48 protein-coding genes (1 of these 48 running past the window's edge) are annotated in these 48,719 nt (G+C 73.0%); 19 read left to right on the top strand and 29 right to left on the bottom strand.

Going from position 1 to position 48,719, the window contains the following annotated elements:
- Window positions 1-113 precede the first annotated feature (113 nt).
- Both ACYVKZ_RS07170 and ACYVKZ_RS07165 read right to left on the bottom strand, forming a co-directional pair.
- Window positions 114-920, bottom strand: coding sequence for a hypothetical protein (locus ACYVKZ_RS07170; RefSeq protein ID WP_460991394.1), 807 nt, complete (start codon window positions 918-920; stop codon window positions 114-116).
- Window positions 917-1,981, bottom strand: coding sequence for a Gfo/Idh/MocA family protein (locus ACYVKZ_RS07165; protein WP_460991392.1), 1,065 nt, complete (start codon window positions 1,979-1,981; stop codon window positions 917-919). The genes ACYVKZ_RS07170 and ACYVKZ_RS07165 overlap by 4 nt, the downstream gene beginning before the upstream one ends.
- A gap of 152 nt (window positions 1,982-2,133) precedes the next feature.
- Between ACYVKZ_RS07165 and ACYVKZ_RS07160 the strand changes: the two genes are divergently transcribed.
- Both ACYVKZ_RS07160 and ACYVKZ_RS07155 read left to right on the top strand, forming a co-directional pair.
- Window positions 2,134-3,351 (top strand): ROK family transcriptional regulator, encoded by a 1,218-nt coding sequence (locus tag ACYVKZ_RS07160; protein ID WP_460991390.1) that lies wholly within the window; start codon window positions 2,134-2,136, stop codon window positions 3,349-3,351.
- Between the two features lie 79 nt (window positions 3,352-3,430).
- Window positions 3,431-4,567 (top strand): acyl-CoA dehydrogenase family protein, encoded by a 1,137-nt coding sequence (locus tag ACYVKZ_RS07155; RefSeq protein ID WP_460991388.1) that lies wholly within the window; start codon window positions 3,431-3,433, stop codon window positions 4,565-4,567.
- Between the two features lie 800 nt (window positions 4,568-5,367).
- Here the strand turns inward: ACYVKZ_RS07155 and ACYVKZ_RS07150 are convergent.
- From ACYVKZ_RS07150 to ACYVKZ_RS07135, 4 genes are all read right to left on the bottom strand, one after another.
- Window positions 5,368-5,919, bottom strand: a complete 552-nt coding sequence (locus tag ACYVKZ_RS07150) for an RNA polymerase sigma factor (protein WP_460991387.1) — start codon at window positions 5,917-5,919, stop codon at window positions 5,368-5,370.
- A 169-nt stretch (window positions 5,920-6,088) separates the two neighbouring features.
- Complete coding sequence (locus ACYVKZ_RS07145) at window positions 6,089-6,787, bottom strand: protein tyrosine phosphatase (protein WP_460991386.1); 699 nt, start codon at window positions 6,785-6,787, stop codon at window positions 6,089-6,091.
- A 160-nt stretch (window positions 6,788-6,947) separates the two neighbouring features.
- Window positions 6,948-7,394 (bottom strand): hypothetical protein, encoded by a 447-nt coding sequence (locus ACYVKZ_RS07140; RefSeq protein WP_460991384.1) that lies wholly within the window; start codon window positions 7,392-7,394, stop codon window positions 6,948-6,950.
- Between the two features lie 68 nt (window positions 7,395-7,462).
- The gene (locus ACYVKZ_RS07135; protein ID WP_460991383.1) at window positions 7,463-8,101 is read right to left on the bottom strand and encodes a class I SAM-dependent methyltransferase; all 639 of its coding nucleotides are present in this window, start codon (window positions 8,099-8,101) and stop codon (window positions 7,463-7,465) included.
- A 120-nt stretch (window positions 8,102-8,221) separates the two neighbouring features.
- Here ACYVKZ_RS07135 and ACYVKZ_RS07130 point away from each other — a divergent pair, with 120 nt between their 5' ends.
- Window positions 8,222-8,410 carry a DUF1918 domain-containing protein gene (locus ACYVKZ_RS07130; RefSeq protein ID WP_447420950.1) on the top strand — a complete coding sequence of 63 codons (189 nt, stop codon included), beginning with the start codon at window positions 8,222-8,224 and terminating at the stop codon, window positions 8,408-8,410.
- Between the two features lie 2 nt (window positions 8,411-8,412).
- Window positions 8,413-9,507, top strand: coding sequence for a baeRF2 domain-containing protein (locus ACYVKZ_RS07125; protein WP_460991382.1), 1,095 nt, complete (start codon window positions 8,413-8,415; stop codon window positions 9,505-9,507).
- A 4-nt stretch (window positions 9,508-9,511) separates the two neighbouring features.
- Here ACYVKZ_RS07125 and ACYVKZ_RS07120 read toward each other — a convergent pair whose 3' ends face one another.
- Entirely contained in the window at window positions 9,512-10,252 is a 741-nt protein-coding gene (locus tag ACYVKZ_RS07120) for a DsbA family oxidoreductase (protein ID WP_460991381.1), read from the bottom strand.
- 143 nt (window positions 10,253-10,395) lie between these two features.
- On the opposite strand from ACYVKZ_RS07120, the gene ACYVKZ_RS07115 reads away from it, so the two are divergent.
- On the top strand, window positions 10,396-10,890 hold the full coding sequence (locus ACYVKZ_RS07115; RefSeq protein WP_460991379.1) for a hypothetical protein: 495 nt from the start codon (window positions 10,396-10,398) through the stop codon (window positions 10,888-10,890).
- Between the two features lie 162 nt (window positions 10,891-11,052).
- On the opposite strand, the gene aceB is transcribed toward ACYVKZ_RS07115, so the two are convergent.
- Window positions 11,053-12,735 carry a malate synthase A gene (gene aceB, locus ACYVKZ_RS07110; RefSeq protein ID WP_460991377.1) on the bottom strand — a complete coding sequence of 561 codons (1,683 nt, stop codon included), beginning with the start codon at window positions 12,733-12,735 and terminating at the stop codon, window positions 11,053-11,055.
- Between the two features lie 74 nt (window positions 12,736-12,809).
- Window positions 12,810-14,144 (bottom strand): isocitrate lyase, encoded by a 1,335-nt coding sequence (gene aceA, locus ACYVKZ_RS07105; RefSeq protein ID WP_460991376.1) that lies wholly within the window; start codon window positions 14,142-14,144, stop codon window positions 12,810-12,812.
- Between the two features lie 123 nt (window positions 14,145-14,267).
- On the opposite strand from aceA, the gene ACYVKZ_RS07100 reads away from it, so the two are divergent.
- Window positions 14,268-15,776, top strand: coding sequence for a helix-turn-helix domain-containing protein (locus ACYVKZ_RS07100; protein ID WP_460991374.1), 1,509 nt, complete (start codon window positions 14,268-14,270; stop codon window positions 15,774-15,776).
- On the opposite strand, the gene ACYVKZ_RS07095 is transcribed toward ACYVKZ_RS07100, so the two are convergent.
- From ACYVKZ_RS07095 to ACYVKZ_RS07075, 5 genes are all read right to left on the bottom strand, one after another.
- Window positions 15,773-15,970, bottom strand: coding sequence for a hypothetical protein (locus ACYVKZ_RS07095; protein WP_460991373.1), 198 nt, complete (start codon window positions 15,968-15,970; stop codon window positions 15,773-15,775). The two genes, ACYVKZ_RS07100 and ACYVKZ_RS07095, sit on opposite strands and share 4 nt — an antisense overlap.
- A gap of 192 nt (window positions 15,971-16,162) precedes the next feature.
- Entirely contained in the window at window positions 16,163-17,143 is a 981-nt protein-coding gene (locus tag ACYVKZ_RS07090; protein WP_460991372.1) for a S53 family peptidase, read from the bottom strand.
- Window positions 17,144-17,451: 308 nt separating this feature from the next.
- Entirely contained in the window at window positions 17,452-18,468 is a 1,017-nt protein-coding gene (locus tag ACYVKZ_RS07085; protein WP_460991370.1) for a TAXI family TRAP transporter solute-binding subunit, read from the bottom strand.
- On the bottom strand, window positions 18,461-19,978 hold the full coding sequence (locus ACYVKZ_RS07080) for a sensor histidine kinase (RefSeq protein WP_460991368.1): 1,518 nt from the start codon (window positions 19,976-19,978) through the stop codon (window positions 18,461-18,463). The genes ACYVKZ_RS07085 and ACYVKZ_RS07080 overlap by 8 nt, the downstream gene beginning before the upstream one ends.
- On the bottom strand, window positions 19,975-20,667 hold the full coding sequence (locus ACYVKZ_RS07075) for a response regulator transcription factor (protein ID WP_460991367.1): 693 nt from the start codon (window positions 20,665-20,667) through the stop codon (window positions 19,975-19,977). The genes ACYVKZ_RS07080 and ACYVKZ_RS07075 overlap by 4 nt, the downstream gene beginning before the upstream one ends.
- Window positions 20,668-20,784: 117 nt before the next feature.
- Between ACYVKZ_RS07075 and ACYVKZ_RS07070 the strand changes: the two genes are divergently transcribed.
- Window positions 20,785-22,236, top strand: coding sequence for an MFS transporter (locus tag ACYVKZ_RS07070; RefSeq protein WP_460991366.1), 1,452 nt, complete (start codon window positions 20,785-20,787; stop codon window positions 22,234-22,236).
- A 160-nt stretch (window positions 22,237-22,396) separates the two neighbouring features.
- On the top strand, window positions 22,397-23,632 hold the full coding sequence (locus ACYVKZ_RS07065) for an MFS transporter (RefSeq protein WP_460991364.1): 1,236 nt from the start codon (window positions 22,397-22,399) through the stop codon (window positions 23,630-23,632).
- 138 nt (window positions 23,633-23,770) lie between these two features.
- Here the strand turns inward: ACYVKZ_RS07065 and tgt are convergent, their stop codons facing one another.
- Window positions 23,771-25,090, bottom strand: a complete 1,320-nt coding sequence (gene tgt / locus ACYVKZ_RS07060) for a tRNA guanosine(34) transglycosylase Tgt (RefSeq protein WP_460991362.1) — start codon at window positions 25,088-25,090, stop codon at window positions 23,771-23,773.
- Window positions 25,091-25,223: 133 nt separating this feature from the next.
- Between tgt and ACYVKZ_RS07055 the strand changes: the two genes are divergently transcribed.
- The 3 genes from ACYVKZ_RS07055 to mctP all read left to right on the top strand — a co-directional run bounded on the left by ACYVKZ_RS07055 (window position 25,224) and on the right by mctP (window position 28,846).
- Window positions 25,224-26,600, top strand: a complete 1,377-nt coding sequence (locus ACYVKZ_RS07055; RefSeq protein ID WP_460991360.1) for a serine hydrolase domain-containing protein — start codon at window positions 25,224-25,226, stop codon at window positions 26,598-26,600.
- 147 nt (window positions 26,601-26,747) lie between these two features.
- A complete protein-coding gene (locus tag ACYVKZ_RS07050; RefSeq protein WP_460991358.1) occupies window positions 26,748-27,188 on the top strand; it encodes a DUF3311 domain-containing protein in 441 nt (146 codons plus the stop codon).
- Entirely contained in the window at window positions 27,185-28,846 is a 1,662-nt protein-coding gene (gene mctP / locus ACYVKZ_RS07045; RefSeq protein ID WP_460991357.1) for a monocarboxylate uptake permease MctP, read from the top strand. Before ACYVKZ_RS07050 ends, mctP begins: the two co-directional genes overlap by 4 nt.
- 35 nt (window positions 28,847-28,881) lie before the next feature.
- Here mctP and ACYVKZ_RS07040 read toward each other — a convergent pair whose 3' ends face one another.
- The 3 genes from ACYVKZ_RS07040 to ACYVKZ_RS07030 all read right to left on the bottom strand — a co-directional run bounded on the left by ACYVKZ_RS07040 (window position 28,882) and on the right by ACYVKZ_RS07030 (window position 31,519).
- The gene (locus ACYVKZ_RS07040) at window positions 28,882-30,129 is read right to left on the bottom strand and encodes a DUF6707 family protein (RefSeq protein ID WP_460991355.1); all 1,248 of its coding nucleotides are present in this window, start codon (window positions 30,127-30,129) and stop codon (window positions 28,882-28,884) included.
- Between the two features lie 96 nt (window positions 30,130-30,225).
- Window positions 30,226-30,765: an NUDIX hydrolase family protein gene (locus ACYVKZ_RS07035; protein WP_307112694.1), complete on the bottom strand. Its 540-nt coding sequence runs from the start codon at window positions 30,763-30,765 to the stop codon at window positions 30,226-30,228.
- Window positions 30,766-30,775: 10 nt separating this feature from the next.
- Window positions 30,776-31,519, bottom strand: a complete 744-nt coding sequence (locus ACYVKZ_RS07030) for a VOC family protein (protein ID WP_460991354.1) — start codon at window positions 31,517-31,519, stop codon at window positions 30,776-30,778.
- Between the two features lie 180 nt (window positions 31,520-31,699).
- Here ACYVKZ_RS07030 and ACYVKZ_RS07025 point away from each other — a divergent pair, with 180 nt between their 5' ends.
- Complete coding sequence (locus ACYVKZ_RS07025) at window positions 31,700-32,290, top strand: YdeI/OmpD-associated family protein (RefSeq protein WP_460991353.1); 591 nt, start codon at window positions 31,700-31,702, stop codon at window positions 32,288-32,290.
- 31 nt (window positions 32,291-32,321) lie between these two features.
- Here ACYVKZ_RS07025 and ACYVKZ_RS07020 read toward each other — a convergent pair whose 3' ends face one another.
- Window positions 32,322-34,268 carry a glycogen debranching N-terminal domain-containing protein gene (locus ACYVKZ_RS07020; RefSeq protein ID WP_460991352.1) on the bottom strand — a complete coding sequence of 649 codons (1,947 nt, stop codon included), beginning with the start codon at window positions 34,266-34,268 and terminating at the stop codon, window positions 32,322-32,324.
- 160 nt (window positions 34,269-34,428) lie between these two features.
- Here ACYVKZ_RS07020 and ACYVKZ_RS07015 point away from each other — a divergent pair, with 160 nt between their 5' ends.
- Together ACYVKZ_RS07015 and ACYVKZ_RS07010 are read left to right on the top strand one after the other, a co-directional pair.
- Window positions 34,429-35,130, top strand: a complete 702-nt coding sequence (locus tag ACYVKZ_RS07015; protein ID WP_460991351.1) for a phosphatase PAP2 family protein — start codon at window positions 34,429-34,431, stop codon at window positions 35,128-35,130.
- 3 nt (window positions 35,131-35,133) lie between these two features.
- On the top strand, window positions 35,134-35,469 hold the full coding sequence (locus ACYVKZ_RS07010; protein WP_307007270.1) for an acylphosphatase: 336 nt from the start codon (window positions 35,134-35,136) through the stop codon (window positions 35,467-35,469).
- Between the two features lie 18 nt (window positions 35,470-35,487).
- Here the strand turns inward: ACYVKZ_RS07010 and ACYVKZ_RS07005 are convergent, their stop codons facing one another.
- From ACYVKZ_RS07005 to ACYVKZ_RS06985, 5 genes are all read right to left on the bottom strand, one after another.
- Entirely contained in the window at window positions 35,488-36,279 is a 792-nt protein-coding gene (locus tag ACYVKZ_RS07005; protein WP_460991350.1) for an MBL fold metallo-hydrolase, read from the bottom strand.
- 189 nt (window positions 36,280-36,468) lie between these two features.
- On the bottom strand, window positions 36,469-37,617 hold the full coding sequence (locus tag ACYVKZ_RS07000) for an ABC transporter ATP-binding protein (RefSeq protein WP_460991349.1): 1,149 nt from the start codon (window positions 37,615-37,617) through the stop codon (window positions 36,469-36,471).
- Window positions 37,614-39,218 (bottom strand): ABC transporter permease, encoded by a 1,605-nt coding sequence (locus tag ACYVKZ_RS06995; protein ID WP_460991348.1) that lies wholly within the window; start codon window positions 39,216-39,218, stop codon window positions 37,614-37,616. Before ACYVKZ_RS06995 ends, ACYVKZ_RS07000 begins: the two co-directional genes overlap by 4 nt.
- A 3-nt stretch (window positions 39,219-39,221) precedes the next feature.
- Window positions 39,222-40,256, bottom strand: coding sequence for an iron ABC transporter substrate-binding protein (locus ACYVKZ_RS06990; RefSeq protein ID WP_460991347.1), 1,035 nt, complete (start codon window positions 40,254-40,256; stop codon window positions 39,222-39,224).
- Between the two features lie 99 nt (window positions 40,257-40,355).
- Window positions 40,356-41,579 (bottom strand): glycoside hydrolase family 76 protein, encoded by a 1,224-nt coding sequence (locus tag ACYVKZ_RS06985; RefSeq protein ID WP_460991346.1) that lies wholly within the window; start codon window positions 41,577-41,579, stop codon window positions 40,356-40,358.
- A 92-nt stretch (window positions 41,580-41,671) separates the two neighbouring features.
- On the opposite strand from ACYVKZ_RS06985, the gene ACYVKZ_RS06980 reads away from it, so the two are divergent.
- Together ACYVKZ_RS06980 and ACYVKZ_RS06975 are read left to right on the top strand one after the other, a co-directional pair.
- Window positions 41,672-42,448 (top strand): SDR family NAD(P)-dependent oxidoreductase, encoded by a 777-nt coding sequence (locus ACYVKZ_RS06980; RefSeq protein ID WP_460991345.1) that lies wholly within the window; start codon window positions 41,672-41,674, stop codon window positions 42,446-42,448.
- Window positions 42,445-43,644, top strand: coding sequence for an acyl-CoA dehydrogenase family protein (locus ACYVKZ_RS06975; RefSeq protein ID WP_460991344.1), 1,200 nt, complete (start codon window positions 42,445-42,447; stop codon window positions 43,642-43,644). The genes ACYVKZ_RS06980 and ACYVKZ_RS06975 overlap by 4 nt, the downstream gene beginning before the upstream one ends.
- Window positions 43,645-43,661: 17 nt before the next feature.
- Here ACYVKZ_RS06975 and ACYVKZ_RS06970 read toward each other — a convergent pair whose 3' ends face one another.
- Both ACYVKZ_RS06970 and ACYVKZ_RS06965 read right to left on the bottom strand, forming a co-directional pair.
- Window positions 43,662-44,477, bottom strand: coding sequence for a DUF1684 domain-containing protein (locus ACYVKZ_RS06970; protein WP_460991343.1), 816 nt, complete (start codon window positions 44,475-44,477; stop codon window positions 43,662-43,664).
- A gap of 38 nt (window positions 44,478-44,515) precedes the next feature.
- Window positions 44,516-45,163, bottom strand: coding sequence for a LysE family translocator (locus tag ACYVKZ_RS06965; protein WP_460991342.1), 648 nt, complete (start codon window positions 45,161-45,163; stop codon window positions 44,516-44,518).
- Between the two features lie 155 nt (window positions 45,164-45,318).
- Between ACYVKZ_RS06965 and ACYVKZ_RS06960 the strand changes: the two genes are divergently transcribed.
- Window positions 45,319-46,704 carry an OFA family MFS transporter gene (locus ACYVKZ_RS06960; protein WP_460991341.1) on the top strand — a complete coding sequence of 462 codons (1,386 nt, stop codon included), beginning with the start codon at window positions 45,319-45,321 and terminating at the stop codon, window positions 46,702-46,704.
- Between the two features lies 1 nt (window position 46,705).
- Entirely contained in the window at window positions 46,706-46,807 is a 102-nt protein-coding gene (locus ACYVKZ_RS06955) for an MFS transporter small subunit (protein WP_442758771.1), read from the top strand.
- On the opposite strand, the gene ACYVKZ_RS06950 is transcribed toward ACYVKZ_RS06955, so the two are convergent.
- A complete protein-coding gene (locus ACYVKZ_RS06950) occupies window positions 46,779-47,393 on the bottom strand; it encodes a DedA family protein (RefSeq protein WP_460991340.1) in 615 nt (204 codons plus the stop codon). The genes ACYVKZ_RS06955 and ACYVKZ_RS06950 overlap by 29 nt on opposite strands.
- A 128-nt stretch (window positions 47,394-47,521) precedes the next feature.
- Here ACYVKZ_RS06950 and ACYVKZ_RS06945 point away from each other — a divergent pair, with 128 nt between their 5' ends.
- Window positions 47,522-47,827 carry a hypothetical protein gene (locus tag ACYVKZ_RS06945; protein WP_307007280.1) on the top strand — a complete coding sequence of 102 codons (306 nt, stop codon included), beginning with the start codon at window positions 47,522-47,524 and terminating at the stop codon, window positions 47,825-47,827.
- 102 nt (window positions 47,828-47,929) lie between these two features.
- On the opposite strand, the gene ACYVKZ_RS06940 is transcribed toward ACYVKZ_RS06945, so the two are convergent.
- Window positions 47,930-48,448: an O-acetyl-ADP-ribose deacetylase gene (locus ACYVKZ_RS06940; protein ID WP_460991338.1), complete on the bottom strand. Its 519-nt coding sequence runs from the start codon at window positions 48,446-48,448 to the stop codon at window positions 47,930-47,932.
- A 49-nt stretch (window positions 48,449-48,497) separates the two neighbouring features.
- Window positions 48,498-48,719 carry the end of a pseudouridine synthase gene (locus ACYVKZ_RS06935; RefSeq protein WP_460991336.1) on the bottom strand. The gene runs 732 nt beyond the window's last position, so the window shows 222 of its 954 coding nt (coding positions 733-954); the start codon falls outside the window, past its right edge; the stop codon is at window positions 48,498-48,500.

Here is a 48,719-nt window from a genome sequence, read left to right as displayed (position 1 = left end):
CTGCCGCGGCGGCGAGGCCGAGGAAGCCCCTGCGGGAGAACGTGGTGCGGGAAGCGGTCATGGCGTGTGTCCTTCGTCGTTGAGGTGCTCGGATGTGGTGGTCGAAACGGGAATCAGGGGTGGGCCGCGCCACCCGCTGGATGCGGCACGAGCGCGGCCGTGCGGTGGAACTCTGCGACGTCCCCGGAGGCTGGGCCTCCGGCGGCGAGGGCAATGGCCCGCCGCCAGCTGGCGCGGCGGGACGTCTCCCAGAGGGTCGGCAGCAGCCGCTCGCCGTCCGGGCCGACGATCCTGGTCTCGGAGGGCGCGGCCGTGGCGGGGGACGGCACGTGGGCGGTGAGGCCGCCGTCCTCGGTCAGGAGGCGCAGGGACAGGGCCGCGGCCGCGGCGGCGCTGACGACGAGGGCGAGCGAGAGCGGGGCCCCGCCGTCAAGCCGGCCGGCGTAGTTCCGGCCGCCGGGGCCGGCGTGCAGCGCCCCGAGGGGGCCGAACGCGCCGAAGACCCGCCCGCAGGCCGTGAGCGCATCGAGGAGCGCCCCGTCGAGGAGGGCGGCGCCGGGCACAGTCACCCGGCACTCGGCCAGCACCGCGCGCCCGCGCAGCGGCCCCGCCGCCTCGGCTGCGGCGGCCACCCCGGGATTGGAGGCGAACTCCCAGGCGATCACCGCCCGTCCGGCGCCGTCGTCCGGGAGCTGCGTGCCGTCGTCGTGCGCCGTGGGCGGGCCGACGACGACGGCGAGGGCGCCGGCGGCGAGCAGCTCGCCGGCGCGCCGGGCCCATCCGGGCGACCCGGCGACGGCCGCGAGCTGCGGCGCCGCGTCCGAGTCGGCGGGGGCGAGCGAGAGCGGGAGCGAGGCGGCGATCTCGGCGAGACCGGGGGCAGAGGCCTCGCTGACCGTGAACGTGGGGTGCGGGCTCATGCTGCGGCCTCCGTGACGTGGGAGCGGGTGCCGTCGACGATCGCGAGGGCGAAGCGGAGGTCGTCGATGAGGCCAGAGGCCTCCGGGGCGCGCTCCGCGCCCGCCACGATGCCGGCGATCCGCCGCCACTCGCCCTCGTAGCCGTTGTGCCCGAACGGCCCGGCGGTCTTGGTGCGGCCCCCGGCGGTGAGCTCGGCGACCGCGGAGCCGGCCTGGACGTACGAGGGCGTGAACGTGACCGTGAGCGCCGAGTCGGGCCCCACGGCCTCGAAGGTCCAGTCCGGCTTCCAGATGGACGTCATCGCGGCGGTGAGCTCGATGGTCCGGCCCCCGGCGCGCACGAGGATGACGTAGCCGAACGGCCGCACGATCTCGGCGCGCAGGACCTCGAGGTCCGTGAAGTCCGGCACGAAGCGGCGCACGAGGGGTAGGTCGTGGATTGCGAGGCCCAGGACGCCGCCCTCGAGCATCGCGGCGACGACGGCGGGGTCGCCCAGGTCCCGGTCGGGGGCGGCGGGGCGGGCGATCACCTCGGTCGCGAAGTCCTCGAAACGGGCGTTCGGGGGCAGCACGATCGAGGACCGCAGCGTGTGCGCGGTCCTGGGCAGATCGCCCATGAGCTCCTCGGCGGCGAGCCAGCCGGGGTCGAAGGTGTGCATCGCGCCGACGAGGATCGGCACGCCGGTCTCGGCGGAGACGGCGGCGATCTCGGCCGCCTCCTCGGCGGAGACGGCGAACGGCTTCTCGCACAGTACGGCCTTCTTGCCCGCGCGGCACGCGGCGATGACCTGGGCGGCGTGGAACTGGTGCGGGCTGCAGATCGCGACCACGTCGACGGCGGGATCGCCGAGCAGTGCGTCCATGGAGGCCGACGGCGCCGCGCCGGCCCTGGCCGCGACGGCCGACGCCACCGCGGCGTCCACGTCCATGACGTGGGCAACATGGAAGGCCTCGCCCAGCCGGGCAAGGCTCGGGAGGTGGATGGCCTGGGTGACGGGGCCCGCGCCGAGGAAGCCGACGCCGATCGAGGGGGATCCGGCGGCCTCTGCGGGCTGTTGCATCTGGAGCTCCTCGACGCTGGGCTGGCAGTCACTGTGAGCTGCCTCACTCGGAGCCTAGGAGCGCTTATGCCGAGCGTCAAGCAAAAGTCGCGACATCATCGACGCACTTTGGTGCAAGTGACATCCAGAAGGGGGCGTGCTATCACTGAGGCATGACGTCGCCACCCAGCGCCCAGCCCGCGGCCCCCGAGGCCGGCGGCAGCCTCGGCCGCGCCGGCGACCTCTTCCAGCTGCTGCGCGACGGCAGGCCGTGGACGCGGGCCGAGCTCGCCATGACCACGGGCCTCGCCCGCTCCACCGTGGCAGGCAAGGTGGACCTCCTCCTGGGCTCCGGCCTCGTGGTGTCCGTCGGCGAGGCCCTCTCGAGCGGCGGCCGGCCGCCGTCGCGCTTCGCGTTCCACCCGCAGGCGCGCACCGTCCTCGCGGTCGACGTCGGAGCGAGCCACGTGCGCGTGGCCCTCACCGACCTCAACGGCGGGGTGCTGGCCGAGCGGCGGGCCCAGATGCCGGTCGCCCAGGGGCCCGAGGCGGTGCTCGGCTACGTGGTCGACTCCGCGCGCAGGCTCCTCGCCGACAGCAAGCGCCCGCAGTCGCAGCTCGCCGGCGTGGGCATCGGGCTGCCGGGGCCCGTGGAGCACGCGACCGGGCGGCCGGTGAAGCCGCCGATCATGCCCGGCTGGGACGGGTTCGACGTGGTCGGGTTCGTCCAGCGCTCGCTGCCCGTGCCGGTCCTGGTCGACAACGACGTGAACATCATGGCCCTCGGCGAGCGGGCCGCGTTCTGGCCCGGGGTGGACGACCTGCTCTTCATCAAGGTGGCCACCGGCATCGGGTCCGGGATCATCTCGAGCGGCCAGCTCCAGCGCGGCGCCGACGGTACCGCGGGCGACCTCGGCCACGTCCGCGTGGCGCGCGGCGCCGACGTCGTCTGCCGCTGCGGCAACGTCGGGTGCCTCGAGGCGCTCGCGTCCGGAGCCGCCGTCGCCCGTTCCCTCGCCGCCCAGGGCGTCGAGGCGGCCACGGGGGCCGACGTCGTGGAGCTCGCCTCGCACGGCAGCATCGCCGCGGTCCAGGCGCTGCGGCAGGCCGGGCGGGACATCGGCGAGGTGCTCGCCACGTGCGTGAACCTGCTCAACCCGAGCGTGATCGTGATCGGAGGCTCGGTGGCCGCCGCGGGGGAACACGTCATGGCCGGCGTGCGCGAGGTGGTCTACCACCGCTCGCCGCCGCTCGCGACCACGAACCTGCGGATCGTCCTCTCCCGCGCGGGCGAGCGGGCCGCCGTCATGGGCGCGAGCCAGCTCGTATCCCAGCACGTCCTCTCCCCGGCCGGGGTCGAGGCCACGCTCGCCGCCGCGAGCGCCGGGTAGCGCCGCCTCGCCCGCCGCCGCAGGCGCGGCCGCGTGGCGAACCCGTGCTTTCCCCGCCCCGCGCGGCCATGATGGGCACATGTTCGAACTCACGGAGGACCAGCGGGCCCTCGTCGACACGGTCCGGGACTTCGCGGCGGACCGGCTCGCGCCGCATGCCCTCGCGTGGGACGCGGAGAAGCACTTCCCGGTCGACGTGCTGCGCGAGGCCGGCGAGCTGGGCCTGGGCGGGATCTACACCGGCGAGGAGCATGGCGGCTCGGCGCTGACCCGCTCGGATGCCGTGCTGATCTTCGAGGAGCTCGCCAAGGCCGATCCCACGATTGCCGCCTACATCTCGATCCACAACATGGTGGTCTGGATGGTCGACACCTTCGGCTCCCCGGAGCAGAAGGAGCAGTGGCTCCCGCGGCTGGTCACGATGGAGGCCCTCAGCAGCTACTGCCTCACCGAGCCCGGCGCCGGCTCGGACGCGGGCGCCCTCACCACGAAGGCCGTGCGCGAGGGCGGGGACTACGTGCTCAACGGCGTCAAGCAGTTCATCTCAGGTGCCGGCCACTCGGAGCTCTACCTCGTCATGGCCCGCACCGCGGACACCGGGCACGCCGGCATCACGGCGTTCCTCGTCCCCGCCGGCGCCCCGGGCCTGTCCTTCGGCGCGAATGAGAAGAAGATGGGCTGGAATGCCCAGCCCACCGCCCAGGTGGTCCTCCGGAACGTCCGCGTGCCCGAGTCCGCGCGGCTCGGCACCGAGGGCCAGGGCTTCGGCATCGCGATGAAGGGCCTCAACGGGGGGCGCCTCAACATTGCGGCCTGCTCGCTCGGCGGCGGCCAGGCGGCACTCGAGAAGACCATCGCGTACTTGAAGGAGCGCACGGCGTTCGGCGAGCGGCTGGCGGACCTGGAGGTCCTCCGGTTCGCCGTCGCGGACATGGCGATGGAGCTCGACGCCGGCCGCGCCCTGCTGCGGGTCGCCGCCGACGCGCTGGACCGCGGCGCCCCGGACGCCCTGCGCCTGTGCGCGACCGCCAAGCGGGTGTGCACCGACGCCGGGTACCGGGTGGCAGACCAGGCCATCCAGCTCCACGGCGGCTACGGGTACCTCCACGAGTACGGCATCGAGAAGATCGCCCGGGACCTGCGCGTGCACCAGATCCTCGAGGGATCGAACGAGATCATGCGCCTGATCGTCGGCCGGCAGCTGCTCGAGGGCTGAGCCGAGCGTCCCTCGAAGGGGCGCGGGCGGGAGGCTCGTCTGCGTGGCCTCGTGGAGACATCAGGGCCGTTGCCGGGAAGGCACGCTCGCCTCCCCTCCCAGTCCCGGGGGCGCGCTCACGCGCTCGGTCGGCCTGGGCGCGGCCGTCGGCGCGGGGTGCCGGGCGGGCGGTGCGGAGGGCTGCTCGGGGGGCGCTGTGACGGGCCGAGGCGGGAGCGTGTACTGCGCGCCGGGGATCCTTCCGTGGGCAGGGACGGCGGGCGGCGCGGGCGTCCCGTCCGTGGGCTGGGCGGCGGGCGGGCTGGCGGTGGGGGAGCCGGCCGTCGCGGGAGCCGGAGACGGCGGCACGTCAGACGGCGACGGAAGCGAGGCGTCCTGGGAGGGGGCGTGGCCTGGGCCAGGCGTGCCGGGGGCCTCGGGCCCCGTTCCGGTGAGAGTTCCGATGATCGCGGACATCGCTTTGCCGGCAGCCTGGCGGAACCCTTCATCGGCCGCCGCCGCGGCTGCTCCGGCCCCGCCGATGCAGACGGCGGTCAGAGCCGCGACTGCGGCTCTGCGGCGCCGGGACGCGGGGCGCCGGCGGGCCCGGCGCCGATGGTCCCGATCGGCTCCGCGGAGGAGCGCAGCGAGCTCGGGCGAGGGGGCAAAGGGCTCGCCGCCCCCGACGGCTGCCAACTCGGCCAGGGCAGGGACCAGAGGGTCTCCGGGGCGCGCCTCGATGCCGGATTCGGCAAGCAGGGCGTCGAACCGGTTCGGCCGTCCGGACATGCTCGGTTCCTGGTGATGGTGGTCCTCGGCGCTCATGGCGTGGCCTCCTCTTCGCTGTCGAGGCGATTGCGCAGTGCCAGCAGGGCACGGCGCTGGAGCTGTTTGACGGCCCCGGTACTGCGCTGGGTGATGGCGGCCGTCTGCTCCAGGGACAGGTCGGCAATGACCCGCAGGGCAATGACCTCGCGCTGGTCCGGGCTGAGCTCCTCGATCAGGCCGAGGATTCCCGTTCCTCGGCCCAGGACCACATCCTCGGCCGAGGGAGCCGACCGCGGCTCGCTGTCGGGGTGGTAGGCAGCCATAGCCGGCGTGCGGGCCCGCTCACGGTAGTGGTCCACCGTCCTGGCGTGGGCGATCGTGAACACCAGCGTCTTCAGCCCGGCGCGCCCACCCCTGACGGTGCCGATCCGGGGGTACAGGGCCATGAACACGTCATGGGCGACGGCTTCTGGATCGGGCACCCCGCGCGAACGCAGGTACCCCCGCACCGCAGGGGCGAGCTCGCGGTACGCCTCCGAGAACAGCGATTCCCCGTCCTGAGCGTCCCGGTCCTCGGGGGCGTCTCTGACCCTGACTGAGCGCACCAACCACCCCTGTCTTCACTGCGCGTGCCCGGTCGGGATACCGGCCGTGGCCCGGTTCCGGCGCCCGGCCGGGACCACCGTATCGAGGGCGCCGGCGGATCGCCGGCCGCCCCGCCGATCCGCCGCACCCCGGCGCGTCGGACCAGCCGGGCATCGACAGTCGACGTGCCTACGGGCGGCCGCCGGTGGACGGCTTGTGCGCGGTGCCCGCGCTCGCCTGGGACGGCAGTGCCGGAGCCGGTGCAACGGCCTGCCCTGCGGTGGTACCGCCCGAGAGGGCGGGCGCGTGTGCCTGGCCGGCGGCGGCCTGGGCCGGAGCGACGGGCACGGAGGCCGGAACGTGTGCAGCGGCCTGGCCCGGCAGCGACGTCGGAACGTGGACCGATGCCTGGCCCGGGGCGGCTACCGCTGCGCAGTAGTCCACGATGCCCGAGGCCCCGCCGGCGGCGGCGGCCAAGGAGGCGTAGGCCTGGGAGGAGGAGTCCAGTCCTCCATGGGCGTAGGCGGTGCACAGCCCGAACGCCGCCGGCCCGGAGGCGTCGGGGCCGGCCGCAGTCGCGCTCGGGCTCGAGGATGCGGCCGCGGACGGCTCGGCCGTCGCGGTGGCCTCAGAGGTGGCGGTCTCGGAAGCGGCAGCCGTCTCGGTCGGGTCGGCAGTCTCCGTGGCGCCGGCCGTGGCTGCTGCCGTGCCGCTCGCCGCAGCATCGGAGGGGGCCGGCGCGCCGATGAGGGCGTGGGCGGTCTGCTGCGCCGGTGCCGGCAGGGAGCCGGTGTAGGCGGCGGCCGCGGTGCCCCCGACGGCCAGGGCGCCGGCAGCGAGGGCCCCGGCGGTGATCTTGCTGGTGACCAGCGCAGTGAAGAGCGACATGGAACCCTCCGGAGGAGACGGCGTGGAAGGCCGGGCAGGACCTCCCTGCGCGGCCGCGGCGGGAGCCTTGCCAGCACCTGCCTGCGGCCGCTCTATCGTCGGAAGGGTCCAAAAGGTTACGCCCCCGGCCGAAGTTTTTTTCGGGGCGTTTGCCGGCGCTCTAGCCTGCGACCCCCAGGACTCTGAGGCCCAGGACCCCGAGCCAGACCAGGCCCGCGACCTTGAGGAGTTCGAGGCCCACGTAGGTGAGGTGCAGCAGGTGCCGGGGCATGCTGCCGCTCAGGTTTCCACCGGTCACCCGGCGGTCCATCCGCGGCCGGAGCCACGCGACGTCGAGCGCGATGATCACCGCGAGCGCGACGCCGAGCGTCCACCCCGCGGCCGAGGAGGCCGTCCCGCCGAGCGCCAGCGCGAGGAGCACGGCGGCGGCGAGCACGCACTCGACGACGTTGAGCGCCCTGAACACAAGCCTGCCGATCCCCACGCCGAGCTCGATCGTGATGCCCGGTGCGCGGAACTTGAGCGGTGCCTCGATGAAGGAGATCGCCAGGACCATGCCCAGCCATACAAACGCCGCCGCCACCAGGACGGCTGTCGCCACAGCCATGCGCCATTCACCTCGGAGGTCGAGAAGGATCATTCCCCTCGAGCCTAAATCAGCATCATGTATGCGTGTTAATCGCCGGGGTGGCGTCTTGCCTTGAGGATCGCGTCGGTGAGGACGGCCCTCTGTCCCTCGGGGCCGGTCGCCTCGCGGCCCTCGGACGTGCTCGTCTCGATCGCCCAGACGTCGGAGCGGAGGCCCAGCGAGGCGGCGAGCTCCTCCGCGGAGGGCATGTGCTCGTCGTGCGGGTGGCGCGACCACGGCGGGAAGGCCGTGTGCCCCACCACGAAGAGCAGGCCGCCCGGCGCGACCGCGCGCGTCGCCGCGAGCAGCACGCGCTCGCGGGGGAACTCGACGGGGGAGTGGAGGAAGGAGGCCGTCACGAGGTCGTAGGCTTCCTCCGGCTCCCACTCGGCGAGGTCGCGCGCGAGCCAGGTGATCCGGTCGGCGACGCCGGCCTCCTCAGCGTGCTCGGCGGCGCGGCCGAGGGCGACTGCCGAGACGTCGACCCCGGTGACAGTCCACCCCCGCTCGGCAAGCCAGATGGCGTCGGCACCCTCGCCGCAGCCGAGGTCGATCGCCCTGCCTGGCGCCACGGCGCCCACCTCGCGCACGAGGGCGCCGTTGGGCTTCCCGCTCCACACCCGCTGGCGCTCTGCATAGAACTCGTCCCAGAATTCCGAGGGACCGGGCCTGTGTTCGCTCTCCATTCCTCACTCCTATCCGCCCCCGCGCCGGCGCGCAAGGGGCCTTCCGCGGCAGAAGGGTCTCTCGGCCCTTCCTCGCCCTCCAGTGCGCTCCGTACCCTTCCGGGAAGGAGGTGATCCGCCGTGAACGCAGTGCAAGGGGATCGGATCGTCATCCGTGGCCGGACCGTGGAATCGAAGGACCGGCACGGGGAAATCATCGAAGTCAGAGGCGCCAACGGCGAGCCGCCGTACCTCGTCCGTTTCGACGATGGCCACGAGACCGTGGTCTTCCCGGGCGGCGACTTCTCGGTCGAGAAGGTGGGTGGGTGACGATGCTGTCTTTGAAGAGCCTCGCCGAGACGCTCCGCGAGCCCGGCCCCTGGTGCACCGTCCACGCGGAGGTCAGCACCGGGACGGTGGCCACTCACGAGGCCACCGAGGTCCTCGCGAACAACGTCTCACGTGCGGTCACCGAGGCCGGCGGCTCGGACGCCGACGCGCGGACGGCTGAGCAGCTTCAGTGGGCAGCCATCGGTGAGCCCGGGCCGGTCTCGCGGTTCGTGCTCATCCGCAACGGCCAGGTCGTGGTCAACGAGCTGCTCCCGGGCGCCCCCGGGCGTCCCGCCGTCGAGGTCGGCCCGATCCCCGATCTGCTGCCGCTCGCCGAGGTCCAGAACACCGATGTCGAGTACCTGCTCGTGCAGGCGGAGCGCGCGGATGCGGAGATCGGGCGGTACCGGGCTTCCGCCCATGGCGCCATGGCCAGCGAGGAGCTCCACGGCGACACCGAGAACCTCACCAAGGTCCCCCTCGGTGGCTACTCCCAGGGCAAGTACCAGCACCGCACCGAGGAGGTCTGGCGGCGCAACGGCGCCGACGTCGCTGCCGAGGTCAACCGCCTCGTCGAGGAGGGCGGGGTGCAGCTGGTGGTCCTGGCAGGCGACGAGCGCGCGCGTCTCATGGTGCGGGATGCGCTGAGCGAGCGGGCGGCCGGCCTTGCCCAGACTGTGGACATGAACTCCTCCGCCCCCGGGGCGGACCAGGAGCGGTTCGCCGAGGAGGTCGACGCCGTGGTCGCCGAGGCGGCAGGCCGCCGGGCGCAGGACGCGCTCACGCGGGTGGCCGACGGGATCGGGCGCAGCTCGGCCGGCGGCTGGGCGGAGACCGTCAACGCGCTCCGCGAGGCCCGGGTCGGCACGCTGGTCCTGTGCCCGGAGGAGATCCAGGGCCGGAGCCTGCTCGCGCTGGGTGCCGAACCGTGGGTCGCCGAGTCGGAGGACGCAGCGGTGGGCGCGCCGCCGCTGGGCCAGGCCGATGCGGCAGCCGCCCTCGTCCGCGCGGCCGTCCTGACCAACGCGGACACCGTCCTCGTGCCTTCCGGCGCGCTCGACGGCGGGTCCGCCGCCGCTGCGCTCCTGCGCTGGTAGGGGCCTACGCGCAGCCGTCCGGGCCGCACGCCGCGCCGTCGAGCCCCTCGCCGTCCGCGCCCGGCGCGGCGGGGCTGACCATCACGAGGGGATTCGCCTCGCGCCACGCCGTCTCGAGCGCCTGCGCGAACAGCTCGGGCGGCTGGGCGCCGGAGACGCCGTACTTGCTGTCGAGGACGAAGAAGGGCACGCCCTGGATGCCGATCGCCTGGGCCTGGCGGATGTCCGCCGCCACCGAGTCGCGGTACGTCCCGGCGTCGAGCGCGGCGGTGATCTCGCCGACGTCGAGCCCGGCCGCCGTGCCGATCCGGACCAGCACCTCCCGGGAGCCGATGTCTTCCCCGTGCTCGAAGTGCGCCGAGAGCAGCGCCTCCTTCACGGCGTCGGCGGTTCCGCGGCCGCCTTCGGCGTCCTTGGCCTTGGCCAGGTGGAGCAGCTCGTGCCCCGACTGCGAATTGGCCACGACGATGCTGCCGAAGTCGTAGTGCAGCCCTTCCTCGGCGGCGACCTGGGTGACCTGGGCGAACATCTGGGCCACGCGGTCCGCGGGCATGCCCTTGCGCTCGGAGAGGTACTCGAGCTCGGTGCCGTCATAGTGCTCGGGGAGGGCCGGATCCAGCTGATAGCTGTGCCACGTCACGGTGACCTGGTCACGGTGGGGAAAGTCGGAGAGGGCCTTCTCGAAGCGGCGCTTGCCGATGAAGCACCACGGGCAGGCGATGTCGGACCAGATGTCAACGTTCATATCAGCTGCAAGCCCTCCACCGGCGCCCCTATTCCTGCCGGGCCGCCGGACTCTTGCGCACTTCTTCTACGAGATGTAGAAAGAAGGTGCCGGGCCCCCGGAATCCGCCGGGACTCCCGGTCCAGAGGGACGAGGTGGGAGCGATGACGACGCTCACCAGGAACTGGGCATTCCGGATCGCCGGGGGCGCGGGGCTCGTCGCCTTCGGGCTGTTCGCAGCGGTCTTCTTCGTCCCGCCGGATGTGGAGAAGGCCTGGGTCTACACGATCGGGTTCATGGTCGCCGTGCTCGCCGTGCTCCTCGCGGCCGCCTCCCGGCTCTCCGCGACGCACAGCAGGTTGGGCGTCAGGCCCCGCACCCGGCTCGGGTGGTGGGCGGTAGGGCTCGCCGCGGCCGGCCTCGTGTTCGCCGTCGCGCTGCCCGCAACGCTCCTTCAGCTCGCAGCCACGCTCGACGGTCCGATGGTGGCCGCGTCCAATGTCGTGGTCCTCGGCTTCCTCGCCGCGATCGCCGCGGGCGTCGTGGCCGCGATCGCCTGGTTCCGCCGCGCCGAGCGCTCCCTGCTCGTGCTGCTGACGATGCTCCCGGCGCTGTTCGCGCTCTACTTCCTCATCGGCGAGTTCGTCTTCCCGCACTAGCCCCGGAGGGGACGGGCGGACAAGGGTTGAGGGGCCGCCCTGCGCAGCACCACTACGCAGGGTGACCCCTCAACGGGTCTCCCGGTGCCCCCGCCCCCGTCCTTCGGGGTGCCTGTTGCGATTGAAGCGTGCGGGGTCCGGGAAGTCTTCGGACGGTGACGGCTAGACCGCCGCGAACTGACGCTCGGGCAGGCCGGCCTCGTACTCGTCCTCCTTGCCCGCCGTCTCGCACAGGTAGCGGGCGTAGGCGGGCATGGTCAGGAAGGTGGGGAACTCGGCGCCGAGGGCCACCTCGCCGAACAGCTCTCGGGCGTCGCGGAAGCGGTCGCCGTCGAAGCGCTCGAGCTTGTGGAACTCCTCATCGAGCAGCTCCTCGACCCACTCGCGGCTCACGATCTCGCCCTGGTCCGTGATGGCGCGGGCGTAGATCCACTGCCAGATCTGCGAGCGGGAGATCTCGGCCGTCGCCGCGTCCTCCATGAGGCCCTGGATCGCCACGGCGCCGTTGCCCCGCAGCCACGTCTCGATGTAGCGGATGCCCACCTCGATGCTGTTGCGGATGCCCTCCTCCGTGATCGTGCCGCGGCACGTGCTCAGGTCGATGAGGGCGCGGTCGTCCGGGATGACGTCCTCGCGGAGCCGGTCGAGCTGGTTGGGCTTCTCGCCGAGCACGCTGTCGAACGCGTCGCGCACCACCGAGACGAACTCCGGGTGCGCCACCCACGCGCCGTCGAACCCGTCCTCGGCGTCGCGCAGCTTGTCCGCGCGGGTCGCCAGGAGGGCCTCGGCGTTGGCCGCGGGGTCACGCCGGCTCGGGACGTACGCGGCCGGGCCGCCGATCGCCATGGCGCCGCGGCGGTGGCACGCCCGCACGAGCTGCTCGGTGTAGGCGCGCATGAACGGCTGGGCCATGGTCACCTGGTCCCGGTCCGGGAGCACGAAGCGCGGCCCGCGGGTCCGGAAGTTCTTGATGATGGAGAAGATGTAGTCCCACCGGCCGGCGTTGAGCCCGGCGGCGTGGTCGCGGAGCTCCCAGAGGATCTCCTCCATCTCGAATGCCGCCGTGATCGTCTCGATGAGCACGGTCGCCCGGATGGTGCCCTGCGGGATGCCGAGCAGGTCCTGGGCGAGGACGAACACGTCGTTCCACAGGCGTGCCTCGAGCCGGTTCTCGACCTTGGGCAGGTAGAAATACGGGCCGTGGCCGAGGGCGATGAGCCGGGCCGCGTTGTGGAAGAAGTACAGGCCGAAGTCCATGATGCCGCCGGCCACCGGCTTGCCGTCCACGAGCATGTTCTTCTCGGGCAGGTGCAGGCCGCGGGGACGCAGCACCGTGGTGGGCCGCTCCTCGAACGGCCTGAGCCGGTACTCCTTGCGGGTGGGGCCCTCGCCCATGGCGAAGTCGATTCCGCCGCGCAGCGCGTCCAGGAGGTTGATCTCGCCTTGGATGAGGTTGCGCCAGGACGGCGTGAGGGAGTCCTCCATGTCGGCCAGCCACACGTTGGCGCCCGAGTTGAGCGCGTTGACAGTCGACTTCCGGTCCACCGGCCCCGTGATCTCGACCCGGCGGTCCGTCAGGCCCGGCGCGGGCGGGGCGACCCGCCAGTTCGGGTCGTTGCGGATCTCCTCCGTCTCGCCCAGGAAGCGCGGATCGCGGCCGCGGGCGATCTCGGCGCGGCGCGCGTGGCGGGCCTCGAGGAGCTCCTGGCGGCGCTCGGCGGTGGCGCGGTGCAGGCGGGCGACGAACTCGAGGGCGTCCGGGGTGAGGATCTCCCGCTGCCGGGCGATGGGCTGGGCGGTGATCGTCACGCCGTTGATCGTGGTCTCAGTGCTGAAGCTGTTCATGGCGGTCTCCTGGTGGTGTACGACGGCGGTGGGCCGGCTACGCGTGCCGGCCCACCCGCCGTCGTCCGTGCCTGCTAGTGGAACTGGCCCTCTTCGGTGGATCCCACGAGGGCGAGGGTGCTGGCGTTCGGGTTCAGCGCCGTGGAGACCAGGTCGAAGTAGCCGGTGCCCACTTCGCGCTGGTGCTTGGTTGCGGTGTAGCCGCGGTCTTCGGAGTCGAACTCGCGCTCCTGGAGGTCGACGTACGCGCTCATGCCGTTGCGGGCGTAGCCGTGGGCGAGGTCGAACATCGAGTAGTTGAGGGCGTGGAAGCCCGCGAGGGTGATGAACTGGAACTTGAAGCCCATCGCGCCCAGCTCGCGCTGGAACTTGGCGATCGTGTCGTCGTCGAGGTGCTTCTTCCAGTTGAACGAGGGCGAGCAGTTGTACGCGAGCATCTGGTCCGGGAACTCGGCCTTGACTGCCTCGGCGAACTTGCGGGCCAGCGCCAGGTCCGGGGTCCCCGTCTCCATCCAGATGAGGTCGGAGTACGGGGCGTAGGCCTTGGCGCGGGCGATGCACGGCTCGACGCCGTTCTGGACCCGGTAGAAGCCCTCGGCCGTGCGCACCGGCTGTCCGCCTTCGCGGAGGATGAACTCCTGGTCGCGCTCGTCGACGTCCGTCGTGATGAGCGTCGCGGCCTCGGCGTCGGTGCGGGCGATGATCACGGTCGGGACCCCGGAGACGTCCGCGGCGAGGCGGGCGGCGTTGAGGGTGCGGATGTGCTGCTGGGTCGGGATGAGGACCTTGCCTCCGAGGTGGCCGCACTTCTTCTCGGACGCGAGCTGGTCCTCCCAGTGGACGCCCGCGGCGCCGGCCTGGATCATCGACTTCATCAGCTCGTACGCGTTCAGCGGGCCGCCGAAGCCGGCCTCGGCGTCGGCCACGATCGGGACCAGCCAGTCCTCGACGCTCTGCTTGCCCTCGGAGAACTCGATCTGGTCCGCGCGCTGCAGTGCGTTGTTGATGCGGCGCACCACGGCGGGGACGGAGTTGGCGGGGTAGAGCGACTGGTCCGGGTAGGTGTTGCCCGAGAGGTTCGCGTCCGCGGCGACCTGCCAGCCCGAGAGGTAGATGGCCTTGAGGCCGGCCTTGACCTGCTGGACGGCCTGGTTGCCGGTGAGGGCTCCGAGCGCATTGATGTAGCCCGTGCCGTCCTCGCGGCCGTCGGTCACGGCCTTCCACAGCTTCTCGGCGCCGCGGCGGGCCAGCGTGTGCTCCTCGGGGACACGGCCGCGGAGGCGGATGACGTCCTCGGCCGTGTAGTCGCGCTGGATGCCCTCCCAGCGGGAGTCGGCGGACCACTCGAGGGCGAGGGCCTCGGCCTGCTGCCCGAGGGTCTGGTTCTGGGGCTCGAACTCTGCGGTCATGGCGGGTCTCCTTCGACTCGGTGCCTGATGGCTTCTTCGTGAGAACAACTTTTCCGGGTCTGCAAGCCCTCGAACAGAGAAAAGTGCTGGAAAGAAACGCAGATCTTCACGTATTCTCAAGAAATGCCGCGTACGACGCCGTCCGCCCCCGCCCGCTCCTCGTGGAGCCGCCCCGCCGGGCCTCCTCCCGATGCCCAGAGCAGTGGGATCGACGTCATCAGCCTCGGGCGCAGGATCAGGCACCTGCGGAAGGCCGCGGGGCTCACGCTCGACGAGCTGGGGGCCGCCGCCGGCGCCGCGGCGAGCCAGCTGAGCCTCATCGAGAACGGCAAGCGCGAGCCGAAGCTGAGCCTCCTGACGCAGCTGGCGGGAGCCCTCGGCGTCGGCGTCGACGCCCTGCTCGGGACGGAGCCGCCCACCCGCCGGGCGGCCCTCGAGATCGAGCTCGAGCGCTACCAGCGCAGCCCCCTGTACGAGAACCTGAACCTGCCCAAGGTCCGCATCAGCTCGCGGCTGCCGCTCGATGTGCTCGAGTCCCAGCTCGGGCTGCTGCGCGAGCTGGAGCGGAAGCTGAACGAGCAGGTGGCCACGCCCGAGGAGGCACGCCGGGCGAACGGCGAACTGCGCCGGATGATGCGCGAGCGGGGCAACTACTTCCCCGAGTACGAGGCCGAGGCCCAGAAGGTCCTCGCCCAGGTGGGCTACACCTCGGGGCCGCTGAGCCAGCACACCATCTCCGACATCGCTACCCACCTCGGGTTCACGCTCTACCACGTGGGGGACCTGCCCCATTCGACCCGCAGCGTGACCGACCTGAAGAATCGCAGGATTTACCTCACCCACAACCAGCGCTCGGATCACGATCCCCGGTCCGTGCTGCTCCAGGCGCTCGGCCACTACGTCCTGGGCCACGAGACGCCGCGGTCCTATGGTGACTTCCTGGCCCAGCGGGTGGCGACGAACTACTTCGCCGCCGCGCTCCTGCTGCCGGAGCAGGCCACGGTCGACTTCCTGCAGCGGGCCAAGGCGGCCAAGGAGATCTCGGTCGACGACCTCCGTGACGCGTTCTCGGTGAGCTATGAAACCGCCGCCCACCGGTTCACGAACCTCGCGACCCAGCACTTGGGGCTCACGACCCACTTCCAGAAGACCCACCAGTCCGGCATCATCTACAAGGCCTACGAGAACGACGGCGTGAACTTCCCCATGGACCACACCGGGGCCATCGAGGGCCAGCCCTCCTGCCGGGCCTGGACGAGCCGTGCGGTGTTCGACGTGCCGGACAAGTTCAGCTCGTACAGCCAGTACACCGACACGGTGACCGGGACCTTCTGGTGCACGGCCAGGACGGAGAGGAGCGCGAGCGGTGAGTTCTCGCTCAGCATCGGCGTCCCGTACCACCACGTGAAGTGGTTCCGCGGGCGGGAGACGACGGCGCGGGCGGTCTCACGCTGCCCCGATCCCGACTGCTGCCGCAGGCCGCCGGCCGAGCTCAGCGAGCACTGGGCCGGGAATGCCTGGCCGTCGGCCCGGGCCCACTCGCACCTGCTCGCGGCCATGCCGCCCGGCGCGTTCCCCGGCGTCGACGAGACCGAGGTCTATTCATTCCTCGAGGCGCACTCGGGCAGCTAGCCGGGGAAGGGCGCGGCCGGGATGTCGGGCCTGCCGTCGTGGTCCTGGTCCCCGTAGGCCCGCATCGCGATGCGCTCGGCGAGCTCCTCGTTCATCTCATAGGGCGGGACCTGGCGGAACGCATGGACCTCCCGCTTGGGGCGCCCCTTCGCAGCGGGCTGCGGGACTGCGTTCTCGGTGGCGGTGCTCTCCATGGCCGTGCTCTCGACGGCTGCGCCCCCCGCGCCGACCGTGGGTTCCTGCGCAGCAGGTCCATGCTTTTTGAAAAGGCCCATGATGTCCTCCCCGGCGACGGTGGTGTGAATCAACTCGCCTTTTCACCATACGCCCAAAGCTTGGGGATCTCAGGAAGCCAACTGTGCGTTGGACGGTCTGGCGGCGGCGGTTCAGAAGCCGCCTACGCCGTTGGGCGTCCCGAGGCCGGTGGGGCCGTCCCAGCCTGTTCCTGCCGTGCACCACTGGGCCGGCGAACACGCGCCGTTCGAACCCGTCATCACGTCGAAGAGGCTTGAGGTGTTGGAGTACGGGATCCAGTTGGCGGGCGTGGAGACAGAGCCGGTGTTGCCGCTGAGCGCGAAGACCGAGGCGATGATCGGCGAGGCCTCGCTCGTGCCGCCCAGCTGGCTCCACGTCGACTTGGCAGCCGAGGTCGGGTAGTAGACGGCGAGGCCGCCATTGGTCGGGTCAGACACGGCGGAGACATCGTTCATGGCGCGCCCCGCGCACCCGGTGTTGACGGCAGACGCCGGCGGCAGGGCCGCGTTGAGGCTCGAGCAGCCGGAACCCGTGCCCTTCCAGGCCGTCTCGCTCCAGCCCCTGGGGTTGGCGGCCTGCACGAGCGAGGTCCCGCCGACCCCGACGGCGTAGCTCGAGGACGCCGGGTAGTAGGCGCCGTTGTAGCCCCAGTCGCCGGCGCTTGCCGTGACGGCAACGCCGGGATGGCTGTAGTACTTCCCGTAGGTCGAGTCGGGCGCGTCGTAGAACGCGTAGGAATTGGAGATGGCAACGACTCCGGGCATCTGCGCAGCGGTCTGGACGGCGGTGCCGAGGGCAGTGAGGCTTTGTGCGCTAGCCTGGAACACCGCGATCCTGCAGTCCGGGCATGCCGCGGAGACAGCGTCCACGTCGAGGGCCTGCTCCTGCGCCCACCCGAGGTCGAAGCGGGGCAGCTTCGGACCGCCGGATTGATTCCGGATCGTCAGGCAGCCGTTCGCCGTCGAGCATTCGGGCAGCCCGAACTGCTTCCGGTACACCGCGAGGTCCCGCTCCAGGTTCGGATAGCCGTACGCGTCCACAATGGCCACGGTCCGGCCGCCGCTCGCGGTGCCGTCGAGGCCGTAGATGTCCTTCAGCTGTGAAGGGACCAACGCCGTTGACGGTGGCCCGGAGGCACTCGTAATGGGCATCCCGGCCCGGTCCAGTGCCTGGCGGGCCGTGCAGCCGGCCTCGTAGGATCCGTTCCGGGGCGCCGGGCAGACCGGGCGCGAATGATCAGGTGCAGGAGGCGCCCCGGGTGCGCTCCAGACGGGTGACGCGGCCGCGCCGGCGAGGAGCAGGCCTGTGAGCAGCGACGCGACGATCTTCCTCATGAGGGACCCCTTCCAGGCGACGAGACGGGTCTACCAGACGCCCAAAAGGGGGCGCTAGGGTCCGCGGCCGGGAATGCCCGGCGCCCTCAGCCGTGGAAGGTCCGGTAGGCGTCCTCGGCGCCCGGGTGCAGGGGCACTCCCGCGGTGCTGATGAGCGTCTCGGGGCTGAGGTACTGGACCCCTCGGCTCGCCGCCGGGACCAGCTCGGCCGAGTGCTCGAGCAGCAGCCCGACGGCGGCGCGGGCCACGTCCGCGGACAGGTCCTCACGGCACAGGAGGAGGTTCGCGACGCCGACGGTCCAGGTTGCCGGGACCCCCGCGTAGCTGTCCTCCCGGATGAGCACCCGGTCGTAGAACGCCCCGAACCGGGACCGCAGTGCCGGGAGGAGCTCGGACAGGTCAAGCAGCCGCACCCTCGTCGCCCCTGCGAAGGCCGTGATGGCCGCCGTGGGCACACCGCCGGACCAGAAGAGCGCCTCGACCGCGCCATCATGCAGTGCGGCCAGGCCCTGGTTGAGGCCGAGCCCCACGGCGGCGACGGTCCGCGGAGGGAGCGGATCCGGCCGGTGCGCCGCGGAGGAGGGGGCCGTGGCGAGCCCCGCGGCCGCGAGGAGCCTGGCGGCCGTGAGGGACGTGCCGGAGCGGGGGTCGCCCACGGCCACGGTCCGGCCCGCGAGGTCGGCGGGGACCGTGATGCCGCTGTCCGCGCGGACCATGCAGTGCAGGTAGTTCTCGTACACCTTCCCGAGCGCGAGCATCCGCTGGGTGCGGAGGCGGTCGGCCGCGGCATCCGAGAGGGCGATCGCGAGTGTCGCCCCGCCGCTGGCCAGACGGTCCATGTTGTCGAGGCTCCCGCCGGTCTCGAGGGCGGAGGCCGTCCGGGCGACGCCGTGCCGCTGGAGGGAGGCCGCCAAGAGGGTTGCGAACTCGAGGTAGAAGCCGCCCTGCTCCCCGCCGGCCACCCTGAGGGCCTCGGCGGGCGGCCCGGGTGCGCAGGCGGCCGCCGCGGGCAGGGCCAGACCCGCGAGCCCGGCGGCCAGGCCGGCCCGCAGCACCGTCCGCCGGGTCGCCGGGAGACCGGCGGGGGAGGGGCGTTCAGCCATGGACGTCCTCCCCGTCGCCCGCCGTGGCATCGCTCGCATCCGCGGGGCCGCCGGCGCCGCCGGCGCCCGGGTGCGGGAGGGCGCCGTCGTGCGCGGCGGCCGCTACCGCGGGGAACTCCACCCGGGCCACGAGGCCGCGAGGGCTGCCCGCCGCGAGGACCAGCCGCCCGCTGTTCGCCTCGGCCAGCTGCTCGACGATGGCCAGGCCCAGCCCGGTGCCGCGGGAGCCGCTGTGCTCGGGCGAGCGCCAGAAGCGGGTCGTCGAGGCCGCGCGCTCCTCGGCGGTGAGGCCGGGGCCGTCGTCGGCCACCTCCACCGCCACCGCACCGCCCCGTAGGACTGCCCCGGCGGTGATCCTGGCACCCGGCGCGCCGGCGTACTTGATCGCGTTCTCGAGCAGCTCCCCGACCATGTCCGCCAGGTCGGAACGGTTGCAGGCGAGCCTCAGCGGCGCAGCCGGCGCCTCGGCGAGCTCCAGCCGGGCGCCGCTGCGGAGGGCCCCGGGGGCGGCGCGCTCCACGGCGTCCTGCAGCACCGGCCACGGGTCGAGCACCTCGGCGCGCTGTCCCATCGCCGGCCCCGCGCCGCCCCCGATCGAGCCCTCGCGGACCCGGTGCTCCGCAGAGGCCAGGCGCAGCATGCCGTCCAGGATGTCCTCGACGTGCTCGAGCTCCCGCGTCACCCCCGCCGCGGCCTCCCGCTGGGCCGGGGTGTCCAGCTCGAGGGCCAGGAGGTCGATCCTCAGCCGCAGCGCCCCGATCGGGTTGCGCAGCTGGTGGGAGGCATCCGCGATGAGCTGGCGCTGCGCCTGCATGGACGCGCCCACGTGCTCGGCCATCGCGGAGAAGGCCCTGCTCAGCCGCTGCAGCTCCGGCGGCCCGTCCTCGCGCAGCCGCGTGGCCCGCGCGGACTCCTCGAACGCGATCACGGCGGCGGTGAGCCGGTGGACGGGGCGCAGGACCCAGCCCGTGAGCCGCCCGGCGCCCGCGAGCAGCAGCGCCCACACCGCGATGGACCCGAACGCGACAAGGAGCCAGCGCTCCCGCAGCTTCTGTTCGGCGGCGGCCAGATCGACGTCGAGCACCGCCTCGCCGAGCACCTGGCTCGCCGTGCCGTAGGAGCGGGCGATCACCTCGGAAGCGGGGCCGAACGGCTGGACCGGCTCGAGGGCGGTGTCGCTGAGGTTGAGCTGGGCGCGGGCGGCAGCCTCCCGGACGTCCGGGCGGTCGGCGCTGAGGCCGCCGGAGGTGAGCGTGGCCTGCGGGGTACGGACCACGATCCCCTCGCCGTACAGGGACGAATAGCGGTCCATCTCGCGCTGGAGCTGGGCGGTGTCACCGCTGGAGGCGGCATCGTCCGCGACCTGCGCGAAGCGGTTGAGGGCAGCCACCCGATTGATCTGCAGCTCCTGGGTGAGCTCCCGGCCGACCGAGGCGAGGATCGAGGCGGAGACCGCGACGACGATGAGCACCGAGAACAGGCTCAGGACGCCCAGGACGCGCAGCCTCACCGGCGGCCGCCGCCGGAGGGGGCGCGTGCCGGGCCCTCGACGCGGTACCCCACACCGCGGACGTTGATGATGAAGCCAGGCAGCATGAGCTTGGACCGCAGCCCCGTCAGGTGCACGTCCAGCGACCGGGACGAGGTCACGAAGGCGTCGCCCCAGAGCGTGTCGAGGATCTGCTCCCGCGTGACCACCGAGCCGGCGTGCCTGGCGAGCAGGGCGAGCAGCTCATACTCCGTGGCGGTGAGGTTCAGGGCGCGGGGGCCGACGGCGGCGACCCGCCGATCGAGGTCGATGCTGACCTCGCCGAGCTCGATCCGGTGCGGCTCCGAACCCCCTCCGCGGGCGACGCGCCGGGCCACGGCCTCGATCCGGGCCAGGAGCTCGACGAGCTTGACCGGCTTGACCAGGTAGTCGTCCGCCCCGGAGCGGAGCCCGAGGACCACGCTGCGCTCGTCGTCCCGGGCGGTCAGGATCAGCAGCGGCACCTCGGTGACCTGGCGCAGCTTGCGCAGCACGTCGAGGCCGTCCATATCGGGCAGGCCGAGGTCCAGCAGGATCGCGTCGTGCTCCCGGTGCACGAGGAGCGCGTCCGCCCCGCGGCCGACCCGGGCTGCGTCGTGGCCCGCCGAGCGGACGGAGGCCAGCAGCGCGGAGGCCATCGCGTCGTCGTCCTCGACGATGAGCACTCGCATCCGGTCCCTCCACTGTCCGCCCCCGAGACTACCCGCTCGGGCGAAGACTTAAGGAAGTGTTAGGAATGGGCGCCCCAGCTTGGGCTGTGAACGCGGTCACGCCTAGCGTCCTAGTCCATGAGCATTGCACACCAGGGGTCTGCGGGCAGCGCTGCCCGGACCCGGCGAGCCGTCGCCAACACCCTGAAAGGGTCAGCCGGAAACCTCATCGAGTGGTACGACCTGTACGTCTACGCGGCGTTCTCGGCGTACTTCGCGACCTACTTCTTCAGCAGCAAGGACCCGGTCCAGGCGCAGATCGACGCCTACCTCACCTTCGCCCTGACGTTCCTCATGCGCCCGGTGGGCTCGTGGTTCTTCGGCCGGTACGCTGACCGCAACGGCCGCCGCGCGGCACTCACGCTGAGCGTGTCCCTCATGGGCGTGGGGTCGCTCCTCGTCGCCGTGATGCCCGGCGTCGCGCAGATCGGCATGTGGTCCACGGTCCTGATGTACTTCTCCCGCCTGCTCCAGGGCTTCTCGGTGGGCGGCGAGTACGGCACGGCCGCCACGTACATGTCCGAGGTCGCCACGTCCAAGCGCCGCGGCTTCTTCTCGAGCTTCCAGTACGTGACCCTCGTGGGCGGCCAGGTCCTGGCCCTGCTGACCCTCGTGGTGCTCCAGTCGACCCTCGGCGACGCGGACCTGAAGGCCTGGGGCTGGCGAGTGCCGTTCGCGATCGGCGCGGTCGCCGCCCTGATCGTCCTGTGGCTGCGCCGCACCATGGACGAGACGATCTCCAAGGAGCAGGTGGCCGCTGCCAAGGCCGCCGCCGCGGCGTCCGAGGCGCGCGGCGAGCGCGGCGAGTTCGAGGCCGTCGAGCCCGGAACCCTCAAGCTGCTCTTCACGAAGCACTGGAAGCCGTTCGTCGTGGTCGTGTTCCTCACCATGGGCGGAACGTGCGCGTTCTACCTGTACACCACGTACATCCTCAGCTTCATGAACAGCGTGTCCCACATCCCGAAGACGCAGACCTCGGTCATCAACTTCTGGGCCCTGTTCGTCTACATGATCCTGCACCCGCTGTTCGGCCTGCTCTCCGACAAGATCGGCCGCAAGCTCCAGCTCATCGTCTTCGGCGTCCTCGGCGCGATCTTCACGTGGCCGATCATGTCCACGCTCGCCGGCGTCAAGGACCCGGTCATCGCGTTCTGGCTCATGCTGGCGGGCCTCATGATCGTCATCAACTACACGTCGATCAGCGCTATCGTGAAGGCCGAGATGTTCCCCGCCTCCGTCCGCGCCCTCGGCGTGGGCCTGGGCTACGCCGTCGCCAACTCCCTCTTCGGCGGGACCGTGCCGTTCATCGGGGCGTGGCTCTCGAGCGCCGGGCACAAGGAGTGGCTGTTCACCTACGTGACGATCACGATCGTGATCTCCCTCGTCGTGTACATCTTCTTCCTGCCGTCCCGCCGGCAGGAGACGCACCTCGACCGGGACCTCACGCCCGTGGACCCCGTCTCTGCGGGCGTCGGGAGCGCGCCGGCCGGCGCGGACGACGCCGGGCACTCGCCCTCGCGCCTCGCCTAGCCTGCGCCACCACGATCCGTCCTGTGCCTGCGGCCGCTGGGGGCCGCAGGCACAGGACTTCCACCTGGCGGGAGGGCCGCCGTCCTCCGAGGACCGGCGCCTTCCCGGAGACTGAGATGCAGGAGACCCCCGCGCCGTCGCCGTGATACGAACGAGAGTGATGAGCCCCCGTCCCCAGCCCCCCGCGGAATCCTCGCCCCGTCAGACCGGCCATCCGAGGGCCGCCGCCGCGTGGCTCCTCCTGGTCTCGATCGGCCTCATCGCGCTCACCATGCGCGGCCCCTTCGTGGCGGTCGCCCCCGTGGCCAGGGCCCTCGAGGGGGACCTCGGGCTCTCCGCCGGGGAACTCGGCCTGCTCACCGGCATCCCCGTGCTGTGCTTCGCCCTCGCCTCGCCGCTCGCGTCCCTGTGCGCCCGGCGTTTCGGGGCCGAGATGGCCGTGACGCTGACCTTGGCGGGAGTCCTCGCCGGCGTCCTCATCCGGTCCCTCGACGGCACCGCCGTGGTGATGCTGGGCACCGTGGTGCTCGGGGTGGCGATCACGGTCGGCAACATCGCCGTGCCCTTGATCATCCGGCGAGACTTCACCCAAGCCCGCCAGGGGATGGCCATGGGCGTGTACACCGCGGCGCTCAACGTCGGCTCGTTCGTGACGTCCGTGGCCACCGCGCCGCTGGCCGCGGCGACCGGCTGGCGCGTGGCCTTGGCCGCGAGCGCCCTCTTCGCGCTCGTGGCGCTCATGGTCTGGGTCGCCGCGGTGGGGCTGCGCCGGGCCCTGCGGCCGGAGGGGGCCCCGGCCGCGCCCTCGGACCACGCCGCGCCGCGGGCGCGCCGCACCGGCGCGGTCACCGTGGCGCTCGCCTTCGGCTTCGGCGGCCAGGCGTTCTCGTACTACGGCATCACCGCGTGGCTGCCGAGCCTGCTCACCGACGAACTGGGGCTCAGCGCGGCGGGCGCCGGGGCCGGGGCCTCGCTGTTCCAGATCATGGCCATCCTCGGCGCGCTCGGCACCCCGCTGCTCGCCCGGTACGCGGGCTCCCGCGCCACCGTGGCCACCCTGGGCATCCTCTGGCTCACCGTCCCGCTCGGGCTGCTGCTGGCGCCCGGCCTGTGGGCCCTGTGGAGCTCGCTCGGCGGCGCCGCGCAGGGCGGGGGCATCACCTTCATCTTCACGGCGATCCTCACGGTGGCCCCCGACCAGGCCGCCGCCGGGCGGATGTCCGCGCTCGTGCAGGGAACCGGGTACGGCGTCGCGGCCGTCGCCCCGACCCTGCTGGGGGGCATCCACAGCGCCGCCGCGTCCTGGACCCCGCCGCTCGTGGCGGTGCTCGTGGCGGTCATCGCCTTCTTCGCCGGCACCGGCGCGGCCGTGGTCCTCGCCGCCCGCGGCCGCTGAGGCGACCGGACCACTAGGCGGCCGGACGACGGCGGGTGGCCGCCCGCCGTCGTCCGCCCCGCCCCGTCTGAAAGTCACCTCCTGCGGGCCGAACCGCCGGGAAATGACTCCCAGAAGGTGACTCCCAGAAGGTGACTCTCAGACGGTGGGGGCGCTGCCGGTGGGGGAGCCGTAGTAGCGGCCCAGGGTCTCGGCCTTGAACTCGTAGAAGGTGCCGTCCTCGATCGCCCGGCGCGCGTCGTCCACCATCCGCACCACGAAGCGCTCGTTGTGGATCGAGATGAGCGTGTGGGAGAGCATCTCGGAGGCCTTGTACAGGTGCCGGATGTACGCGCGCGAGTAGTTCGCGCACGTGTAGCAGTCGCAGCCGTCCTGGAGCGGGCCCCAATCCCGCTTGTACTTCGCCCCGGAGAGGTTGAGCCGCCCCTCGGCCGTGTAGAACGCCGAGTTGCGGGCCACGCGGGTGGGGGAGACGCAGTCGAAGGTGTCGGCGCCGGCCTCGATGGCCACGAAGATGTCGTCCGGCTCGGAGATGCCCAGCAGGTGCCGGGGCCGGTCCTCGGGCAGCACCTCAGAGCACCACCCCACGATCGTGCCCAGGTTCTCCTTCTCCAGCGCCCCGCCGATCCCGTACCCGTCGAACGGCATGGCCCCGAGGTCGGTGCAGGCCTTGCGGCGCAGGTCCTCGTACTGGGCGCCCTGGATGACGCCGAACAGGGCCTGGTACGGCTTGCCGGCGCGCGCGTCGGTGAGCCGGAAGTGCTCGTCCACGCAGCGCTGCGCCCACAGCCGGGTCCGCTCGAGCGCCTCCTCCTGGTAGCCGCGGGAGTTGTGCAGGGTGGTGAGCTCGTCGAAGGCGAACATGATGTCCGCGCCGATCTGGTGCTGCACGTGCATCGAGATCTCGGGGGTGAAGCGGTGCCGGTCCCCGTTGAGGTGGCTCTTGAACCACACGCCGTCGTCGTCGATGTGGGCGAGGCGCTCCTTGCCGGGCGCCACCGCGTCGTCGGCCCCGGCGTGCTGGGGCGCGTCGGGGCCCTTCATGTCGATGACCTTCTTGAAGCCCGAGCCCAGGCTCATCACCTGGAACCCGCCCGAGTCCGTGAAGGTGGGGCCGGGCCAGTTCATGAACCGCCCGAGCCCGCCGGCCTCGTCGAGGATGTCCGCCCCGGGCTGCAGGTAGAGGTGGTAGGCGTTCGCGAGGAGGGCCTGCGCGCCGAGCTCGGCCATGGACTCGGGCAGCACGGCCTTGACGGTGGCCTTGGTGCCGACGGCGATGAACGCCGGCGTCTGGATCGTCCCGTGCGGCGTGGTGATGGTGCCGGTCCGGCCGAGTCCCACAGCGCCGCCGGGGCCTTCGAGGCGGGTGCCGACCTCGAATCCGAACTCGGACTGGCGGGGGTGGCCGGCCTGCGCGGCGGCCGGGGCCTCGGGGGCGGCGGGGACGGAATCTGGCACCTGTACAGTCTGCCACCGCCCCGTGCGGCGGCGTCACGGGCGGCCCGCGCATAGCACCCGCACAGGCTCCCCGCGTACGGTAGGGAACCGACGGAGCGAGACGCCTCAGGGGGCATTGAAAGGGGCGACGACCATGGCACCACGGGGGGACCGCCGCCGGCTCCCGCGCGTCCTCGGCCGCTCCCCACGCGTCCGACGCCGGCGGCTCGCCTTCCTCGGGATGCTCGCCGCGCTGCTGGTCGCGGGGCTGACGGCCGCGGCCGGGCTCGGCCCCGGCGTGCTGCGCGCCACCGAGGCGTCCGCCGAGAAGGCGCACCCGCAGGCGCCAGCGGCCTCCGCGGCGCGCCCGTCCGGTCCCGCGCCAGCGCCGGCCGCCTCTGCCCCGCCGTCGCCCAGTCCCGCGGCACCGTCCAGGCCCGCGCCGCTGCCCATCCCCGCCCAACCCGCCTGGCAGGAGATGCCGGCCTCCATCGCGGGGACCGTCTCCCAGTTCGTCAGCAGCCGGGGTGCCGCCGGCGCAGCCGTGGCGGTGTCTACGGGCACCGGCGCCGTGGCCCGGGCACGGTACCTGGCCACCGTCGGACAGGCGGCGGACGGCACCCCGTGGTCCGCGGACATGCGCTCGGCCTTCCGCAGCATCACCAAGAGCTTCGTGGGCACGGCCGTCCTGCAGCTGGTCGCCCAGGGCAGGCTCGGCCTCGACGACCCGGTCGCGAAGTACGTGCCCGCGGTGGCCGGCGTGCAGTACGGCGGCGTCCCGGTCGGCGGCCAGATCACGGTCCGGCAGGCCCTCTCGATGCGCACGGGGCTGCCCGAGTTCTCCAGCACCCAGGGGTTCTCCGACCAGCTCAACTCCGCCTACACGGGTGCGTTCACCGACGACCAGCTGCTCGGCTACGCCTTCGGGCAGCCGCTCAACTTCGCCCCCGGCGCCCAGTACGAGTACAGCAACACCAACTCCGTGCTCCTGGGGAAGGTCATCGAGGCGGTCACGGGCAGCCCGTGGGACCGCGAGCTCCAGTCCCAGGTCCTCGGCCCCCTCGGGCTCACGTCCGTGGCGTACTCCGGGGACCAGGACCCTGCGACGCCCGTCGCGACGCCGTACCAGACCACGAGCGCGGGCCTCGAGAGCCTCGCCCAGGTGAGCCCCTCCATGTACGGTGCCTCTGGGGGCTACTTCGGCTCGATCTCGGACCTGCTCACGTGGGGCCGGGCGCTCGGGTCCGGCTCGCTCCTGCCCGCGGCCCTGCAGAAGGAGCGCCTCACGTCCGTCTCGAATCCCGCCAACGATCCGGGCAGCCCCGAGTACGACGGCTACGGCCTCGCCGCAGGCAGCCTCGACGGCTGGTGGGGACATACCGGGACGGGCCTCGGCTACGAGTCGCTCACCATGTACCAGCCCAGCACGGGCACGACCGTGGCTATCCTCATCAACACCCAGCTGGACAGCCCCAACGGGCCGGCCGAGCTGTTCGAGCAGCTCCAGCCGGGCCTCGCCGCACTCGGATAGGGCCAGGACTCCCCGAGCGGAAAGTTCTGCAACGAAACCTTCCTTCCGCGGCCCCTCCTGCGGTACAAATACGCCGGGACCTGCGAAGACGTCCGGCGACCCCGCGCATCGGCGACGGCCCACCGGAGGCGACCAAAGGAGGCCACGTTGTCCGAGTCCAATGCCCCCACCCGCGACACCCCCACCCGGGCGCCGGCCAGACCGGTGCCGTACGCAGTGGCGGGGATCCTCCTGGCCGCCGCGATCGTGCTGCCGCTCATGCCGCAGATGTACTCCTTCGACCAGCCGCGGCTGGGCGGCATGCCCTTCTTCTACTGGTACCAGCTGCTGTGGGTGCCCATCTCGGCCGCGCTCAGCGGGATCGCCTACTGGCTCGTGACCGCCGAGGACCGCCGGCGCCGCGGGGCGGCCCGCACGGGCGCCACCGCCTCCCCGGCCGGCCCGGCCGGGACAGGCAGTCCGGGCAGTCCGGGCGGGACAGCCAGTCCCGGCGGCCCAGCCGGCCCCGACACCGGTGGGCGGGGCAGCGGCGGCCGCCACGCGGCGTCGTCCGACGAGGCAGACAGCGAAGGAGGTGAGCCGCTATGAGCAGCCGTCCCATCGACTGGCCCGCACTGATCATCGTGATCCTGCTGTTCGCCATCGTGGCGGTCATGGGGTTCATGGCGGCGCGCTGGCGCCGCTCGAAGGAGGAGACGGGGCTGCACAGCCTCGACGAGTGGGGCCTCGGCGGCCGCGGGTTCGGCACCTGGATCACCTGGTTCCTGCTCGGCGGCGACCTCTACACGGCCTACACCTTCGTGGCCGTCCCCGCGGCCATGTGGGCCACGGGGTCGGTGAGCGGCTTCTTCGCGGTGCCGTACACGATCGTGCTGTACCCGATCATCTTCATCATCATGAGCCGGATGTGGTCGGTGTCCCACCGGCACGGGTACGTCACGAGCGCGGACTTCGTGGGCGGGCGCTACGGGAGCCGCTGGCTGTCCCTCGCCGTGGCGGTCACCGGCATCGTCGCGACCATGCCGTACATCGCGCTCCAGCTCGTGGGCATCAAGGCCGTGCTCACGGTCCTCGGGCTCGGCAGCGCGCAGAACGCGTTCCTGACCGACCTGCCGCTCATCATCGCGTTCGTGGTGCTCGCCGCGTACACGTACACGTCCGGGCTGCGCGCGCCGGCCATGATCGCCGTGGTGAAGGACCTGCTGATCTACCTGGCCGTGATCGTGGCCGTGATCTACCTGCCGATCAAGTTCGGCGGCTGGGACGCGATCTTCGGTGCTGCCCAGACGAAGCTCGGCACCGTCAGCCAGGCGACGGGCAAGCCCGCGGGCGTGTTCATCCCCACCGGCTCGAGCTACTCGGCGTACTGGACGCTCGCGCTCGGCTCGGCGATGGCGCTGTTCATGTACCCGCACTCGGTCACCGGCGTGCTGGCGTCGAAGGCTCGCAACACGATCCGCCGCAACGCCGCGATCCTGCCGCTGTACTCGCTCATGCTCGGGTTCCTCGCGCTGCTGGGCTTCGTGGCCATCAAGGCCGGAACCAAGCCCGTGGACCTCGACGGCTCCACCAACCCGCAGCTCGTGGTGCCGCAGCTGTTCTTGGACCACTTCCCCTCGTGGTTCGCCGGGATTGCACTCGCGGCCATCGCGATCGGGGCGCTCGTGCCCGCGGCGATCATGTCCATCGCCGCGGCGAACCTGTTCACCCGCAACATCTACCGGGACTTCTTCAAGCCGGACGCCGATCCCAAGACGGAGGCCAATGTCTCCAAGATCGTCTCCCTCGTGGTCAAGGTCGGGGCGCTCATCTTCGTCATCGGCATGGACCAGTCCGCGGCCATCAACATGCAGCTCCTCGGCGGCATCTGGATCCTCCAGACCTTCCCCGCGGTGGTCGGTGGCCTGTACACGCGGTGGTTCGACCGGTGGGCGCTGCTCATCGGCTGGGCCGTGGGCATCATCTTCGGCACCGTCTCGGCCTACAACGTGGTCAATCCTGTCACGCACGCGCACTTCGGCGGTTCGACCGCGGCGTTCCCCGGGACGAACTTCACCGTGTACATCGCGATCTCCGCGTTCGTGCTCAACCTCGTCGTCTCGGTGGTGCTGACGCTGCTCCTGCGGCTCTTCAAGGTGCCCCAGGGAGCGGACGAGACGCGGCCCTCCGACTTCGGCGCGGACGAGACCGATCCCAAGGTCAAGCAGATCGAGGCCACCGCCGGCCCCACCGGTCCGTTCGCGTAGGCACGCCCTGCGTGGGGCGCCCTCAGGGGCGCCCCTTACGGGCGGACGGCGCCGAGCTCCACGTCGATCCGCCGGTCCAGCTCCTCCTGCGTGAACACGGTCGAGCCGCCGTGGGCACGCAGGTGGAGGAGGCCAGCCAGGCGGAGCATCCGCCACGCGCGCTCCTCGGCGTGGTCCTTGGAGGCCGCCGCGCGGGAGACCTCCTTGTCGTAGAGGTTCGGTGCATTGAGGGCGCGCTGGCGCACCCGCTCGGCCATGCGGGCGCGGAAGGGGTCCGTCTCGGCTGTGTCCGGGGTGCGGAGCAGCTCGCCGTAGCCCTCGGCCCGCTCCGCGTCGCCCTCCTTCCGGGCGAGGTGGGCGGCCAGCCCCAGCGCGGACTCGATCGAGGCCCAGCGCGCCGGGTTGCCGTCGTAGGGGAGCACGGCGAGCAGGTCGGCGACCTTGAGGGCGTTCTCGGTGTCGTCCTGGCCCACGTAGAGCTCGAAGGCGAGTTCGCGCAGGTCTGCCAGGCACGCGCCGGACTTGACGTTGATGCCCTTCGCGAGGCGCCCGGCGAGCTCGTTGACGGCGTGCCGGCCGGGGTGGGCGGCGTCGATGGCGCGCATGAGCTCCTCCGGCTTCTCGTCCAGAGCGGGGATGCGGGCCAGGAGGTCCGGGCGGAGGTTGGACGCGGCGGCCGGGGCGGCGCCCGGCACGACCACCACGTCGCCCGTCTCGAGCGTGATCTCGGACGGCCCGCGCAGCGGGGCCTGGGGCACGGCCGCGGGGGAGGCACCGGCGGCCGGCGGCTCGGTGGCGTGCGGCTCCGTGGAGACGAGGACCTCGGTCTCGGTGCGCGCGGGCGCGGAGTCGGTGCGGTAGGCCCCCGTGCCGCCGGCGTCCAGGGCGGCGGGGGCGTCCGGGGCTGCCGGGGCGGCAGGGCCCCGGGCACCCGGCCCAGCAGGCCCGGAGGGCGCTCCGGCGGCGGAGTCCCCGGCGCCGGCGGACCCGGCGGAGTCCCGCCCTGCCCCGGCGAACAGCAGGTCCGCGGGGCGGCCGCCCTTGCCCCGGGCCACGCGGACGCGTGTGCCGTGGGCGACCCGCAGGTTCAGGTCGTTGTCGAGCACCGCGAAGTAGAGCGCGGGATGGCCGTAGTCGTCCAGCACGGTGTCCACTTCGAGGACCTCGGCGCTGCCCTCGCCGTCGGGCAGGAGCAGCCGCTGGCCGTGCTTGAGCTCGTGGGCGTCGATCTCGTGGAACTCGGGGGTTCCGGGCCGCTCGTGCGGTCCCGAGCTGTGGTGCATCTGGGTCCTCCGTGGTGGCTTTCGGTCCGCTCCCACCCTATAAAGGATTGGTAACGACCGCCCACAGGCGCGCGGGGGCCGGGCGGAACCGGAGGGCTACGGGGCGATCCCGGCGAACGCCAGGGCCTGTCGCACGAGCTCCCCGCGGCCGCCCACGAATTCCATCTGGACCGGGCCGCTGAGGACCTCGGCGGGGGACATCCACGTCAGCTCGAGGGCGTCCTGCCGCGGCTGGCACTCGCCGGTCACGGGGATCACGTAGGCCAGCGCGACGGCGTGCTGGCGCTCGTCGGTGAAGCCGGTCTGCGACGGCGAGGGGAAGTACTCCACCACGGTGAACGGGACCGGGCTGACGGGCAGCTGCGGGAACGCGAGGGTGCCGAGGTCCTTCTCGAGGTGGCGCAGCAGCGCCGCCCGGATCGTCTCCTTGTACAGCACGCGGCCCGAGACGAGGCTGCGCATCATGTTGCCCTCGTCGTCGGCCTGCAGCAGCAGCCCCACCTCGTTGACGTACCCGAGGGGGTCCAGGCGCACGGGCACCGCCTCGACGTACAGCATCGGCAGCCGGTTCCGCGCCTCGTAGAGGTCCTCCGGGGAGAGCCAGCCGGGATACGGGTCGGGGGTGCGAACTGCCATGCCTACTGTTCTACCGTATCTCGGCTCCCGTGGTGGGGCCCGCCGCCAGGATCGTGACGCCGCGTCCGTCCGGGGTGGGAATCCGTACGCGCACGACGCCGCCCGGCCGGCTCCCGCCCTCGGCCTCCTCGACAGTGACCTCCTCGGCGGTCCAGCCGGCCAGCGCGAGGCGGGGCATGAGCTCGCTGCGCCGCCCGGAGTATTCGAGGACGAGGCCGCCGGCCGAGGCGGCGTCCGCCGTGACCGCGGCGATGACCCCGCCGTTCTTGGCGGTGAACTCGCGGGCGGTGGCGGGGCCGAGCAGCGGCTCCGGCCGCGGCCGGGCGCCGATGGCGGCGAGGGCCGCGGCGGCGCCGTCGAGGTCGGGGGTGTTCCACTCGAGCCGCACGGTCATGTCCGGATCGGCATCGACGGGGCGTCCGGCGTGCGAGGTGGGCTCGGCGGTGAACCCGAAGCCGTCCGGCCCCGTGATCCGCACCCGAGGGCCGCCGGCGGAGTCCTCGAGAGCCGCCAGGCCGCCGTCGTCCGCCGTGCGGCGGGCGAATTCCTGCGGGTCCCGGACCTCGACCCCGAACACGGTGGTGCCGTCCTGCGGCGAGCCCGGCTCGGCCGAGCGGAGGCGCACCCGGCCACTGTGCGAGTCGAGCACCGCCCAGCCCTCGCCCTCCTCCCCGGGCACGAGGCCGAGGTCGAGCAGGAGCCGGCGCAGCTCCGGCAGCGCGGACGTGTAGCGGGTGGCGAGGACACGCAGCATGGGGACTCCCTTCGCGGCAGGTGCCCACCATCCTCCCACCTCCCGCCACCCCGCCCCCTCCCGTTTCGGGTACGCATCTCGCGGCCCCTCCTCGGTCTCGGGTACGCATCTCGTCGCGATTCCGGCATTGCGGGTACGAGCGCCTTGCGCCCCCGCCCGCTCTCGGAGAGGGTAGGCCGCATGGCCCCCGAGCTTCCCGAACTCGTTGTCCCCGACGCCGCCGCGTGGCGGTCATGGCTCGCCGAGAACCACCGCGAGAGCCCGGGCGTGTGGCTCGTCCTGCACAAGAAGGGCGGGACCGTGACCGGGCTCGCCTACGAGCCGGCGGTGCTCGAGGCGCTGTGCTTCGGCTGGATCGACGGCCAGCTCCGGGCGCGGGACGCGGAGAGCTCGGCCATCCGGTTCACGGCGCGCTCGCCCAGGAGCCGATGGTCGCAGAGCAACGTGGAGCGCGTGGCCCGGCTCGAGGCCGAGGGACGCATGACGCCGGCCGGCCGGGCAGCCGTGGACGCGGCGAAGGCCGACGGCCGGTGGGAGGCGGCCTACAGCGGCGCGGCCTCGGCCGAGGTCCCCGCGGACCTGGCCGCGGCCATCGCTGCCGTCCCCGAGGCCCAGGCGATGTTCGACGTCCTCACCTCGACCAACCGCTTCGCGCTGATCTACCGCACCACCTCGGTGAAGCGGCCCGAGACGCGGGCCCGGAAGATCGCCGAGTTCGTGGACATGCTCGCCCGGCAGGAGACGGTCTACCCGCAGAAGAGGCGGCCCTGACCCGGCCGGCGCAGGGCCCACGGCCTCCGGTTCAGGACCCCAGCGCCCGCGCGACCACCGCGGCCGAGGCCGCGCTCCACGCCTGGGGCCGGCACGCCGCCGGGTAGGCGAGCGCGCACGCCGATTCGGCGGACCCGACGCCCGAGAACAGCTCGGGCAGCGACCCGCCGAGCGATTCCGCGGCCCGGACGAGCCCCCGCGCCACCGTCGCCGCCTCGGCCCGGAAGCCCTCGGCGAGCATCCCGCGCACCGCGATGGCGGTGTCATGGCTCCAGACCGACCCGCAGTGGTAGCTCAGCGGCCAGTATCCCGCCGCGGCCGTCGAAAGGGTCCGGATGCCGTAGCCGCTGAACAGCTCGTCCCCGAGGAGCCGGTCCACCACGAGGCGCGCCTCGTCCGCGTCCAGCAGCCCCGTGCCGAGCAGGTGGCCCATGTTGGACCCGGGCACGTCGAGGGGGGTGCCGCCGCCGTCGAGCGCCATCGCCGGGAACCTCCCGGCGCCGTCCTCCACCCAGAACGACTCCCGGAACCGTGCACGGATCCCGGCCGCGAACTCCCGCAGCGCCGCCGCCTGGGCGCGCAGGCCCTCGCCGCCGCCCGGCCCGCGCAGCTCCTCGAAGAGGGCGGCGGCCTCGAGCGCGGCCTGGTGCGCGTACCCCTGCACCTCGGCCAGGGCGATCGGCCCCTCCGCGCGGCGGCCGTCGCGGAACTGCATCGCGTCCGCCGAGTCCTTCCAGCCCTGGTTGCTCAGCCCGTGCCCGGTCTCGTCGCGGTACGCGAGGAACCCGCCTGGCCCAGTGGCGGAGGCGAGGAGCCAGTCTGCTGCGCGCCGCGCGGCCGGCAGCAGCGCGCGCACGGCGTCCGGGGCGCGCCCGGTCCGGGACAGTTCTCCGGCCAGGCACAGCCACAGGGCGGTCGCATCGACGGTCCCGTAGTAGACCGGGGGCAGCCGGAGTTGGTCCCCGCCGGGTCCATGGTCCACCACGAGCTCGCTGGCCCGGATCTCGTGCGGGATCTTGCCCGGTTCCTCCGCGGACTCCGGGACCCGCTCGGAGCCCTGGTACGCCGCGAGCGCGCGCAGGGTCCCGGACGCGAGGGCGGTGTCGCGGGGGAGCAGGAGCCGGGCCGACCACAGCGAGTCCCGCCCGAACAGGGTGAAGTACCAGGGCGCCCCGGCGGCGAGGAAGGGCGCGTCGGGAAGCCGCGTCGTGGCGAGCCGGAGGCCCGCGAGCTGCTGCAGGGAGGTGGCCAGCAGGCGGCCGACGGCGCCCGGCCGGCTCTCCGCCCCGTCCTCCTCCGCGCCGCCCGGCGCCGCACGCACGACGGCGTCCGCGTCCTCGAGCGCGACGCTCCACGACGCGCGGAACGGCTTCCCGCGGCCCAGCACCGCAGACCACACGAGGGCGGGGTGGCCCGAGGGGAACCCGTCCGTGTCGTCGGAGTCGCGGTCGATCGAGGTGGACACGCTTGCCCCCTCGGTGCCGGGGGCGGCCACGGCGCGCCGGCCGCCGCGCTCCCAGGCCAGCCGCCCGGCGTCGTGCGCGGGTTCCACCGGATCCCCGGGATGCCCCACGCGCACGGCGGCCATCGGGGCGAAGTCCGCGCCGAGGTGGACCGCGAGCGTGCAGTCGAGCTCGGGCAGGGACGTGCTGAGCTCGATCGTGTGCCGCACGGTCCCGGGCTCCACGGTCCAGGTCTGGACCACCCGGACGGCGGGATCGAGGGTTGGCCCGGCGATGTTCCTGGCGAGGCCGTCCACGGTGACGCGTGCGCCGGCGGCGGAGACGCCCACTGGCTGCGGCTCGGTGCCGTTGACGGTGACGGCCGCGTGGTCCAGGAACCGGGTGTCGGCGTGGAAGATGCCCGTCAGGCCGGCCGGGTCCGGGGCGAGGCGGCCCTCGGCGCTGAGCCACAGCTGGGTCGGGGCGGCGACGGCGACGTGCTGGCGGTGCAGGGAGGGCTGGAGGGGAGCGCTCATGCGAGCCACGCTACCGCCGGAGCCGCCGGGCGGGACAGGGCGGCACAGCGCCGGGCGGGACAGCGCCGGGCGGGAGCGGACGGGACGCCGCCCGCCGACTCCCAGCCGGGGCCGAGCTTCTTCCCGGTCATCTCCCACGCGTCCGCGCGAGACTGGGAGAATGCTCAAGGTCACCGCTTCCGCCCGGCGCGCCCTGGCCGCCGCGCTGGCGGCGGCGGGCCTCATCGCGTTCGGCTGGCTGCTCGAGTCCGTGGCGGGGAACTGGAGCCTCGCGGACCTCGACTGGCCGGTGCTGGACGGGCTCGCGGCCCACCGCAGCGGTCCCGCGACCGCGGCGGCGCACGCGCTCAGCGCCGCGACCGGACCGGCGGCCGTGCTGGCGGCGTCGGCCGTGGTCGCCGCCGTCTGGGCAGTGTGGCGCCGCGAACTGTGGCGGCCCGCCCTCCTGGCGGGCGCCTCGCTCGCCGACTTCCTCCTCGTCATGGGGGCCCGGTACTGGGTGGGCAGGTCCCGACCGCCGGCGTGGTTCGAGGCCGTCGGAGGCAACGAGGGGCCCGCGTTCCCGTCAGCGCATACGGCCGGCGCCGCCACCCTGCTGTTCGTGGGCCTCTATCTGGTCTACTCGCGCCGCTCGAGCACCCGCGGGCTGCCCCTCGCAGCCCTGGGCGCGGGCGTCCTCGTCCTCGCCGTCGCTGCGAGCGACCTCTACCTGGGCCGCCACTGGCTCACGGACGTCGCCGCGTCCTTCTCGATCGGGGCAATCGTGCTCGCGGCGGTGCTGTGGGTGGACGCCCTGAGGACGCCGGAGGGAGGCCGGGGGAACGCCGCGGTGGCGGCCTCCCGGGCGCCGGCGGACACTTGAGGCATGTCGATCTTCCGGCGCCGCGGCCCGCACAGCACCTCCGGCACCGCGGGGACGCCTGAGCCGCCCGAGGCCCGGCTCAGCGCCACGGTCTCCGGCATGGTGCAGGGGGTGGGATTCCGCTTCCGGACCCTCGGGCAGGCCGAGCGGCTGGGCCTCGTGGGCTCGGCCGGCAACCTCCCGGACGGGACCGTCGAGGTTGTCGCCGAGGGTGCGCGGGACGGCGTCCAGGCGATGCTCGACTGGCTGCGCTCCGACGAGGCGCCCGGTCGGGTGGACGAGGTCCGGGCCAGCATCGGCCCGGCCACCGGCGAGTTCTCGGAGTTCAGCCTGTTCTGAGCGGCCGGTCCCGCACGTCTATCCGTGCAGGTAGTCCAGCTGGGCGGCCACCGAGTTCTCGGCGGCCCGGCGTACGCTCGCGTCGACGTCCGCGTATACGGCGTCGGTCACCTGCGCCACCGTGGCGCCTCCGCCCAGCTCCGCGAGCGCGGCGCGCACCTGGTCGAGGCGCTCCTCACGGTGGGCGAGGTAGGCGCGCGCTATGCCGGCGAGGTCGGGGAGCACCGGACCGTGGGCGGGCAGCACCGTGGCGGGGCCCAGGGCCTCGAGCCGGCGCAGGGTCGCGAGGTAGTCGCCGAGCCGCCCGTCGGGGAACATGATCACCGTGGTGCCGCGGCCCAGGATCGTGTCGCCCGTGAGCACCGCGCCGTGCTCGCCGTCGTTGGGGAGCGACAGGCAGATCGAGTCGGCCGTGTGGCCCGGGGTGGCGAGGACCTCGATCCGCACCCCACCGGCCTCGAGGCGCTCGCCGTCCTCGAGCGGTCCCGCACCGCGACACAGTGCGGCGTCCTTGGCCCGCACCGGGGCGCCGGTCATGCGGTGGAACTCCCCGGCGGCCTCGGTGTGGTCCGGGTGGTGGTGCGTGAGCACCACGAGCTCGACCCGCCCGGCGCCGGCCAGCTCGGCCAGATGCTCGGGGTCGAGGGGGCCCGGGTCCACGACCACCACCGACTCGGAGTCCGGCGCCGCGATCACGTACGAGTTCGTCCCGTCGAGGCTCATCGGCCCCGGATTGGGGGCGAGGCGGTACCGGGTGAGGGCGGAGCTGCGGACCCAGCGGGTCGCGGGGGCGGTGACGTCGTCGGCCATGCCTTCAGCGTAACCCGGCGCACGACGCCGCCCGCTCGCCTCGGGTGGGCCGCCCGCGGGAGGCGGGCGCTCGCCGTCGTACCCGGAAGGCCGGAAGGGCGGCGAGATGCGTACCCGGAACCGGAGAAGGGCGACGAGATGCGTACCCGAAACGGTGAGGGGGCGAGGGGCCGGTCAGTCGGGGGCGGGTCAGTCGAGGGGGAAGGCCACGCCCTCGCCGATGACTTTGAGCGCGAGGTCCATGCCGGCCCGGGCCATGGCGGCGTTCCAGTGGCGGATGGTGATGACCTCGCCACCGCCGGGGATGCGCGGGTCCGCGGGGCGCTCGCGCAGCTTGATGCGCACCGAGGACTCGGGGCCGAAGTAGTCCCAGTCGAGCACGGTGCCGTGGATGCGCGAGTCCGCGGCGATGCGGATCTGCTCGGGGCGCAGCATGATCTGCACGCGGCCCTGCGCGGGCGGGCGGCGGACGGGGATCGCTCCGAGGGAGCACATGGCCAGCGAACCCTCGAGCCAGGCGTCGAGGATCACCGCGTCGCCGAGGAACTCGGCCGTGGCGCGGTCCGCGGGCCGGGTGTAGACCACGAACGGGTTGCCGATCTGGGCGAGCCGGCCGCCGCGCATCACGGCGACCTGGTCCGCGAAGGAGAGGGCCTCGGCCTGGTCATGGGTGACGAGGATTGTGGTGACGCCGGCGTGGTGCAGAACCTTGCCGATCGCCCTGCGGGTGGCGACCCGGAGGCCGGCGTCGAGCGCGGAGAACGGCTCGTCCAGGAGCATGACCTCGGGCTCGCACGCCATGGCCCGGGCAAGGGCGATCCGCTGCTGCTGGCCGCCGGAGAGCTGGTGGGGGCGGCGCTTGGCGTACGCGGGGTCGAGGGCCACCATGTCCAGCAGCTCCTCGACCCGCTCCTGGACCGCCCTGCGGCCGCGGAACTTCTCCCGGTCCAGCCCGAACGCGACGTTCTGCCCGACGGACAGATGCGGGAACAGGGCCCCGTCCTGGGCGACGTAGCCGATGTTGCGCCGGTGGGCGGGCACCCACGTGCTTCCGGCGACCTCCTTGCCGTCCATGAGGATCCGGCCGGTGTCGGGCGCCTCGAACCCGGCGATGAGCCGCAGGAGGGTGGTCTTGCCCGAGCCGCTCGGGCCCACGATGGCGGTGGTCCCGCCCCGGGCCACGGAGAGGTTGATGCCCTTGAGCACCTGCTGGCGCCCGAAGTCCTTCGTCACCTCCTCGATGTCGAGGTGGTGGTCCGCGGTCTGGGCGATCTGCGGGGCCACCCGCGGGCTGGGGAAGCGGGCCGCCGCGGCGGGCGTGGGGGTCTGTTCGGTCACTGTCCGGCTGCTTTCTTGGACTGCTGGAACAACAGGTACGTCATGGGGGCGGAGAGCGCGATCATCACGAGCGCGTACGGGGCCGCCCTGACGTAGTCGATCTCGCTCGTCAGGGCCCAGAACTCGGTGGCGAGCGTCCTGGTGCCCAGCGGGGAGAGGAGCAGGGTGGCCGTGAGCTCGTTGACCACGGCGAGGAACACGAGCGCGGCGCCGCCCGCGGCGGCTGGGGCCACGAGCCGCAGCGTGACGCGCGCGAACGCGAACAGCGGAGGCTTCCCGAGGGCCTGGGCGGCCTCCTCGAGCTCCTTGGGGGCCTGGGCGAGGCCCGCCCGCAGGTTCACGAGCGCGCGCGGGAGGAAGAGCAGCACGTAGGCGGCCACGAGCAGGCCCGTGGTCTGGTAGACGCCCGGGATGACGCGCAGCGCGACCGTCACGAACGCGAGCGCGAGGACGATCCCGGGCATCGAGCTCGTCACGTAGTTGGACAGCTCGAGCCCGCGGGAGAGCCATCCCGGGAACCGCACGGCGAGGAACGCGAGGGGGAAGGCCACCACGGTGGTCACGATGGCGCCGAGCAGCCCGAGCCACAGGCTCGAGCCGAGCGCCCCGGCCAGGTCCGCCGTCTGCCAGATGTCCGCCCCGCCCTGGGCGGCCCAGGTCACGGTCATCCACAGCGGCACCCCCACGGCGAGGACGGCGACCCCCAGGAGCGCCAGCTGCGCGGGCAGCTGCCACCTCCCGAGCCCGAGGCGGGTCGGGGTGGCCTGGGCGCCGGAGCCGATGCGCGCGTACCGGGCGTTGCCGCGCACCCGCGCCTCGGCCACGAGGAACACGAGGCAGACCGTCACCAGGACGGAGGCGAGCATGTTGCCCGCGGCGCCGTTGAAGGTCGAGCGGTACTGCTCCATGATCGCCGTCGTGAACGTGTCGAAGCGGATCATCGCGAAGGCGCCGTACTCGGCGAGCAGGTGCAGCGCCACGAGCAGCGCCCCTCCGGACACCGCGATCCGCAGCTGGGGCAGCACCACGCGGAAGAACGTCCGCCACGCGCCCAGCCCCAGGGATGCGGCGGACTGCTCGATCGCCGGGTCCATCCGGGAGAGCGTGGCGGCCACAGGGATGTACACGAGCGGGTAGTACGAGAGCGTGGCGATGAGGACCCCGGAGAACACCCCTTCGAGCCGCGGCACCGCGGACACCCAGGCGTACGAGTTCACGAACGCCGGGATGGCCAGCGGCGCCGCCAGGACCACCGCCCAGACCCGGTGCGCCCGCAGCGCGGTCCGCTCCACGAGCCACGCCCCGCCCACCCCGAGCACGATGCACAGGGGCACCGTGATGAGCGCGAGCAGGAGCGTGTTGCCGAGCAGCTCGAGGGTGCGCTCGCGGAAGATGAGCGCCGCCGCGGTGTCCCAGCCGGTGCTGACGGTCATGAACGCCACGAACCCGAGCGGGATCAGCGACGCGGCGGCGACGAGGCAGGCGGCCAGGACGACGCCGAAGGGCGGGCGGGGGCGCTTGCCCTCGCCCGCCTCCGGGGTCGCCCCGCTCGGCACCGGGAGCCCGGTGACGGCGAGGGCGGCGGCTGGGGCGGATTCCACGGTCTAGAGGAGTCCTGTTGCGGTCATGAGCTCGTTCACCTTCTGCGAGTTGAGCTTGGCCGGGTCGATCTTGGGCGCCTGGAGCTGCTCGAGCGGGACGAGCTTGGCATTGGACGGGACGCCGGAGCCCACGGCGTATTCGTAGGAGGAGCCCTTCTGCAGGACCTCCTGGCCCTTCTTGCCGGTGATGAACTTCAGGAACTCCTGCGCGGCGGCCTGGTTCTTCGAGGACTTGAGCACGCCGCCGCCCGAGATGGAGACGAAGGCGCCGGGGTCCTGGTTCTTGAAGTACTCGAGGCCCACGTTGTTGGAGTTCTCGCCCGTCTTGGCCTGGTCGCCGAACCAGTAGTAGTGGTAGATGACCGCGCCGTCCACCTCGCCGCTGTTGACGGCCTTCATGGCCGTCGAGTTGCCCTTGTAGGACTTGGCGCCGTCCTTGAGCGCCTGGAGCCAGGCCTTGGTGGCGTCCTCGCCCTTGAGCTGCAGCATCGCGGAGACGATCGCCTGGAAGTCGGCGCCGGAGGGCGAGGCGGCCCAGCGGCCCTTCCACTGGGGGCCCTCGAGGTCCATGAGGGACTTGGGCAGCTTGTCCTGGGACACCTTCGACTTGTTGTAGGCGAACACGGTGGAGCGCGCGGCGATGCCGACCCACTTGTTGGTGGACGGGCGGTACTCGGCGGGCACCTGGGCGGCGGTGGCCGGGTCGATGTCGGCGAAGAGGCCCGCGTTCTCGACCTGGGTCATGGCGGGGGAGTTCTCGGTGAGGAAGACGTCCGCGGGGGAGGCGGGGCCCTCCTGGATGATCTGGTTCGACATCTCGGTGTCGTCGCCCTGGCGGTAGTTGACCTTGATGCCGGTCTCCGCCGTGAACTCGTCGATCCACTCCTTCGTGAGGGACTCGTGCTGGGCGTTGTAGACCGTGATGGTGCCCTTGTCGCCGGAGGCGGTGCCGGGAGCCGAGGATCCGCAGGCGGCGAGGCCGAGCGAGGTGGCGGCGACCAGGGCGATGCCAGCGAGGGCGCGGGGTCGGAGCTTCATCGAAAGCTTCCCTTTCGTGGGGTCACAGGGATGGTGGGCGACGGCGCCGCCGGCTGGCGTCGTCGGGTGACGTCACGATCGACTGTAGGTTAGCCACACCTAAGATGCCGCCCATTCTTCCCATAATGTGACGCATCTCACGTCAATTACGCAACCTTGGGCTTCGCTAATCCCCTCGGTGAGCCGATGCGCCGCCTCGCAGACCATCCAGGCCTGCAGCTGGGTGGACAGCTCGACCCGGCGTCCGGGGGGATACGCGTCCGACGCCGCCTCGCCCGGCCTCTGCGGGAAGGTCCACCAGGTGCCGCCCCGCCGGCCACTCCCGGGCTCCGTGCGCAGCTCGGCCCCCGCCCACAGCGCCTCGGCGGTGGCCGTGACCAGCCGCCCCGCGGTGCTCCGCGCCGCGAGCGGAAGGCGCGGGTCGCGCGCCGCGTCAGCGAGGTAGCGCGCGAGGATCCCCATGAACAGGCCGCCGTCCCCGCCGCCGTCCGCCCGCAGCGCGCGGCGGTGGCCGCCGTCGTGCGCCGCCTCGACCGTGAGCCGCTCGGCCACGGCGTGCGTCAGGGCCGCCGCCCGGGCGAGGTTGTCCGCGCCGCCCAGCGCGAGCAGTGCGCCGAGGATCGGGCCCTGGTTGTAGGTCCAGACGTCCCGGACGAGCTCGGCCGCCCCGTCCGGGGTCAGGTTGAGGCCGTCGAGGTACAGGCCCTGCTCGGGGTCGAGGAGCCCCTCGTTGAGCCAGTCGACGAGACGCTGGGCGCGGGCGGGGTCGCCCGTGCGGGCGAAGAACAGGGCGCCCGGGCCCGTGGAGGCGGTGTTCTTGTACCGCCGGCGCGTGTTCCAGAAGAGCCCGCCGCCGAGGTCGTCGGTGTCCGCCGAGACGAGCTCCCGGCCGAGCTCCCGCACGGCAGCCCCGCTCGCAGCGGGGACGCCGCCCGCCGCGCCGGACCGGCCCTGCAGGCGGCCGAGCCGGTCCGCGGCGAGCGCGAGCCAGGCCATGTCGTCGTAGAACCAGTTCCGGTACCGGAAGCCGTTGCGGACGCGGATGCCGGCCAGGAGGTCCCACGCGAGGGTGAGCTCCCGCGGTGCCGACGCCGGCCCGGTGGCCGCCGTCAGCTGGCGCTGCGCCGCGTCCACGAGGCAGTCGAGATAGTGGGCCTGCCACCAGTAGTGCCACGGGGCCCACGGGGTCCGGACCCGCTGGGCGGGCCTGGCCACCGAGGCGATCCAGGTTCCGGGGACCGCGCCCAGGAGGCGGTGGCCGAAGCCGGAGTTGACGCTGTCCGCAGCGGCGTGGGCGCGCTCCGCCCAGGTGGTCGGGTCCATGCGCCCACCCTAGCGGCGCGGCCGCGCCGTGACCGGGCTCACAGCCGTGCGCTACGATACTTCCGGTTAGTGACCATTAACTGGGAGGGGCCATGGAGCTTCAGGGGACGGCAGCGCTCATCACGGGAGGGGCATCCGGACTGGGCGCCGCGACGGCCCGGCGGCTGCACGCAGACGGGGCGGCGGTGCTGCTCGTCGACCTGCCCGGCAGCGCCGGCGAGGCCCTCGCCGATGAACTCGGGGACCGGGCCGCCTTCGCCCCCGCGGACGTGACGGACGAGGCCCAGGTGCGGGCCGCCGTCGTGCGCGCGGGCGAGCTCGCCCCGCTGCGCGTCGTGGTCAACTGCGCGGGCGTCGCGACCCCTGGGAAGGTCCTCGGCCGCGAGGGCGTGCTGCCGCTGGAGCAGTTCGAGCGGGTGATCCGCGTGAACCTCCTCGGCACCTTCAACGTGATCCGGCTCGCGGCCGAGGCGATCGCCGCGACGGAGCCCGTCTCGACCGATCTCGGCGGCCCGGAGCGCGGCATCATCGTCAACACGGCCTCCGTCGCCGCGTTCGACGGGCAGATCGGACAGCCCGCCTACTCCGCGTCCAAGGGCGGAGTCCACGCGATGACCCTCCCGATCGCCCGGGAGCTCGCCCGCTCGCTCATCCGGGTCGTCACCATCGCGCCGGGCATCTTCGAGACGCCCATGATGGCCGGGCTGTCCCGCGAGGCGCAGGACTCGCTCGGCGCCCAGGTCCCGCACCCGGCCCGCCTCGGCCGGCCCGCGGAGTATGCCAACCTCGTGGCGCACATCGTGGACAACGCGATGCTCAACGGGGAGACCATCCGCCTCGACGGGGCCATCCGGATGGCCCCCAAGTGACAGCCCTCGCCGCCGGCGGCCCGCGTGCCGCGGAACTTCCCGGCGCGGACTACTACGACCTCGAGCGGCGCCTCGAGCCCCGCGAGCGGGCCAAGCTCGCCGAGCTGCGCGAGTTCCTCGTCGCCGAGATCGCCCCGCATGCCGTGGGCTGGTGGGAGCGCGAGGAGTTCCCGCACCACGTCCTGCCCCGGCTCGCCGCACTGGGGCTCTCCACCCCGCACCGCCACGGCCACTCGCGGCTGTTCACGGGGCTGGTCATCGCCGAGCTGACCCGGGCCGATACCTCGATGGCGACCTTCTTCATGGTCCACCACGACCTCTTCGTCGAGGGCCTGTACGAGTTCGGGACGGCTGAGCAGCGCGCCCGCTACCTCGACGACGCCGTCTCGCTGCGCACCACGGGGGCGTTCGCGCTGACCGAGCCGGGGCACGGGTCCGACGTCGCCGGCGGCCTGACGCTCTCGGCCCGCCGCGACGGGAACTCCTGGGTTCTCGACGGAGCGAAGCGCTGGATCGGCAACGGCACCTTCGCCGACCACCTCCTCGTCTGGGCCCGCGAGGCCGGGGGCGCCTCGGCGGGGGCCGTGCGGGCCTTCATCGTGCCCGGCACCGCACCGGGGCTGACCCGCACCCGGATAGAGCACAAGACCGCCCTGCGGACCGTGCAGAACGCCGACCTCGTCTTCGAGGGCGTGCGGGTGCCCGAGGCCGACCGCTTCGCGCGGGTCTCCTCATTCGACGACGCCCGCACCATGCTCCTCGGCTCGCGCCTGCTCGTCGCCTGGCAGGCCGTGGGGCAGCAGCTCGCGGCGTTCGACGTGGCCCGCGCGTACGCGCTCGAGCGGGAGCAGTTCGGGCGCCCGCTCGCAAGGTTCCAGATGGTCCAGGGCCAGCTCGTGACGATGCTCGGCAACGCGACCGCGTCGATGGCGATGCTCGCCGAGCTATCCGCGCTCCAGACCGAGGGCCGGGCCACCATGGCCCGCGTGGCACTCGCCAAGGCATGGGCGACCGCCCGGATGCGCGAGACCGTGGCGCTCGGGCGCGGCATCCTGGGCGGCAACGGCATCCTCGCCGACTACGCGATGGCCAAGGTCTTCGCCGACGCTGAGGCCATCTTCACGTACGAGGGCACCTATGAGGTCAACGCCCTCATCGCGGGCCGGGACATCACGGGGGTCTCGGCCATCGCCTGACCGCCGCGCCCCGTGGCTCAGGCGGCGTCGGGCGTCTTCTCCCCGGCCTCGACGGCGAGGTCGAGCGAGTTCCCGCGCACCGGCATGGGGCAGGTGCCGTAGGCGGTGAACGCGCTCGGATAGTTGATCGCCCGGTTGAAGTCGAGCACCACGGACCCGTCGGGGCGGGGCCGGGGCGCCTCGACCTTGCGCCAGTCGTCGGTGGTCCGGCCGTTGGTCTCGTCGTGGAACGTGATGGTCAGCTCGCCGAGCCTGCCCTGTTCGGCCTGGAGGCGGTACTCGTGGCCGTGCCGGCGGAACACCACCTCGCCGGCGGAGCGGTGCACTCCGTCCACGAGCGGGTTCGCCGTGGAGATCGGCACATCGCGCGGCTCGGGGTACGGCTCCCAGCGCGCGTCGACGACCCACTCGGGCGCGTAGTCGAAGACGGGCACCCCGGTGAAGCCCGTCAGGGTCGGGGATGCGGAGTCCCGCGTGCGGATCGCGTACCTGTTCCCGCGCACGGCCAGCTCGACCAGGACCGTCCCGTACACCACCCAGTCGAGCGACTCCTCGTCCGCGAGCTCCGCGGTGTACGTGCCGTCCACAGGGTCGCCCGAGTCCGCGAAGACCAGGCCCTCGCCGGCGCGGGCGGTGAGCACCGCCGTCGTGCGCCCGCCCTCGGTGGCGACGGACCACAGCCCGGGCACCACCTCGACGGGGGACGGCGTCGGCTCGAGCCACTGGAACGAGGTGAGGGTGAGCCAGCCGTGCTCCGCAGCGAGGGCGCGGTTGCGGCTGTCGCGGAAGCGCTGCCAGCGGGCCAGCTGGGCGTCGGCGGGGGAGTCAGTCATGCCCTCGACAATGCCACGGGGCGGCCGCGTATTCCCGCTCAGGCGCGGCGCAGCTCCAGGACCGCCATGACCCCGAACGCGCCCAGCACCGTCCCGGTCACCCGGTCGATCCACTTCCGGAACGTGGCCCCGTTGAGCCAGCGCCCGAAGAACTGCGCCGCCGCGACGATCGCGAGGAACCACACGAGCGCCTCGGCGTTCGCCACGACCGAGAGCAGCAGGCCCATCGCCACCGGCGGGACCCCGGGGACGAGGAACTGGGGGATGACAGCGACGCAGAACATGCCGTACTTGGGGTTGAGCAGGTTGGAGACGAGCCCCTTCGCCCACGCCTTCCGCAGAGGCTCGAGGCTGTGGTGCGGCAGTGCGCCCGGCGGCAGGTCGCCGTCGCGCCGGGTGAGCGAGGCCCGCCACAGGCCGATGCCGAGCCAGACCATGTACGCCGCCCCGGCGATCCGCAGCACGTCGTACGCGACCTCCGAGACCGCGAGCAGCGCCGAGACGCCCGTGGCCGCCGCCGCGCCCCACACGAACGCGCCCGTGATCATGCCCAAGGCGGCGGTATACGCGTGCCGACGGCCCTGGCTGAGCGTGTAGCGCAGCACGAGCGCCGTGTCCGTCCCGGGGATGACGGTGATGAGGGCGGCGATCGCGGCGAAGCCGAGCAGGGAATCGGTCAGGGTCACCGTTCAAGGATATCGACGCCCGACGCCGCGGCGCGGGGCGCCGTTCAGCGCACGGAAGGTACCGTTCGGCGCAAAAGTGACGAAAGCCACTCGCGGAGGAATAGCGCGTGCGGGGAACGGTCGGGGCTCGGCCCGGCCGCGGACAGGAGGACCCGATGGCGTGGCTCGACCGCGAGCACAGCGTTGCCCGACCAGGATTCAACCGGTGGCTCATCCCTCCCGCGGCGCTCGCGGTGCACCTGTGCATCGGCCAGGCGTACGCCACGAGCGTGTACAAGACAGCGCTCGTGAAGCACTTCGGGGTGGGCCTGACGGAGATCGGCGTGATCTTCTCGGTCGCGATCGTGATGCTCGGCCTCTCCGCGGCGGTCATGGGCACCTGGGTGGACCGCAACGGGCCCCGCAAGGCCATGGTCGTGGCGGCCGTGTTCTGGGCCGGCGGCTTCCTCGTGGGGGCCGCCGGGATCTTCACCCGACAGCTGTGGCTCGTGTACCTCGGGTACGGGGCGATCGGAGGGGTCGGGCTCGGGATCGGCTACATCTCGCCCGTGTCCACCCTCATCAAGTGGTTCCCGGACCGCCCGGGCCTCGCAACAGGCCTGGCGATCATGGGATTCGGCGGCGGCGCGCTCATCGCCAGCCCGCTCTCCACCGCGCTCCTGAACGCCTACGACCCGGCGTCCGCGGCGCCCGGCGCCGTGGCGAGCGGCGACGCCGTGGGCAAGCTCTTCCTCACCCTCGCCGTGGTCTACTTCGCCTACATGCTCTTCGGCGCCTTCACCATCAAGGTCCCGCCGCCCCGGTGGTCGCCGGCGGGCTTCGACCCCGCCTCGGTCCGCTCCCACGCCCTCATCACCACCGGCCAGGTTCGGGCTGCGAGGGCCATCCGGACCCCGCAGTTCTGGCTGCTGTGGGTCGCACTGTTCTGCAACGTCACGGCCGGGATCGGGATCCTCGAGCAGGCCGCGCCGATGATCCAGGACTTCTTCCGGCAGCCCGGCGGCAAGTCCCTCGTGGCGGCGTCGGTGGCCGGCGGGTTCGTGGGGCTGCTCTCGATCGGCAACATGGCCGGCCGCTTCGCCTGGTCGGCGACCTCGGACAAGATCGGCCGCAAGCGCATGTACATGGGCTACCTCGGCGTCGGGGCGGTCCTGTACGTCCTGCTGGCCTTCGCCGGGCACACCTCCACGGCCCTGTTCGTGCTCTTCGCGTTCGTCATCATCTCGTTCTACGGCGGCGGCTTCTCCACGGCGCCCGCGTACCTGCGGGACCTCTTCGGGACCCTCGAGGTGGGCGCCATCCACGGCCGGCTCCTCACGGCGTGGTCCGCAGCCGGCGTGGTGGGCCCGCTGGTCGTCAACGGGGTCCTCGACGCGCAGGGCACGCCAGGCAAGCTCACCGCGGCGGCCTACCAGCCTGCGCTGCTGATCATGGTGGGCCTGCTCGTGGTCGGGTTCGTGGCGAACCTGCTCATCAAGCCCGTCGACACGACATTCCACGAGCCCGAGCCCGCCACCGCGGGCGCAGCGAAGGAGAGCTGACATGAAGACCGCACGCCTTGCCCTCGGCTGGATCCTCGTGGGCCTGCCGCTCCTCTACGGGGTCGCGACCACGCTCATGAAGGCCGCCGACCTGTTCGGCTGACCGCCGCGCCGGCCGCTCCGCGCCGTCGCCGGCGCCGCGCGAGGATGGCCGCGAGGGCGGAGGCCAGGAGGAAGCTCGCGCCCGCGCTGACGAGGGCGGAGGCCCAGAACGGCAGGTCCGTCGCCGTGTTCGCCACGAACCCGATGCCCGCCATCCACACCGACCAGAGGAGGCCGCCGAGAGCGTCCCCCACGAGGAACCCGCGGGAGGGGATCTGCGACATCCCGGCCGCTGCCGACGAGGCGAGCCGGCCGCCCGGGAGGAACCGGGTGCCGACGATCGCCACGAGGGCGCCGAGGCGGCCCAGCTGGTCCAGGGCCTCGTGGGTGCCCGCATGCAGCCGCCGGCCCCAGCGCCACCGGTCCACGAACGGGCTCAGGCTGTGCCTGAAGAGGAGGTACATCGCCACGTCGCCCACCCAGGAGCCGAGCGCCGAGAGGACCACCACGGCGGTGAAGTCCACGTGGCCCTCCGCGGCGAGCGAGCCGGCCGTCGCGACCGCCACCTCGGCGGGGATGAGGGGGAAGAACACATCCGCGGCCACGACCGGCACGAGGCCCGTGAGCAGCGCAGTCCAGGGGCTCACCGCGGCGCCGACGCCGGGCGCGCCCCCGCCGCTCGCCGGTGGCCGGGGAACATGCGGGACCTCACGCGTCCAGTGTTCCGCACACCTCCCGCCGCGCACACCCCTCGGGGCTTCGGTACGGTGGCCCCATGCCCAGCTACCGTGCCGTCCTCCAGATCACGGGCCTGCGCCCAGGCCAGCCGCCGGAGCGGGTCATGGATGCCGCCCGTGAGGCCCTCGGCTCCCTCCACCACGTCGAGGCCCACCAGATCGACGTGGTCCGCGGGGTCCCGCAGATCACGCTGCGGTTCCTCGTCGAGGCCGAGAACGACGACGCGGAGGTCGCCGCCGCCCGCCGGGCCGCCCTGGTCCTGCAGGACGCGGTGGAGGATGTGGCGACGACGGGCAGGCTCCAGGTGCTCCGGCGCCGGCGCGGGGCCTGGATCCCGGTGTAGCCGGGCAGGAACTGCATCGTTCAGGGCCAAACCGACGGTTTTTGGGGCGGATCCGGCCGTGAGTGGTGCAGTTCCGCACGCCGCAGGTCCCGAGCGGCCGTCTCAGCCCGCCCGGTGCAGCGCGGCGGCGAAGGCCGCGGCGGTCGTCGCCCCGAACAGCACGAATTCGACGCGCTCCACCGTCCCGGGGTCCGCGGCCCGGACCGTCTCGATCGCCGTCGTCGCCACCACGTCCCGGTCCCACCCGTAGATCCCCGCCGAGATCGCGGGGAACGCGATGGACGCCGCGCCGAGCCTCCGGGCCACCGCCAGGCTCTGGGCGAAGCACGAGGCGAGCAGGGCCCGATCCCGCTGGCCCGCGTTCCAGTTGGGCCCCACGGTGTGGATCACCCAGGAGGCCGGCAGCCGGAACGCCGGGGTCGCCACGGCGTCGCCCACCTGCAGGCCGCCGGGGAGGCGGGTCTGGCGGAGGTCGCGGCAGGCCTCGAGGAGCTCGGGGCCCGCGGCCCGGTGGATCGCGCCGTCCACGCCCCCTCCGCCGAGCAGCGAGGAGTTCGCGGCGTTCACGATCGCGTCGACCCGACGCGTGGTGATGTCCCCTTCGACGATCTCGATCTGCATGCCACCAGTGTGCGCCTCCACGGGCGAGGCTGCGGGCCAGGCGGTGGGATCAGGCGGGGGACTCCTGCAGGGAGAGCCGGCTGCGGAACTCGGTCTCCCGTCTGGTCAGCGGGTCGCGGAATCGGATCCCCCGCGCGAGGAGCTGGAGGGGGCGCGCGTAGTCGTCCGGGGCCTGGTCCAGCAGCACCGGGTAGAACGGATCGTGCAGGATCCCGGCCCCGAGCCCGGCCATGTGGACGCGCAGCTGGTGGGTCTTGCCGGTGTGCGGCTC

It is taken from the genome of Sinomonas soli (assembly GCF_054782415.1).
The sequence above is the reverse complement of the archived record's forward strand: the minus strand, read 5'-3'. Positions and strand labels throughout refer to the sequence as shown.

Bases quoted from the DNA above. Each gene is read 5' to 3' on its own strand.
- ACYVKZ_RS07065 (WP_460991364.1), top strand. From the start codon at position 22,397: ATGAGCCCCCGTCCCCAGCCCCCCGCGGAATCCTCGCCCCGTCAGACC.
- ACYVKZ_RS06980 (WP_460991345.1), top strand. From the start codon at position 41,672: ATGGAGCTTCAGGGGACGGCAGCGCTCATCACGGGAGGGGCATCCGGA.
- ACYVKZ_RS07115 (WP_460991379.1), top strand. From the start codon at position 10,396: ATGACGACGCTCACCAGGAACTGGGCATTCCGGATCGCCGGGGGCGCG.
- ACYVKZ_RS07055 (WP_460991360.1), top strand. From the start codon at position 25,224: ATGGCACCACGGGGGGACCGCCGCCGGCTCCCGCGCGTCCTCGGCCGC.
- ACYVKZ_RS07015 (WP_460991351.1), top strand. From the start codon at position 34,429: ATGCTCAAGGTCACCGCTTCCGCCCGGCGCGCCCTGGCCGCCGCGCTG.
- ACYVKZ_RS07165 (WP_460991392.1), bottom strand. From the start codon at position 1,981: ATGCAACAGCCCGCAGAGGCCGCCGGATCCCCCTCGATCGGCGTCGGC.
- ACYVKZ_RS07005 (WP_460991350.1), bottom strand. From the start codon at position 36,279: ATGGCCGACGACGTCACCGCCCCCGCGACCCGCTGGGTCCGCAGCTCC.
- ACYVKZ_RS07145 (WP_460991386.1), bottom strand. From the start codon at position 6,787: ATGTCGCTCTTCACTGCGCTGGTCACCAGCAAGATCACCGCCGGGGCC.
- aceB (WP_460991377.1), bottom strand. From the start codon at position 12,735: ATGAACAGCTTCAGCACTGAGACCACGATCAACGGCGTGACGATCACC.
- ACYVKZ_RS06945 (WP_307007280.1), top strand. From the start codon at position 47,522: ATGCCCAGCTACCGTGCCGTCCTCCAGATCACGGGCCTGCGCCCAGGC.
- ACYVKZ_RS07120 (WP_460991381.1), bottom strand. From the start codon at position 10,252: ATGAACGTTGACATCTGGTCCGACATCGCCTGCCCGTGGTGCTTCATC.
- ACYVKZ_RS07135 (WP_460991383.1), bottom strand. From the start codon at position 8,101: ATGGAGAGCGAACACAGGCCCGGTCCCTCGGAATTCTGGGACGAGTTC.
- ACYVKZ_RS07140 (WP_460991384.1), bottom strand. From the start codon at position 7,394: ATGGCTGTGGCGACAGCCGTCCTGGTGGCGGCGGCGTTTGTATGGCTG.
- ACYVKZ_RS06960 (WP_460991341.1), top strand. From the start codon at position 45,319: ATGGCGTGGCTCGACCGCGAGCACAGCGTTGCCCGACCAGGATTCAAC.
- ACYVKZ_RS07075 (WP_460991367.1), bottom strand. From the start codon at position 20,667: ATGCGAGTGCTCATCGTCGAGGACGACGACGCGATGGCCTCCGCGCTG.
- mctP (WP_460991357.1), top strand. From the start codon at position 27,185: ATGAGCAGCCGTCCCATCGACTGGCCCGCACTGATCATCGTGATCCTG.
- ACYVKZ_RS07070 (WP_460991366.1), top strand. From the start codon at position 20,785: ATGAGCATTGCACACCAGGGGTCTGCGGGCAGCGCTGCCCGGACCCGG.
- ACYVKZ_RS06940 (WP_460991338.1), bottom strand. From the start codon at position 48,448: ATGCAGATCGAGATCGTCGAAGGGGACATCACCACGCGTCGGGTCGAC.
- ACYVKZ_RS07095 (WP_460991373.1), bottom strand. From the start codon at position 15,970: ATGGAGAGCACCGCCACCGAGAACGCAGTCCCGCAGCCCGCTGCGAAG.
- ACYVKZ_RS06955 (WP_442758771.1), top strand. From the start codon at position 46,706: ATGAAGACCGCACGCCTTGCCCTCGGCTGGATCCTCGTGGGCCTGCCG.
- ACYVKZ_RS07160 (WP_460991390.1), top strand. From the start codon at position 2,134: ATGACGTCGCCACCCAGCGCCCAGCCCGCGGCCCCCGAGGCCGGCGGC.
- ACYVKZ_RS07170 (WP_460991394.1), bottom strand. From the start codon at position 920: ATGAGCCCGCACCCCACGTTCACGGTCAGCGAGGCCTCTGCCCCCGGT.
- ACYVKZ_RS07010 (WP_307007270.1), top strand. From the start codon at position 35,134: ATGTCGATCTTCCGGCGCCGCGGCCCGCACAGCACCTCCGGCACCGCG.
- ACYVKZ_RS07030 (WP_460991354.1), bottom strand. From the start codon at position 31,519: ATGCTGCGTGTCCTCGCCACCCGCTACACGTCCGCGCTGCCGGAGCTG.
- ACYVKZ_RS07155 (WP_460991388.1), top strand. From the start codon at position 3,431: ATGTTCGAACTCACGGAGGACCAGCGGGCCCTCGTCGACACGGTCCGG.
- aceA (WP_460991376.1), bottom strand. From the start codon at position 14,144: ATGACCGCAGAGTTCGAGCCCCAGAACCAGACCCTCGGGCAGCAGGCC.
- ACYVKZ_RS07125 (WP_460991382.1), top strand. From the start codon at position 8,413: ATGCTGTCTTTGAAGAGCCTCGCCGAGACGCTCCGCGAGCCCGGCCCC.
- ACYVKZ_RS06985 (WP_460991346.1), bottom strand. From the start codon at position 41,579: ATGGACCCGACCACCTGGGCGGAGCGCGCCCACGCCGCTGCGGACAGC.
- ACYVKZ_RS07025 (WP_460991353.1), top strand. From the start codon at position 31,700: ATGGCCCCCGAGCTTCCCGAACTCGTTGTCCCCGACGCCGCCGCGTGG.
- ACYVKZ_RS07040 (WP_460991355.1), bottom strand. From the start codon at position 30,129: ATGCACCACAGCTCGGGACCGCACGAGCGGCCCGGAACCCCCGAGTTC.
- ACYVKZ_RS06990 (WP_460991347.1), bottom strand. From the start codon at position 40,256: ATGAAGCTCCGACCCCGCGCCCTCGCTGGCATCGCCCTGGTCGCCGCC.
- ACYVKZ_RS07100 (WP_460991374.1), top strand. From the start codon at position 14,268: ATGCCGCGTACGACGCCGTCCGCCCCCGCCCGCTCCTCGTGGAGCCGC.
- ACYVKZ_RS07085 (WP_460991370.1), bottom strand. From the start codon at position 18,468: ATGGCTGAACGCCCCTCCCCCGCCGGTCTCCCGGCGACCCGGCGGACG.
- ACYVKZ_RS07020 (WP_460991352.1), bottom strand. From the start codon at position 34,268: ATGAGCGCTCCCCTCCAGCCCTCCCTGCACCGCCAGCACGTCGCCGTC.
- ACYVKZ_RS06970 (WP_460991343.1), bottom strand. From the start codon at position 44,477: ATGACTGACTCCCCCGCCGACGCCCAGCTGGCCCGCTGGCAGCGCTTC.
- ACYVKZ_RS07035 (WP_307112694.1), bottom strand. From the start codon at position 30,765: ATGGCAGTTCGCACCCCCGACCCGTATCCCGGCTGGCTCTCCCCGGAG.